At 69.2% G+C, this 57505-nt stretch carries 56 protein-coding genes and 2 riboswitches (2 of these 58 running past the window's edge); of the genes, 21 read left to right on the forward strand and 35 right to left on the reverse strand.

All coding sequences use genetic code 11. The features are described 5' to 3' along the window. The 3 genes from pdhA to CEP50_RS05240 all read right to left on the reverse strand — a co-directional run. Positions 1 to 81, reverse strand: partial view of a pyruvate dehydrogenase (acetyl-transferring) E1 component subunit alpha gene (gene pdhA, locus CEP50_RS05230; RefSeq protein WP_106112786.1) — the beginning only. It extends 1041 nt beyond the left edge of the window; only the first 81 of its 1122 coding nucleotides appear in the window; the start codon lies at positions 79 to 81; its stop codon lies beyond the left edge, outside the window. A gap of 141 nt (positions 82 to 222) precedes the next feature. Next, positions 223 to 1683, reverse strand: a complete 1461-nt coding sequence (gene lpdA / locus CEP50_RS05235) for a dihydrolipoyl dehydrogenase (protein ID WP_106112907.1) — start codon at positions 1681 to 1683, stop codon at positions 223 to 225. A 315-nt stretch (positions 1684 to 1998) separates the two neighbouring features. Further along, positions 1999 to 3243, reverse strand: a complete 1245-nt coding sequence (locus CEP50_RS05240) for a PucR family transcriptional regulator (RefSeq protein WP_219905330.1) — start codon at positions 3241 to 3243, stop codon at positions 1999 to 2001. Positions 3244 to 3461: 218 nt separating this feature from the next. Between CEP50_RS05240 and CEP50_RS05245 the strand changes: the two genes are divergently transcribed. From CEP50_RS05245 to CEP50_RS05265, 6 genes are all read left to right on the forward strand, one after another. Further along, positions 3462 to 4148, forward strand: coding sequence for a GntR family transcriptional regulator (locus tag CEP50_RS05245; RefSeq protein ID WP_106112787.1), 687 nt, complete (start codon positions 3462 to 3464; stop codon positions 4146 to 4148). 128 nt (positions 4149 to 4276) lie between these two features. After that, the gene (locus CEP50_RS20045; RefSeq protein ID WP_181188237.1) at positions 4277 to 4429 is read left to right on the forward strand and encodes a hypothetical protein; all 153 of its coding nucleotides are present in this window, start codon (positions 4277 to 4279) and stop codon (positions 4427 to 4429) included. Positions 4430 to 4698: 269 nt separating this feature from the next. Beyond that, on the forward strand, positions 4699 to 5427 hold the full coding sequence (locus tag CEP50_RS05250; RefSeq protein ID WP_106112788.1) for a DsbA family protein: 729 nt from the start codon (positions 4699 to 4701) through the stop codon (positions 5425 to 5427). Then, entirely contained in the window at positions 5424 to 6077 is a 654-nt protein-coding gene (locus tag CEP50_RS05255) for a vitamin K epoxide reductase family protein (protein WP_106112789.1), read from the forward strand. Before CEP50_RS05250 ends, CEP50_RS05255 begins: the two co-directional genes overlap by 4 nt. A gap of 358 nt (positions 6078 to 6435) precedes the next feature. After that, complete coding sequence (locus CEP50_RS05260) at positions 6436 to 6912, forward strand: ATP-binding protein (protein WP_258174851.1); 477 nt, start codon at positions 6436 to 6438, stop codon at positions 6910 to 6912. After that, on the forward strand, positions 6909 to 7718 hold the full coding sequence (locus CEP50_RS05265; protein WP_106112790.1) for an RNA polymerase sigma factor SigF: 810 nt from the start codon (positions 6909 to 6911) through the stop codon (positions 7716 to 7718). The genes CEP50_RS05260 and CEP50_RS05265 overlap by 4 nt, the downstream gene beginning before the upstream one ends. A 200-nt stretch (positions 7719 to 7918) precedes the next feature. Here the strand turns inward: CEP50_RS05265 and CEP50_RS05270 are convergent, their stop codons facing one another. Then, a complete protein-coding gene (locus tag CEP50_RS05270) occupies positions 7919 to 8701 on the reverse strand; it encodes a M23 family metallopeptidase (protein WP_258174853.1) in 783 nt (260 codons plus the stop codon). Positions 8702 to 9565: 864 nt separating this feature from the next. On the opposite strand from CEP50_RS05270, the gene CEP50_RS05275 reads away from it, so the two are divergent. After that, the gene (locus CEP50_RS05275; RefSeq protein ID WP_258174855.1) at positions 9566 to 10036 is read left to right on the forward strand and encodes a DUF6069 family protein; all 471 of its coding nucleotides are present in this window, start codon (positions 9566 to 9568) and stop codon (positions 10034 to 10036) included. A gap of 66 nt (positions 10037 to 10102) precedes the next feature. Here the strand turns inward: CEP50_RS05275 and CEP50_RS05280 are convergent, their stop codons facing one another. Continuing rightward, positions 10103 to 11275, reverse strand: coding sequence for an NAD-dependent epimerase/dehydratase family protein (locus CEP50_RS05280; protein WP_106112793.1), 1173 nt, complete (start codon positions 11273 to 11275; stop codon positions 10103 to 10105). Between the two features lie 323 nt (positions 11276 to 11598). On the opposite strand from CEP50_RS05280, the gene CEP50_RS05285 reads away from it, so the two are divergent. Next, the gene (locus CEP50_RS05285) at positions 11599 to 12069 is read left to right on the forward strand and encodes a GtrA family protein (RefSeq protein ID WP_106112794.1); all 471 of its coding nucleotides are present in this window, start codon (positions 11599 to 11601) and stop codon (positions 12067 to 12069) included. Here the strand turns inward: CEP50_RS05285 and CEP50_RS20300 are convergent. The 10 genes from CEP50_RS20300 to CEP50_RS05325 form a co-directional block, all read right to left on the reverse strand. Then, positions 12038 to 12883, reverse strand: a complete 846-nt coding sequence (locus tag CEP50_RS20300) for a glycosyltransferase family 2 protein (RefSeq protein ID WP_219905331.1) — start codon at positions 12881 to 12883, stop codon at positions 12038 to 12040. The genes CEP50_RS05285 and CEP50_RS20300 overlap by 32 nt on opposite strands. A 29-nt stretch (positions 12884 to 12912) precedes the next feature. Continuing rightward, positions 12913 to 14346 carry a hypothetical protein gene (locus CEP50_RS20305; protein ID WP_219905332.1) on the reverse strand — a complete coding sequence of 478 codons (1434 nt, stop codon included), beginning with the start codon at positions 14344 to 14346 and terminating at the stop codon, positions 12913 to 12915. Further along, entirely contained in the window at positions 14343 to 15269 is a 927-nt protein-coding gene (locus CEP50_RS05295) for an NAD-dependent epimerase/dehydratase family protein (RefSeq protein ID WP_181188233.1), read from the reverse strand. Before CEP50_RS05295 ends, CEP50_RS20305 begins: the two co-directional genes overlap by 4 nt. 166 nt (positions 15270 to 15435) lie before the next feature. Then, complete coding sequence (locus CEP50_RS05300) at positions 15436 to 15876, reverse strand: SRPBCC family protein (protein WP_106112796.1); 441 nt, start codon at positions 15874 to 15876, stop codon at positions 15436 to 15438. A gap of 63 nt (positions 15877 to 15939) precedes the next feature. After that, positions 15940 to 16797 (reverse strand): phosphoenolpyruvate hydrolase family protein, encoded by an 858-nt coding sequence (locus tag CEP50_RS05305; protein WP_181188221.1) that lies wholly within the window; start codon positions 16795 to 16797, stop codon positions 15940 to 15942. Then, positions 16794 to 17993: a Tm-1-like ATP-binding domain-containing protein gene (locus tag CEP50_RS05310; protein WP_106112797.1), complete on the reverse strand. Its 1200-nt coding sequence runs from the start codon at positions 17991 to 17993 to the stop codon at positions 16794 to 16796. Before CEP50_RS05310 ends, CEP50_RS05305 begins: the two co-directional genes overlap by 4 nt. 167 nt (positions 17994 to 18160) lie before the next feature. After that, positions 18161 to 18313, reverse strand: a complete 153-nt coding sequence (locus CEP50_RS20050; RefSeq protein ID WP_181188222.1) for a hypothetical protein — start codon at positions 18311 to 18313, stop codon at positions 18161 to 18163. Between the two features lie 104 nt (positions 18314 to 18417). Continuing rightward, positions 18418 to 19596, reverse strand: coding sequence for an acyl-CoA dehydrogenase family protein (locus CEP50_RS05315; RefSeq protein WP_106112798.1), 1179 nt, complete (start codon positions 19594 to 19596; stop codon positions 18418 to 18420). Positions 19597 to 19681: 85 nt separating this feature from the next. Continuing rightward, positions 19682 to 20449, reverse strand: a complete 768-nt coding sequence (gene fabG / locus CEP50_RS05320; protein ID WP_106112911.1) for a 3-oxoacyl-ACP reductase FabG — start codon at positions 20447 to 20449, stop codon at positions 19682 to 19684. 2 nt (positions 20450 to 20451) lie between these two features. Further along, positions 20452 to 22065 carry a long-chain-fatty-acid--CoA ligase gene (locus tag CEP50_RS05325; protein ID WP_106112799.1) on the reverse strand — a complete coding sequence of 538 codons (1614 nt, stop codon included), beginning with the start codon at positions 22063 to 22065 and terminating at the stop codon, positions 20452 to 20454. A 350-nt stretch (positions 22066 to 22415) separates the two neighbouring features. Here CEP50_RS05325 and CEP50_RS05330 point away from each other — a divergent pair, with 350 nt between their 5' ends. From CEP50_RS05330 to bioB, 4 genes are all read left to right on the forward strand, one after another. Then, the gene (locus CEP50_RS05330; protein ID WP_106112800.1) at positions 22416 to 23048 is read left to right on the forward strand and encodes a TetR/AcrR family transcriptional regulator; all 633 of its coding nucleotides are present in this window, start codon (positions 22416 to 22418) and stop codon (positions 23046 to 23048) included. Between the two features lie 131 nt (positions 23049 to 23179). Beyond that, positions 23180 to 23318: riboswitch (glycine riboswitch) on the forward strand. Further along, positions 23319 to 23413, forward strand: a riboswitch (glycine riboswitch). 34 nt (positions 23414 to 23447) lie between these two features. Further along, complete coding sequence (gene gcvT, locus CEP50_RS05335; RefSeq protein ID WP_106112801.1) at positions 23448 to 24551, forward strand: glycine cleavage system aminomethyltransferase GcvT; 1104 nt, start codon at positions 23448 to 23450, stop codon at positions 24549 to 24551. Positions 24552 to 24602: 51 nt separating this feature from the next. Further along, entirely contained in the window at positions 24603 to 25883 is a 1281-nt protein-coding gene (gene glyA, locus CEP50_RS05340) for a serine hydroxymethyltransferase (RefSeq protein WP_106112802.1), read from the forward strand. Positions 25884 to 26040: 157 nt separating this feature from the next. Further along, positions 26041 to 27102, forward strand: coding sequence for a biotin synthase BioB (gene bioB / locus CEP50_RS05345; protein WP_106112912.1), 1062 nt, complete (start codon positions 26041 to 26043; stop codon positions 27100 to 27102). Positions 27103 to 27225: 123 nt separating this feature from the next. On the opposite strand, the gene CEP50_RS05350 is transcribed toward bioB, so the two are convergent. The 3 genes from CEP50_RS05350 to CEP50_RS05360 form a co-directional block, all read right to left on the reverse strand. After that, the gene (locus tag CEP50_RS05350; RefSeq protein WP_106112803.1) at positions 27226 to 27936 is read right to left on the reverse strand and encodes a DedA family protein; all 711 of its coding nucleotides are present in this window, start codon (positions 27934 to 27936) and stop codon (positions 27226 to 27228) included. 107 nt (positions 27937 to 28043) lie between these two features. Further along, on the reverse strand, positions 28044 to 29642 hold the full coding sequence (gene dacB / locus CEP50_RS05355; RefSeq protein ID WP_258174859.1) for a D-alanyl-D-alanine carboxypeptidase/D-alanyl-D-alanine endopeptidase: 1599 nt from the start codon (positions 29640 to 29642) through the stop codon (positions 28044 to 28046). A 153-nt stretch (positions 29643 to 29795) separates the two neighbouring features. Further along, positions 29796 to 30407: a LysE family translocator gene (locus tag CEP50_RS05360; protein WP_106112805.1), complete on the reverse strand. Its 612-nt coding sequence runs from the start codon at positions 30405 to 30407 to the stop codon at positions 29796 to 29798. Between the two features lie 99 nt (positions 30408 to 30506). Between CEP50_RS05360 and CEP50_RS05365 the strand changes: the two genes are divergently transcribed. After that, positions 30507 to 31007, forward strand: coding sequence for an Lrp/AsnC family transcriptional regulator (locus CEP50_RS05365; protein ID WP_106112806.1), 501 nt, complete (start codon positions 30507 to 30509; stop codon positions 31005 to 31007). A 186-nt stretch (positions 31008 to 31193) separates the two neighbouring features. Here CEP50_RS05365 and tesB read toward each other — a convergent pair whose 3' ends face one another. Together tesB and pyk are read right to left on the reverse strand one after the other, a co-directional pair. Further along, on the reverse strand, positions 31194 to 32138 hold the full coding sequence (tesB, locus tag CEP50_RS05370) for an acyl-CoA thioesterase II (protein WP_181188223.1): 945 nt from the start codon (positions 32136 to 32138) through the stop codon (positions 31194 to 31196). Between the two features lie 110 nt (positions 32139 to 32248). After that, on the reverse strand, positions 32249 to 33670 hold the full coding sequence (gene pyk, locus CEP50_RS05375) for a pyruvate kinase (protein WP_106112807.1): 1422 nt from the start codon (positions 33668 to 33670) through the stop codon (positions 32249 to 32251). 76 nt (positions 33671 to 33746) lie between these two features. On the opposite strand from pyk, the gene CEP50_RS05380 reads away from it, so the two are divergent. Further along, a complete protein-coding gene (locus CEP50_RS05380; protein ID WP_106112808.1) occupies positions 33747 to 34157 on the forward strand; it encodes a hypothetical protein in 411 nt (136 codons plus the stop codon). Then, positions 34154 to 36526 (forward strand): LuxR C-terminal-related transcriptional regulator, encoded by a 2373-nt coding sequence (locus CEP50_RS05385; protein ID WP_258174861.1) that lies wholly within the window; start codon positions 34154 to 34156, stop codon positions 36524 to 36526. The genes CEP50_RS05380 and CEP50_RS05385 overlap by 4 nt, the downstream gene beginning before the upstream one ends. A gap of 51 nt (positions 36527 to 36577) precedes the next feature. On the opposite strand, the gene CEP50_RS05390 is transcribed toward CEP50_RS05385, so the two are convergent. Beyond that, entirely contained in the window at positions 36578 to 37354 is a 777-nt protein-coding gene (locus tag CEP50_RS05390) for a FadR/GntR family transcriptional regulator (RefSeq protein WP_181188234.1), read from the reverse strand. Between the two features lie 221 nt (positions 37355 to 37575). On the opposite strand from CEP50_RS05390, the gene CEP50_RS05395 reads away from it, so the two are divergent. The 4 genes from CEP50_RS05395 (at position 37576) to CEP50_RS05410 (ending at position 43107) form a co-directional block, all read left to right on the forward strand. After that, entirely contained in the window at positions 37576 to 39870 is a 2295-nt protein-coding gene (locus CEP50_RS05395; RefSeq protein ID WP_106112811.1) for a HelD family protein, read from the forward strand. A 343-nt stretch (positions 39871 to 40213) separates the two neighbouring features. Beyond that, a complete protein-coding gene (locus CEP50_RS05400; RefSeq protein WP_106112914.1) occupies positions 40214 to 41170 on the forward strand; it encodes an ABC transporter substrate-binding protein in 957 nt (318 codons plus the stop codon). An 8-nt stretch (positions 41171 to 41178) separates the two neighbouring features. Further along, complete coding sequence (locus tag CEP50_RS05405; RefSeq protein ID WP_106112812.1) at positions 41179 to 42258, forward strand: FecCD family ABC transporter permease; 1080 nt, start codon at positions 41179 to 41181, stop codon at positions 42256 to 42258. 57 nt (positions 42259 to 42315) lie between these two features. Then, positions 42316 to 43107 (forward strand): ABC transporter ATP-binding protein, encoded by a 792-nt coding sequence (locus CEP50_RS05410; RefSeq protein WP_106112813.1) that lies wholly within the window; start codon positions 42316 to 42318, stop codon positions 43105 to 43107. 21 nt (positions 43108 to 43128) lie between these two features. Here CEP50_RS05410 and lgt read toward each other — a convergent pair whose 3' ends face one another. The 6 genes from lgt to CEP50_RS05440 all read right to left on the reverse strand — a co-directional run bounded on the left by lgt (position 43129) and on the right by CEP50_RS05440 (position 49719). Further along, positions 43129 to 44175 carry a prolipoprotein diacylglyceryl transferase gene (gene lgt, locus CEP50_RS05415; protein WP_106112814.1) on the reverse strand — a complete coding sequence of 349 codons (1047 nt, stop codon included), beginning with the start codon at positions 44173 to 44175 and terminating at the stop codon, positions 43129 to 43131. Positions 44176 to 44223: 48 nt separating this feature from the next. Continuing rightward, positions 44224 to 45039 carry a tryptophan synthase subunit alpha gene (trpA, locus tag CEP50_RS05420; protein WP_106112815.1) on the reverse strand — a complete coding sequence of 272 codons (816 nt, stop codon included), beginning with the start codon at positions 45037 to 45039 and terminating at the stop codon, positions 44224 to 44226. Further along, positions 45036 to 46319, reverse strand: coding sequence for a tryptophan synthase subunit beta (gene trpB / locus CEP50_RS05425; protein ID WP_106112816.1), 1284 nt, complete (start codon positions 46317 to 46319; stop codon positions 45036 to 45038). Before trpB ends, trpA begins: the two co-directional genes overlap by 4 nt. 8 nt (positions 46320 to 46327) lie before the next feature. Further along, positions 46328 to 47140, reverse strand: a complete 813-nt coding sequence (trpC, locus tag CEP50_RS05430) for an indole-3-glycerol phosphate synthase TrpC (protein ID WP_106112817.1) — start codon at positions 47138 to 47140, stop codon at positions 46328 to 46330. A 321-nt stretch (positions 47141 to 47461) separates the two neighbouring features. Next, entirely contained in the window at positions 47462 to 48091 is a 630-nt protein-coding gene (locus CEP50_RS05435; protein ID WP_106112818.1) for a Trp biosynthesis-associated membrane protein, read from the reverse strand. Next, positions 48088 to 49719 carry an anthranilate synthase component I gene (locus CEP50_RS05440; protein ID WP_181188224.1) on the reverse strand — a complete coding sequence of 544 codons (1632 nt, stop codon included), beginning with the start codon at positions 49717 to 49719 and terminating at the stop codon, positions 48088 to 48090. The genes CEP50_RS05435 and CEP50_RS05440 overlap by 4 nt, the downstream gene beginning before the upstream one ends. Positions 49720 to 49789: 70 nt before the next feature. Here CEP50_RS05440 and CEP50_RS05445 point away from each other — a divergent pair, with 70 nt between their 5' ends. Further along, a complete protein-coding gene (locus tag CEP50_RS05445; protein ID WP_106112819.1) occupies positions 49790 to 50422 on the forward strand; it encodes a TetR/AcrR family transcriptional regulator in 633 nt (210 codons plus the stop codon). Here CEP50_RS05445 and hisI read toward each other — a convergent pair. The 5 genes from hisI to hisH form a co-directional block, all read right to left on the reverse strand. Further along, positions 50397 to 50822 (reverse strand): phosphoribosyl-AMP cyclohydrolase, encoded by a 426-nt coding sequence (gene hisI, locus CEP50_RS05450; RefSeq protein ID WP_106112820.1) that lies wholly within the window; start codon positions 50820 to 50822, stop codon positions 50397 to 50399. The genes CEP50_RS05445 and hisI overlap by 26 nt on opposite strands. Continuing rightward, positions 50819 to 51592: an imidazole glycerol phosphate synthase subunit HisF gene (hisF, locus tag CEP50_RS05455; RefSeq protein WP_106112821.1), complete on the reverse strand. Its 774-nt coding sequence runs from the start codon at positions 51590 to 51592 to the stop codon at positions 50819 to 50821. The genes hisI and hisF overlap by 4 nt, the downstream gene beginning before the upstream one ends. Positions 51593 to 51656: 64 nt before the next feature. Beyond that, positions 51657 to 52391 carry a bifunctional 1-(5-phosphoribosyl)-5-((5-phosphoribosylamino)methylideneamino)imidazole-4-carboxamide isomerase/phosphoribosylanthranilate isomerase PriA gene (gene priA, locus CEP50_RS05460; protein WP_106112822.1) on the reverse strand — a complete coding sequence of 245 codons (735 nt, stop codon included), beginning with the start codon at positions 52389 to 52391 and terminating at the stop codon, positions 51657 to 51659. Between the two features lie 83 nt (positions 52392 to 52474). Continuing rightward, positions 52475 to 52663, reverse strand: coding sequence for a hypothetical protein (locus CEP50_RS05465; RefSeq protein WP_106112916.1), 189 nt, complete (start codon positions 52661 to 52663; stop codon positions 52475 to 52477). 20 nt (positions 52664 to 52683) lie between these two features. Further along, positions 52684 to 53319, reverse strand: a complete 636-nt coding sequence (gene hisH, locus CEP50_RS05470) for an imidazole glycerol phosphate synthase subunit HisH (protein ID WP_106112823.1) — start codon at positions 53317 to 53319, stop codon at positions 52684 to 52686. A 76-nt stretch (positions 53320 to 53395) separates the two neighbouring features. Here hisH and soxR point away from each other — a divergent pair, with 76 nt between their 5' ends. Continuing rightward, entirely contained in the window at positions 53396 to 53857 is a 462-nt protein-coding gene (soxR, locus tag CEP50_RS05475) for a redox-sensitive transcriptional activator SoxR (protein WP_106112824.1), read from the forward strand. A gap of 96 nt (positions 53858 to 53953) precedes the next feature. Here soxR and CEP50_RS20055 read toward each other — a convergent pair whose 3' ends face one another. The 3 genes from CEP50_RS20055 to CEP50_RS05485 all read right to left on the reverse strand — a co-directional run. Then, positions 53954 to 54106 (reverse strand): hypothetical protein, encoded by a 153-nt coding sequence (locus tag CEP50_RS20055; RefSeq protein WP_019854691.1) that lies wholly within the window; start codon positions 54104 to 54106, stop codon positions 53954 to 53956. Between the two features lie 54 nt (positions 54107 to 54160). Continuing rightward, positions 54161 to 56473 (reverse strand): FdhF/YdeP family oxidoreductase, encoded by a 2313-nt coding sequence (locus tag CEP50_RS05480; RefSeq protein WP_106112917.1) that lies wholly within the window; start codon positions 56471 to 56473, stop codon positions 54161 to 54163. A gap of 90 nt (positions 56474 to 56563) precedes the next feature. Then, positions 56564 to 57505, reverse strand: the 3' portion of a protein-coding gene (locus CEP50_RS05485; protein WP_106112825.1) for a PLP-dependent cysteine synthase family protein. The gene runs 12 nt beyond the window's last position; the window shows 942 of its 954 coding nt (coding positions 13-954); its start codon lies off the right edge, out of view; the stop codon is at positions 56564 to 56566.

The following is a 57505-nucleotide window of genomic DNA, read 5'->3' on the forward strand; positions in this document are numbered from 1 at the left end:
GCTGCCGCCCGAGCGGCTCCCGCCGCGACGACTCTTCGAACCGGATCCTGCCGGCTTGGTGCGGGTAGCGGTCTCCGCCATGAGAGATCCCCTCTTCGAGTGGATGGTTGCGACGTCCCGCCGGCCGCGACGGCGGGTGGGGCCTTCGCGGCCGAACGTCGGTGTCTGCGGGGTCGGGACCAGCGCCTCGCGCGGGCCCCGACCGACGGGTTCCTCCGCGCGTCAGCGGCGGCGCGGCGGAGCGGTGTGCAGGGGGAGGCCGAGTGCCGACATGGCGGCCTCCATACCGATCTCTCCCAGGGTCGGGTGCGCGTGGATCGTGTCGGCGAGCTCGTCGAGGGTCGCCTCCAGGCTGATGGCCAGCGTGCCCTCGGTGATCAGGTCGCTGGCCGAGGGACCGATCACGTGGACGCCGAGGATCTCGCCGTGCTTGGCCCCGGCGACGATCTTCATGAATCCCTCCTCGTCGCCGGTGGTCTTGGACCTGCCCAACGCGGCGAAGGGGAAGCGACTGGTGACCACCTCGTGCCCCGCCTCCTTGGCCGCCGCCTCGGTGAGACCGACGCTGGCGATCTCGGGGTGGGTGAAGGTGGCGGCGGGCACGACCCCGTAGTCGATGTGGGCCTCGTGGCCCGCGACGGTGTCGGCGGCGACCACACCCTGGTGGGAGGCGACGTGGGCGAGCAGCGCCTTGCCGGTGATGTCGCCGATGGCGTACAGGTGCTCGACGTTGGTGCGCATCCTCTCGTCGACCCGCACGAACCCGCGCTCGTCGGTGTCCACACCCGTGGCCTCCAGGTCCAGGGCCCCGGTGTTGGGTTTGCGTCCCACACCCATGAGGACGACGTCCACGTCGAGCTGCTGTTCCTTGGCGCCGTCGACGTGTACCCGCAGTCCCTGTTCGCCGCGTTCGACGGCGGAGACGGTCGAGTCGGTCAGCACCCGGATGCCGCTCTTGCCCATGGAGCGCCCGAGGGCCTTGCCCACCTCGGCGTCCTCGATCGGAACCAGGCTGGAGGCCATCTCCACGATGGTGACCTCGCTGCCGAAGGCGGCGAACATGCTCGCCCACTCGGCTCCCACGGCGCTGCCTCCGATCACGGCGATGCGCCCGGGCACGTCGTCGAGACCGAAAGCCCCGTCGGAGGTGATCACTCCTGGCAGGTCGCCCCCGGGGATCGGCAGCCGGACCGGTACGGAACCGGTCGCCAGGATCACGTCCTGGGCGCTCACCCGCTCAACCGGCTGGTCACCGGCTGGTTCCGCGGCGTACCTCGGGCCGCCCTCCCCGAGTGGCGACTCCCCGGTGGGGTAGACGTCCACGCTGGTCGGTCCGGTGAACCGGGCGTGCCCGTTGATGACGGTCACTCCGTTGGCCTTGAGCAGACCGGCCACCCCGTCGGTGAGGTTCTTGACGACCCCGTCCTTGCGGCGGGACACCGCGCCGAAGTCGAGTTGCACGTTCTCCGCGTGCACGCCGAAGTCTTCGGAGTGCAGGACGGTCTCGTACACCTCGGCCGAACGCAGCATCGCCTTGGTGGGGATGCAGCCCCAGTTCAGGCACACGCCGCCCGCTTTTTCCTTCTCCACCAGGCCGACCGACAGGCCACGCTGGGCGGCGCGGATCGCCGCTACGTAGCCACCGGGGCCCCCGCCTACCACGAGGAGGTCGAATTCCTGCACGTCGCTGTGCTCCTTCTGTGTCGCACCGCCGAAAGCGTCGCGTTGTCGCGTGTCGAGTGTCGTGACCGCGACCACGGTCGCGCCATGCCTCCACGCCCAGAGTTGACCGCCCGTGACTGTGCACCCCGCACATCTTTCCCACCATTCAGCGACAAAGAGCGCGCATATCAACACTCTCCGATAACCTACCGGCAGTAACCCCAGAGGGAGCCCCGGGAAACAACAGCGACGTCCGACCGAGAGTGAAAAAAACGGAAATTTGCCCACGCACACGGTTGACCCGGCACGAAGGGATTGTTCAAGCCCCCGGTGGGTTCACCCCTCGGAGCGCATCCGCAACGCCGACAACGCCAAGGACAGGGCCACGTAGGAGTCCCGACCGTGGAGCGGTCTGCCGATCAGGGTGGTGATCCTGTGCAGCCGGTTGAGCACGGTGTTGCGGTGACAGTGCAGCCGCACCGCCGCGTTCGCCGTGGAACAGTTCTCCTCCAGCCAGGCGGAGAGGGTCTCCAACAGCATGTCCCGCTCCTTGGGCTGCAGGGCGAGGACCGCGCCCAGGTGTTCGTCCAACAACCGCTGCGCCAGGTCGGGGGACTGCACCAACAGCGCCTCCGGGTAGCGCTGTCCCAGCGAGACGAGCTCCACCGCCCCCCGCGGCGAGGTTCCCAACGCCGTGACGGCCAGCTCGTGGCCCACCCCGACCTCGGCGAGACCACGCACCACCGGAGAGGCCCCCACCCGCCCGCGCACCAGTTGGCGCAGGGCCGACAGCGCGGTCGCCTCCTCGTGCTGCTCCAGCGCGACCAACCCGACGAAGGTGTCGGCACGCACCTGCCAGACCGAACGGATGTGCAGCGCCGACAGCGCGGCCTGCTGCCCCCGCAGGGCGAAGCTGCCGTCGGCGGTCATCTCGGCCACGACCACCAGATAGGGCCCCGAGGTGGGCAGGTCCAGTTCCTTGGCGGTGCGCTGGGCGAAGGCGGTGTCCCGCGCCCGGCCCCCCAACAGGTCCTCCACCAGGGCGTGACGCCGCTGGTCGTCGCTGCGCAGCTGCTCCAGCTCGGTGTTGCGGTAGGAGGTGGACAACGCCGAGGACAGGCCGTCGATGACCGTCCACATGGCGGTGGCCGCGCCGAGCACCGCGTCCGGGTCGACACGGTCGGCGTGCGCCTGGTCGACCAGGGCCTCCCAGACGATGCGCCCGCCGAGCCGGAAGGTCCGCAGCATCACTTCGAGGGGGACGCCCTGCTCGGCACGCCTTCTGCCGATGGCGGCGGCCACGCTGTCGTCCTCACTGCGGGCGACCCGCCCGCTGAGGATGTCCAGCACCCGGGCGAGGTAGTTGGCACACCCCTCCCACAGGTCCTCCCGGGGGACGGGGCTGTAGTCGGTCCACTCCGGGTTGTCGGTGAAGATCGCGGACATGAGCCGCTGCGCCAGCTCCGGGACCTCGTCGAGCTTGGCCGCGGCCAGTGAACGCGTGATTCGTTCGGTGGATCCATCGGGGGTCGTATGGGTGCGCGCCCCGTGGACACCGTCCGTGAAGGGATCAGCCACCACGTCCCCAGACGATACGCGTCGAACGGCCCTCCGACCCGGGCCGAGGAGATTCCGCCGAGCACGCACTCCCGGGGCCGGGGAAAAGAACCGCGACGGGCCGTCCCGCACGCGATGCGTCCTCCGGGGTGTTCACCGACAATTCGGGTCTCGGCCCTTGTACGGGGACGGCGGAAGCCACCGAGGGTGGACGGCCCCAGCCACGCGACGACGGGAGTTCGATGGCCCTGTCCGGATCAGCATCCCGGGGACGCAGATCCCAGCTGCCCGAGGAAGTCGCGGTCCACATCCGCGAACAGATCATCACCGGCCAGGTGCTCGACGGGGAGTACCTGAGGCTGGACCAGCTCGCCGAGGACCTCGGTATCAGTGTCACCCCGGTGCGGGAAGCGTTGATCACCCTCGCGGCGGAGGGGTTCGTGGAGCTCGAACCGCGTCAGGGGTTCGCCGTGGCCGCTCCGAGTCGGACGGACCTGCTGGACGTCTTCGAGTTGCGGGCCCTGATCGGGGGCAGGCTCGCGCGTCGGTGCGCGGAGGTGGCCGACCGGACCTCGCTGGAGCGGCTGGACACGCTGCAACGGGAACTGAACGGCTGCCACGAGCCCGAGGACCCGACCACCGCCGTCGAACTGCTCGGACGGTTCCACACCGAACTCGCCGGCGCGGCACGGGCGGACAAGCTGGCCTGGTTCTTCGAGCTGACCAGACGCTACCTCCCCCGGGAACGCGAGCTGGTGGCCGCCGGGTGGCCCGAGGTGTGCGGGCGGGAGCACCCGAGGGTGCTCCACGCCGCGGCCAAGGGCGACGGCGCCGGGGCCGAACAGGCCATGTACGAGCACCTTCGCGGGCTGGGGGAATCACTGGTCGCCCATCTCGACGAGCAACACACCTGGTCGAGCGAACCCTGACAACTTCGGACAACATCGTTGTAACGATTCGGCAGCGAGGCGCGAATACCCGGGTGTGATGATCTTGCGATGCCGGAAGGGCGGGCATCGCGAAACGTCTCGACAGGGCGCACGCGGGGGTCGCGAACATGCACGTCAGTACTCGTCAGGTGATCGCCTCGGTAGCCGGTACCGTGCTCATGGTGGTGCTGACCGTCGTACTGGCCACCTGGTTCCCCGCCGAACCGGCGCTGCCCGCCGGGCACGAGAACGCCGCGGTGCCACGGATGGTGACGAACTGAGCGGAAACCGCCCACCACCGGAGGACCGCAGCGGCCACTCCCTGGTACGCGGAGCGTAGTCGAGTTCACTCTTCCGCGCGAACGTTCGGCTTTTCAGGACAGGCATGATGGTGGCGAATACCTGCCACGGCACCACCCCCGTGGTCACGGTAGTGATATCACGCACCCCGGCGGATTTCACGATCGTGTGAGTAGGGGAAACTGAACGAAAAGCCCGTGCGCGGGCACACGCTCGCGCGGAGAACGACCGTCGAAGGTGTAACAGGCCGATGCCCAAGACAACCAATCCGGTGGCGAAGCGCAGCGGGGCTTCGACCAACATCATCCTGACCGCGATAGTGCTGGTCGTGGCAGTCGCAGTCATCGGTGGCGTCATGTACTTCGGGGGTGGCGGCACCCAGCAGAACGACTCGGACCGGGTCGCCTCCTCCGTCCTGAACCCCGAGGGCAGCAACAAGGTGCTCGACGCGGGCCCGGACGCACCGACACTGGTCGAGTTCGCCGACTACCAGTGCCCGGGCTGCCACTCCTACTACAACACCGTGAACACCAAGATCGAGGAGGAGTACGAGGGCAGGATCAACTTCGTGGTGCGGAACTTCCCCCTGGACATGCACCCGCTGGCCGAACCCGCGGCCCGGGCGGCCGAGGCGGCCGCCATGCAGGGCGAGTTCACCGCCATGTACCACAAGTTGTTCGACAACTACTCCTCCTGGGCCGTGCGGGAAGGCCAGGGCGTCAGCGACGACAAGCAGCGTGCCACCGAGCAGTTCACCACGTTCGCCGAACAGATCGGTCTGGACGTGGAGAAGTTCCGTCAGGACATGAACTCCGACCAGGTCGGGCAGCGCATCCAGCAGGACCGCCAGGACGGCGCCGAGGCCGGCGTCGGCGGAACCCCCACCTACTTCCTGAACGGTGAGCAGATCCAGTTCGACAAGGGAAGCAGCCCGGCCGAGCAACTGCGGGAGAAACTGGACGGAGCGCTGGCCAAGTGACAGCCACCACGCACACCACCCGCAACGAGGACCCCGAGTCCGTGCCCCCGGAACGGACCGAGCCCCCCCTGTTCGGACGCGGACTGGGCTGGCTGTACCTGATCGGCGGCGGCATCGGGTTCCTCGCCGCCTTCGCGCTCAGCGTCGAGGAGTACCTGAGCCTGCTGAACCCCGACTACGTGACCACCTGCAGCATCAACCCGGTGGTCTCGTGCGGCTCGGTCATGGAAAGCGACCAGGCCACGGCATTCGGCTTCCCCAACCCGCTGATCGGGGTGGCCGCCTTCGCGATCGTGACCACCACCGGGGTGGCCATGCTGTCCGGGTTCCGGCCCCCACGCTGGTACTGGATCGGTATGCAGCTGGGGACGATCTTCGGGGTCGGCTTCGTCCACTGGTTGATCTGGCAGAGTCTGTACGATATCCACGCACTGTGCCCGTACTGCATGGTCGTGTGGGTCGTCACCATAGCGATCTTCTGGTACACGACGCTGCACAATCTCGAACGAAAGCACGTGCCGGTCGGCCCGGTCCGGCCGCTCGTTCTCGGCGCCGCGCGGGTGCACACCGTGCTGCTGCTGGTGTGGTACCTGGTCATCGTCGGGATGATCCTGGAAGCGTTCTGGACCTACTGGAGCAGTCTGCTCTGACCCCGTCCCGGGTGGGGCGGTCCCCCGCCCGGCGGTCACGGGAGGTCCCCCACGTCGTGACCCCCGCCCGGGCGTTCTTCCGGGCCCGGCGGGGGTCCCACGGTTCCGTGCCCCTCCCCGGAGGGAGAAGGAGTCACGCGGGCGCGGTTCGGCCGCTCCCGCCCGCGCCGAACATCCGTTTGCCCGCCTCCGCTGCCGGGTATCAGGCGGCTATGAGCATCGCGTTCCGTCCCCCGCCGTCACCGGGGCAGGATTCCCACAGACACTCCCCGGGAACACACCCCCGTGGAGTCGACCGGCCGCGTCCCTCTGGTTCGATGTGCGGTGGTCTCGCATGAGGTTGGAACGAGGAGTCCACGTGTCAGCACCCTATTCGGATCGTCATCCGGCCTCCGTGGAAAGCTCCGCGCCGGATCCCGACACGCCGAACCCGGCCACCGACCCGCACGCGGTGGAGGTCCGGGTCATGGCGGTGCCCGAACAACTGCCCGTGATGCGCGCCGTGGTCGGCGACCTCGCCATGCGTGCCGACTTCGACGTCGACACCATCGCGGACCTGCGGCTCGCGGTGGACGAGGCCTGTTCCTCGCTGGTGCGGATCGCCTCGGAGCAGAGTCCCCTCGTCGGACGTTTCCGCAGCGCGGAGAACCTGTTGGAGTTCACCGCCGAAGTTACCAGCCCGGAGGCCTCCGGGCCACGTACGAACACCTTCAGCTGGCGCGTACTGAGCGCGCTGACCGACAACGTGGCATCCTCGGTGCGGGAAGCCGGAGAGAACGCTGACGGACACGTCGTGCGTATACAGCTGAGCAAGGGACGGATGGTCCACGAGTGACGCGGGCGGACTCCGAACACGCCTACCGAGGTCAGAACTACGAGGAACTGGCCCCGCTGTTCGTCGAATTCGCGGATCTGGACAAGAGGGATCGGCGTTACGCCGAGCTCCGGGACAGGCTGGTCACCGAACACCTTCCCCTCGCACAGCACATAGCACGCAGGTTCAGCAACCGGGGGGAGGCCCAGGAGGACCTGGTCCAGGTCGCCACCCTCGGTCTCATCAACGCCGTGGACCGGTTCGACCCGCATCGGGGTGTCGACTTCCTGTCGTACGCGGTTCCGACCATCATGGGCGAGGTGCGGCGCCACTTCCGCGACACGGGATGGACGGTACGTGTACCCCGACGCCTGCAGGAAAGGCACCTGTCCATCTCGGCGGCCATCTCGACCCTCTCCCAGAGCCTGGGCAGGGCTCCCACTCCCAGTGAGATCGCCGAACACCTCGGTATCAGCCGGGAGGAGGTCCACCAGGGGCTGGAGGCGGGCAACGCCTACCGCAGCAGCTCCCTCGACGAGCTGCTCAGTGACACCGACGAGATCCCCCTGGGTGACGCCATCGGCTCCTCGGACACCGAGCTGGACGAGGTGGAGAACCGGGCGGCGATCCGTCCGCTTCTGGAGGAGCTGGACGAGCGGGAACGCCGCATCCTGGTACTGCGCTTCTTCAAGTCGATGACGCAGACCCAGATCGCCGAGCAGGTCGGGATCTCACAGATGCACGTCTCGCGGCTGCTGGCCCGCACGCTGAGCCGGTTGCGGGACCGTATCGAGGTCGACGTTCCGGCCGAGTCCCTGAGCGACTGATCCCGCCGTGTTCGTCCCTTCCCCCGGACGCCGGTGCGCAGGGGTGGGGAGAACCGTCCGGCGGGGCTCCGGAGGAAGCCCACCGGGATTCCCCCCGAGACCTGCCGCGGGGTTCCGGAAGGTCTCCCACACGTGGAAAGTTGCCGGGGACCCGGCGTCGGGGGTGGCACGGGTCCCCGGCAACGACATCACCGTGGGCGTCAGCCGAGGCCGTAGCCCCGCTGCTTCAACCACGGAATGGGGTTGATCTCCTGAGCTCCGGGGCCGAGGCGGACCTCGAAGTGCAGGTGCGGCCCCGTGGACTGCCCGCGGCTGCCCACGGTGGCGATCTGCTGTCCGGCCTCCACACGCTGGCCGACGTGCACCTGGGAGCTGTGGATGTGCCCGTAGACGGTGACCGTGCCGTCATCGTGGCGCACCCGCACCCACAGGCCGAACCCACTCGCCGGGCCGGAGCTGATCACGGTTCCCGCCTGGGGAGCGCGGATCGGGGTGCCGGTGTCGGCACCGATGTCGATACCGGCGTGGGCGCCACCGCGTGTGTGGAAGCCCGAGGTCAGAAAGCCCTCGGCCACCAGCTTCTTCGGTTTCGGAGCCGGTGCCTCGGCGGCCTTGGCGGCCCGCTGCTTCTCCTGCTGTTCGGCCTCGCGGGCGAGGGCCTTCTTCTTCGTGGCCTGCTCCTGGACCGCCTTCTTCTGCTCGGCCTCGCGGCGTTGTTCGGCCTGCTTGGCCTTCTCGGCGGCGCGTTGTTGCCGTACCTGCTCGCTCTTGTCGAGGTCGCGCTTCTCGGAGTCGTCCTCGTTCGAGCCTCCGCTGCCCAGCCGCACGGACTCGGGGGCCTCGGGGGTGCCGTTGACGGCGGCGCTCAGCGGACGCTGTTCGGCCACCGGGGCCACGTCACGGTTGTTCGAGCCACCGCCCTGGTCGTCGGTGACAGCCACGAGTGGGGAACCGACAGCGACGAAGGCGCCGGTCGCCACCACTCCGGCGAGAATCCTGTTCCGCGTGGAATGGCGTCCCGAACGCGAAAAAGGACTGCGAAGTGCTCGGGGGACACGCGAGGTGAGGGCGGAGAGTGTGCCACGACCGCCCTTGTCGTGTTTTTCGGCCATGCTCGCCTTTCCGTCTCGGGGAGGTCCGGCCACTTCCCGTCGGGGGTCGGGATGCACTCTCGGGGGTCGAGTGCGTCGTGACCGAACCGTGACGTACCGGCCGCAACGTAGCTTTACGTATTTGTTGCTTCAAGCCCTCCCCCTTTCAGGGGAGGAAAAAAGCACGAGACCCGCCCGTTATGACACGCTGTGTATTCAGCGTGAGGTCGCGATCGGATAACGAGTCAACCAAACGCGCACTTGGCCGCGGTCACCTTCACCCGGACACGTCAACGACGGGAGACGACACCGCGACCGAGAGGACCGAACATCGCCGACTCCGACGATTTCGCTGGTAAGACGTCGCGACAAAAAACGCGAAGATCGTTTTTGCGGCCTGGTTGCCGATCACTCGCACCGACATCCCGATCTCGTGGAGATCGCGGGAAAACGCGACGTCGGTTTCCGGAGGAATGATCGAGGAAACACATCGGGGGCGAGGCTAGAACGAACAAGCCGCAAAAGTGACGTCCGACACGTGGACGCGACGCTTTTCCGGTCGAACACCCTTCCGGAACCACACCGCACGGGAACGGTCACACTGTGCGAGGAACCTCTGCCCACTCCTGGCGAGCGCTGCCCCCGGAGGAATCCCCCACCCACGGGCCAGGCGGACGCGCACCGGAATTGCGGCACGACGAACAGTGCGCGAACATCGACGGTCACCCGGTTTTCGTCCCGCGCCGGGAGGGGAACGTGTCCGAGGACGACACTCGGCCCCCGGGACGCACCCCGGGGGCCTCAGAGACCAACGCCGGCCAGCTGTGGACCGGCGGGGCGGCCACCGCCCTCGTCGCGGCACTCGTCGCGCTGGTGGGGGTGGTGACGGCGCGCGGAGTGCTGCACATCCCCGTACTCGGCCCCTCACGGCACGGAACCCTCGGCGACGTCAGCACCGTCTGGATGTGTCTGCTCTCCGCAGTGGCCGCCCTGCTGGCCACGGGGCTGATGCACCTGTTGCTGCTGAGCACACCACGACCGGGCACCTTCTTCGGCTGGATCGTGGCCCTGGGCACGGTCGCGATAGCCGTACGCCCGTTCACCACACCGGCACCCCTGGAGACCCAGCTCGCGACATGCGTACTGAACCTGCTGGTCGGGCTGGCGATAGGGACGCTGCTCAGCGGGGTGGCCGCGAGTGCGACACGTCGTCGTTCCGGGCCCTAGGCCGGTGGAACGTCGTCGTGTGTCGCCAGCCGCGCGGCCACCCGGACGAACCGTTGCGAACGATTCTCAGTTCTGCTGGACACGCAGCGGACTGGAGGCGGTACGCCACTGCACCGTGGGGCGCATCGCGGCGAGATCCACCCGGTCCTTGTACTGCTCGGCCACGCCGAACAGCGAGTTGATCAGCGTGTTGGACAGCAGGTGCGGGTCGAGTCCGAGCTCGACCAACCCGGTGTGAACCACGTTGTAGTAGTGCTGGTCCTGCTCCACACGCGGGTTCTCCAGGTACTCCACCTCGACGTTGCCGTGGTAGTTGTTGGCCACGGTCTTGGCGAGCTCCTCGACCGAGAAGCTCTCGGTCATCTGGTTGAACACCCGGAACTCACCGGCCTCGGCCGGGTTCTCGGAGGCCAGGCGGATGCACTCCACCGTGTCCCTGATGTCGATGACACCGCGGGTCTGACCACCACTGCCGTACACGGTCAGCGGATGCCCGAGAACGGCCTGGATCACGAACCGGTTGAGCACCGTGCCGAAGATGGCGTCGTAGTCGAACCGGGTAGCCAGCCTCGAGTCGCGCACCGTCTGGGGAGTCTCCTGGCCGTAGACGATGCCCTGGTTCAGGTCGGTGGCCCGCAGCCCCCAGATACGGCAGGCGAACTCGATGTTGTGGCTGTCGTGCACCTTGCTGAGGTGGTAGAAGGAGCCGGGCTTCTTCGGGTAGAGCATCCGGTCGGTCCGCCCCTTGTGGGTGACCTCCAGCCAGCCCTCCTCGATGTCGATGTTGGGAGTTCCGTACTCCCCCATCGTGCCCAGCTTGACCAGATGGATCTCCGGATCCACCTCCCGGATCGCGAACAGCACGTTGAGGTTGCCGATCACGTTGTTCTGCTGGGTGTAGACCGCGTGCTTGCGGTCGATCATGGAGTAGGGGGCCGCACGCTGCTCACCGAAGTGCACGATGGTGTCGGGGTGGAAGTCCCGGATCATCTCCATGGTGAACTCGGCGTCGACGAGATCACCGTAGTACATCCTGATGTGCTGACCGGAAACCTCGCGCCAGGCATCGATCCGTGTCTGCAGTGGCTCGATCGGTACCAGGCTGCGTACGCCCATCTCGTCGTCGTAGGACCTACGGGCGAAGTTGTCGGCCACGGCCACCTCGTGGCCACAGTCGGACAGATGCAGAGCGGTCGGCCAACCGAGATAGCCGTCACCGCCGAGGACGAGGATTCGCACGCCTTCTTCTCCTCTACACAATATCGGCTTCCACGACACCGTCCGTGACGACGTCGTGTTCACCACCTGGCAAAGTCCGCTTCCGCGACCCCGACGAGCGCGGGTGTCCACGGAATGTAATACCCCGGACACGACGCACGAGAACTCAAGACCGTCTCACACGATCGTGCCCGATGTGAAAGGCTAACCGTCACACTGTGACAGCTTGCCCCGCCTTCACGGAGTGGCATGTTCTCATCCGGCCGGCGGCCGGCGAAGCCGTCTCCGTACATTCGTGGAGTGGATCCACGCCCTCCACTCCTCCCACAGGAAGGGAGCACACCGTGACAGCCACGCCGGAACCGCGAACCTCCGGAGCGGGACGCTACTGGCGACTGCTCCGCCGCTTCGCCGGAGCCTCCGCCGTGGCGACGGTGAGCAGCCAACTCGTGTTCGGGCTCTCCTACGCGCTGGGAGCCGGCACGATGACGGCCACCGTGCTGGGCTGGCTGTCGGGAGCCGTCCCCAACTTCCTGCTGAACAGGAGGACGTGGGGCAGCAGGGGGCGAGCCGGGCTGCGCGGGGAACTCCTCCGCTTCGTGCCGATCTCCGTGCTCACGGCGCTGGCGGCCGCGACGGCGACCCACTACACCGAGACGCTGGCCCTGCACGTGTTCCACGATGCCCACACCCCGCGCGTCGCCCTGGTGTGGAGCGCCTACCTGGGGACCTATCTGGTCATGTTCGTGGTCAAGTTCTTCCTGATGGACCGCGTGGTCTTCGCTAGTCGCGGGCAGCACGAGCCGGCTCGCTGAGCTGTTCGTCCACCGAGGAACCGCTCGACGAACGGTCCATACGGCGTGCCTTGCGTTCCCGCAGCCACGTGCCCAGCACCACCCTGGTGTAGCGGTAGCCGTAGAGCACGTTGTTGCCCTTCTTGCTGAAACCGGCGAGACGCTGACGCATGGTCATCGCGCACTCCCGCACCCGGTAGCCGCGTGCCAGCACCCCGACCAGCAGTTCCGAGGACTGGTACTGCTGCTGCTCCAGGCGGACCGAGTTCGGGACCTCGACACGCATGGCGCGGAAGCCGAACGAGGTGTCCGTGATGCGCTGCCCGGTCAACGCGCTGACCAGCCAGGCGAACACGTAGGTTCCCACCCGACGCAGTAACTGCGGGTTCTCGCTGCTGCCGAGACGACGCGAGCCGGTGACGAAGTCCGCCTCATCGTCGATGAGCGGACGCAGCAGGGTGGGCAGTTCCCCGATCTCGTACTGGCCGTCCGCGTCGGTGGTCACCACGTAACGTGCTCCCCGCTGCGCGGCCAGTCGGTAACCGAGTCGCAGCGCGGCACCCTGCCCCCTGTTCTGCGGAGCAGTGCACGTGTAGGCACCGTGACGCCGGGCGACCTCGGCCGTGGCGTCCGTGGCACCGTCGACCACCACCAGGGTGTCCACCCCGAGGCCGCAACTGGTCGTGGGCATCCCGTCCAGCACGGCCGGCAGGGCGTCCTCCTCATTGTAGGCGGCGATCAGCACCACCACCGGGGCGAAGTTGTGATCACCGTAGCGCGCCGTGTACTCGGCGAGCGCTTGCTCATCGACCTCGTCCGGAAAGGTCGTCGACATCGTGTGCTCCTTCAAAGCCGTGTTCGCGGCTACCGGTTCGTCGTGGAATCCTGTGTCTCTGGTCGGTGGCCGAGGACGGCCGTGATTCCCAGGGCCCCGGCCAGGGGCAGCAGCAACAGCCCCGGAAGCTGGTAACGCCAGGAGAACTCCATCGCCGCGGCGGTGAGTAACGCAGCCGAGGGAATCCCTCCGACGAGCAGGCACACCGCTCTGAGGCCACTCCGGTTGGCACGTCCCACCCCCAGAATCGCAGCTATGACCACGAGTAATGCCAAACCGAGGACCGTACCGGGAGTGTAGCCCCCACCGAGCTGGTAGGCGCGCAGAAAGCCCGCGGCCCGTTCGTTGACCGAGTAGCTGCCACCGTCGTAGTACTCCAGCCACCCGTTCAGTGACCACTCCGAGAAGTACAGCGGGTACTCCGTCTGGAAATGCCACCGTGCCAACGGAACATCACCGGGAGACTGGGTGCGCATGGGGGCGAAGCCCTTGAGGAAGTCCTTGGCGACACCTCCGAAAACGTCGAGGGGCTGGCTGCGCAGCACCTCGAAGGCCAGGGAGTGCTGCGCCTGGGAGTAGGTGACGTCCTCGGGCAGCTCGTCGGTGTCGACCTGCCCGCGGAAGAAGTGCATGTAGTAGTCGATCCCCTTGCGTTTGCGCTCGGGAACCGGTTCCTCCGGGCAGACCACCTGTTGCGCCCTGGACAGGTCCAGCTTCTCGCACTCGGCCACCATGGCCGTGCGCCCGAACACCACGCTTCCCGTCGAGCCTCCGAGACCCGGTACTCCGGTCCAGAGCGCGTGGTATCCGGCGTAACCACCGATCACGACCACGAAACCGCCCACCAGCGCCCCCGCCGCCCGCAGACGTCGTCCCCACCCGTCGCGGGGACGCAGTCCGGCCGCCAGCACCACGAACACCGCCGCCGGGACCACGAGGGTCAGCCCCACCAGGCGGACGAGCACCGACACGGCCAGCAGGGCTCCGGCCAGCAGCGCCAGTCTGGGCCCCGGGGTCCCCCACCAGGTCAGCAGGATGATCACGGTCAGCAGCAGCACCTGGAACAGCAGGTCGGACATGACCAGGTGCTCGATCTGCAGCTGATAGGCGTCGAGCAGCACGGGGGCCACCGCCAGGGCGGCCAGCCACCGCCGGCACCCCAACCTCAGCAACAGGCAGTACCCGGCCACGGCCAAGGCCAGACCGAGCAGGTGCTGCACCAGCACGACCGTTCCGAGGTCCCCGACGAGCAGCACCGGCCCCAACAGCAGCAGCTCGTAGCCGATGGGGTTGATGCTGCCGGGGTAGAAGACCCCGAGATCCTTCAGGTACCGGGTGGAGTCGATGTACAGCAGGGCCGGCTGGTAGGCGATCTCCACCACGACACGCAACAGCACCCCGGCCAGCAGCAGCAGCGCCAGCAGCCAGTGCCGCCGGAGAGTACGCACCACGCCACCGGTCATGTCGCTACGGGCACACTGCCATCGGCCGCACGACGGAAGTCGTCCCACACGGTGCGCAGCCCGTCGGTGAACCGTACGTTCGGCTGGTAACCGAGTTCCCTTCCGGCCTTCTCGATCTCGACGATCACCGCGGGCATCTCACCGTTCTTGGCCTCCACGTGCGTCACCGGGATCTGCCTACCCGTGGTCGCGCGCACGGCCTCGATCAGTTCCATCACCGAGACGGACTGCCCCGACCCGATGACGGCCGTTCCGCTGTAGTGCCGGTCCCAGGCGGCGGTGACGGCCCGGACCACGTCGTCGAGATGGACGAAGTCCCGGCTCTGCGATCCGTCGCCGTAGACCTCCACTCCCTCGTCGGCGAGGGCGGCGCGCATGAGACGCGGGACGAAGCTGTCCTTGTGCCCCATGCCCGGGCCGTAGATGTTGGTGAAACGCAGCGCCGCCGCGGAGAGTCCGTAGGCGCCGGTGTAGCCGGAAAGCAGCATCTCGCAGGCTGCCTTGGTGGCTCCGTAGGGAGTCAGCGGACGCAGGGGCAACCGTTCGGAGATGGTGCCGTAGCCGATGTCACCGACCACCGCGTTGGTGGAGGCCAGCACGAAACGCGGAACACCGCGCTGACGCGCCAGCTCCAGCAGTCCCTGGGTGACCTCCACGTTCTCGGTGAACGTCTCGGTGGGCTTGTCCACCGAACGCAGCACGGAGGTGATGGCCGCCAGATGAACGATCCCCGCGCTTCCCTCGGTGACGGCCGCGTCACGAACATCCGGGTCGGTCAGGTCCCCCGCGACGTGACTGACCAGGTGGCGGTGTTCCTCCCGGATCTGGGGCTCGGCACGGTCGACGACGGTCACCGGGCTTCCCCGGTCGGCGAAGGCCCGAACCACGGCACGGCCGACGAAGCCTGACCCCCCGGTCACGATGACACGTTCGGCCTCGGATTCCGGATCATCTGTTTTCGCTGCGGACTGCACAAAGCTGCTTGGCACGTATATGACTCTAACCGTTGCGCTGTTCGTGTCGCGCGAACCCGCCCCCTCGCAAGATCCGGAACGAACTCCCTGGCCACCCCGGTTCATTCAAATATTTTCATATTTCGGCGTGCCGACGGGCCAGCTCAGCCAGCCCCGTGGCGAACACTCCCTCGGCGAAAGTCCGGTCCAACTCGGCCTCCCGCTCCGCATCGGCGTCGTAGCGGGCCCACCACTCCGCGAAGCTCTCCCCGGTGGCCGTGACCGGTCTCACCCGCACGGTGGCCCGATAGCTCCGGATCGGGAACGGTCCCTCCAGCATCTCGTAGGTGTGGCTGTGGCCGAGCTCGTCGAGCGCCACCAGACGTTCGCGGACCCTGGACCCATCGCCCAACCACAATCTCCGGACCGCTCCCACCTCACGGGGGCAGGCCCCGTCCTCCATCTCCAGCTCGGCGATGCCCGGATGCCATCGCGCGAGACCGCCGAAGTCCCCGAACCACTGCCAGACCCGCCGCGCGGGGGCGGCGATCACGACGCTCGCGTACGACTCGGCCACGGTGTTCCTCCCGAACAACGCTCGTGTGTGCCGGAACCCAAGAACCCGGTGCGAGAGCGGCGGTCAGCCGCCCGCCCGGAGGAAGGCCTCGGTCCGCTCGACCAGTGCCCGTTCGGTGGGCAACCGCTCCATGCTGCTGGCCCCGTAGAAACCGTGACAGCGGCGGGTTCGGGACAGCACGTACTCGACGTCCTCGGGAGTGCTGATCGGCCCTCCGTGGCACAGCACGAGGACGTCGTCGCGCACCTCGACAGCGGCGGCGGAGCACTCGTCGATCAGAGCGACACAGTCGTCGAGACTCCTGGCCGTGCGCGCACCGATGCTGCCCCCCGTGGTCAGTCCCATGTGGCACACGAGCACGTCGGCTCCGGCCCGGGTCATCCTGCGCGCGTCCTCGGCCGAGAACACGTAGGGGGTGGTGAGCATGTCGGCCTCCGCGGCGGCGCGGATCAGCTCGACCTCCAGGTCGTAGCCCATGCCGGTCTCCTCCAGGTTCTCCCGGAAGGTTCCGTCTATGAGCCCCACGGTGGGAAAGTTCTGCACCCCCGCGAACCCGAGAGCCCGCAGTTCCGCGAGGAACCTGTCGCGGAGCATGAAGGGGTCCGTCCCGTTCACCCCGGCGAGCACCGGGGTCTCACGCACCACCGGAAGCACCTCGTGGGCCATCTCCACGACGATGTCGTTGGCGTTGCCGTAGGCGAGCAGACCAGCCAGGGAACCCCGCCCCGCCATGCGGTAGCGCCCCGAGTTGTACACGACCAGCAGGTCGATCCCGCCTTCCTCCTCGCACTTGGCCGACAGGCCGGTCCCGGCTCCGCCGCCGACGATCGGCACCCCCCGGGCCGCCTTCTCCCGCAGCCCGCGCAGGATCCCGGAGCGGCTCCCCGGTCCCTCGCTCTCCCCGTCCCGGTTCGGGGTCATCTCTGCACCACCTCCGTGAAGGAGCTCATCAGTTCACGCACGAATTCGGGATCGTTGACGTGGTACGGAACCCGAACCAGACGTCGGTCCTCGTGCTGGGCCAGACTGTTCTCCAAGGCCTCGTACAGCGCGGCGTCGGCCCGTGGGTCGTGGAAGGGGCCGCCCGGGGTGTCCAGCAGGGAGAAGCCGCCCTCGGGAAACAGGAACCGCACCGGCGCGGTGAAGGCGTTGAGCTTGTCCGCCAGGAAACGGCCGATGCGGTCACACTCCTCCGGGGTGGTGCGCATCAGGGTGACCTGGGGGTTGTGCTCGTAGAGGGTTCGGTGGGCGTACTCGGCGGGCACCGTGGAGACGGGACCGAAGTTCACCATGTCCAACGCGCCGCACGAGCCCACGTAGGGGATGCCACTGCTCGCCAGCGTGTCGAGACGCTGCTCGCCGGCACTCATCACCCCGCCCGCGACCAGGTCGCAGATCTCCGTGGTGGTCACGTCGAGCACGGCGCGCAGCATCCCGTCGCCGGCCAGTTTCTCCATCGCACGCCCGCCGGTCCCGGTGGCGTGGAAGACCAGGGGCTCGTACTCGGCCTCCAGCTCGGAGACGAGAGCGGAGACGCAGGGAGTGGTCACACCGAACATGGACAGCGCCACGGCGGGTCTGTCCGTTCCCGCCGGTACGGGCTCCGCGTTCGCGGCCCCGTGCAGCGCGTGGGCGGCGTTGGCCAGCACCCGACGCGAGATCCGGTTCAACCCGGCCATGTCGGTCACGGCGGGCAGCAGCACCGTGTCGCTGGCATCCACGTAGCCCGACACGTCGCCCGAGGCGACGGTGGAGACCATGAACTTGGGAATCCCCACCGGCAGCGCCCGCATGGCGGGGGTGACCAGCGCCGTGGCCCCGGATCCTCCCAGCCCGAGCACACCGGCCACGTCCCCGCGGCCGCGCAGGAAACGGCGGAACGCCTCGGCCATCCCGGATACCGCTGTTCCCCGGTCACCGGTGAACACGGCCGTCTGTCCCTCGGGATGGCAGCCGGCCACCGACTCCGCCGACACCGTGACCGAGCGTTCCACGGGTGCCGAGGTGCTCACGTCCACGGTCACCACGGAGGATCCGTCCCGGCGGAGCAGTTCGGTCACGTAGGCCAGCTCGGCGCCCTTCGTGTCGAAGGTGCCCACGACGTACACGCTGCCCATATCACGCCCCGCGCCCGATCGGTGATCATGCGTGTGGCACTCTACTGATCGATCCGTCCGCGGGACAGTCCTCCAACGGAATCCGGGGAGCGGGCTCACCCGCTCCGACCGGAAACGGCAACGGTGGGGTCCCGCCCGTCGGGCGGGACCCGGTCGCGCCGGGTCGGTCAGTGGCTCCTTCCCCGGCCCCTGACCTTGTTGACGACCCGGTCGATCCTCTCCTTGTTCTTCGGGTCCCTGGCGTAACGCTTCGCCTGTTCCAGCGCCTTCCGGCCCTGGGGACTCCTGGCGATGTCGGTGATCTTCCGGAAAATCGACATGGCCGCTCCTGCCGTCGAATCGGGACTCCGGGGTCCAGCCTACCCACCGCACACGCCGGGTCGACCACGACCACCACGCACCGGACCCGGACGGACACCGTGTGTCACCCGAGCACGCCACGCACCGAGGCGTTGCCCTTGAGCAGGTTCCTCGCCAGGGTGCGGCGCTGGATCTCGTCGGTGCCCTCGAAGATGCGCAGCAACCTCAGGTCCCGGTACCAGCGCTCGATGGGAAGTTCCCGCGTGTAGCCCATGCCGCCGTGGATCTGCATGACCCTGTCGACGATCTCGTTCGCCCGCACACCCCCGTGCAGTTTGGCGATGGACTGGGCGTGTCGGGAGTCCATCCCCTGGTCGGCCTGCCAGGCCGCCTGCAGCACCAGCCAACGCAGGGCCTCGATGTCGACGGCGGAGTCGGCGATCATCCACTGGATGGCCTGGCGGTCGGCGATAGGGGCTCCGAAGGTCTTCCTCGACCACGCGTACTCGGTGGCCATCTCCACCATCCGCTCACACCCGCCGAGCGCGCGGGCCGGCAGCAGGTACCGTCCCCGGCCGATCCACTGCATGGCCAGCGCGAAACCGCCACCGATCTCGCCGAGCACGTTCTCCTCCGGAACCCGGACCCCGTCGAAGGTCAACGCGGCGGGCTGGCGGTCCCACTCCCCCATGATGTCGATGGGCTCGGAGGTCCATCCCATGTCCCGGTCCACCAGGAAGCAGGTCACCCCGCCGTCGGCGCCCTTCTCCTTGTCGGTCACCGCGAACACCATCGCGAAGTCGGCGTCGATCCCGCCGGTGATGAATGTCTTCTCCCCGTCGATCACCCACTCGGAGCCCTCTTTCCGCGCGGTGGTGCGGATGTTCTTGGCGTCCGATCCCGCGTCGGGCTCGGTGATGGCGAAACAGGACTTGCGCGTCCCCTCGATGGTGGGAATCAGGTAGCGTTGCCGTTGTTCCTCGTTGCCGTGGTAGAGGATGTTGTCGGCGCTACCGCCGAAGGTGAACGGCACGAACGTGCGCCCCAGTTCCACCTCGACCAGGGCGGTCATCACGGCGGACAACCCCATCCCCCCGTACTCCTCGGGGGTCTGCACCCCCCAGAAGCCGGCCTGGCGGGCCTTCTCTCGCAGCTGCTCGGTCTCCTCCTTCTCCAAACCGCGTTCGCCGCGGCGTTCCCGTTCCAGTACCCTCTGTTCCAGGGGCATCAACTCACGGTGGACGAAGTTGCGCACCCAGTCGCGGATGTCACGCTCGGTGTCCGACAGGGAGAAATCGACCATCACGGTTCCTTTCCTGGGAAGAATCGACAAAAGGGGAGGGTGTGTGGTGCACCGGCGGACCGGTGCACCGCGCCCCGCCGAACGGTCAGCCGAGCTTGCGACCGCCGTCGACGTAGAGGGTCTGCCCCGTGACGAAGGAGGAGCTCTCACCGGCCAGGAAGGCCACGGTGTTGGCGATGTCCTGCGGCTGTCCCACCCGACGGACGGGGGTCTCGCCCGCCGCGGCCTCCTTGAGGTCCTCGAAGTCCATGCCGAGCCGCTGGGCCGTCGCCGCCGTCATGTCGGAGACGATGAAGCCGGGGGCTATCGCGTTGACGGTGATCCCGAACGGGCCGAGCTCGATGGCCAGCGTGCGCGTGAACCCCTGGATACCGGCCTTGGCGGTCGAGTAGTTGGCCTGGCCGCGGTTGCCGAGCGCGGAGACGCTGGAGAGGTTGACGATCCTGCCCCACCGTTCGGGGACCATCTGCTTCTGGGCCTCCCTGCTGCACAGGAAGGCACCGCGCAGGTGCACCCCCATCACGGTGTCCCAGTCCTGCTCGGACATCTTGAACAGCATGTTGTCCTTGGTCACCCCGGCGTTGTTCACGAGGACCCCGATCGTTCCGAGTTCCTCGGAGACCCGGGTGAACGCGCTCGCCACCGACTCGGAGTCGGTCACGTCGGCCCCCACCGCCAGGGCGCGGCCCCCGGAGGAGCTGATCCGTTCCACGGTGTCGGCGCAGGAGGACTCCTCGAGGTCCACAGCGGCCACGGAGGCGCCCGCCGAGGCCAGGGTCTCGGCGATGGCGGCTCCGATTCCCCGGGCCGCGCCCGTCACCACGGCAACCCGCCCGGTCAGTTCCTGGTTCATGTTCACTCCTGAGCGTCCTCGGTTGTGTCCTGTCGCGCGACGAGACGGGCGCGGAGCTCGCGTTTCAGGACCTTGTGACTGGGTCCCAACGGAAGCTCGGTCACGAAGCTCACCCGGCGCGGGTACTTGTGCGCCGCCAACCGCCGCGCGGACCAGTCGATGATCCCGTCCTTGACCGACTGGTCGGTATCCACACTATCGGCAGGAACCACCACTGCACAGACCTCTTCGCCGCGTTGTTCGTCCGGCAGGCCGATGACGGCGACCTGTTCCACGGCGGGGTGGTCCAGCAGGACCTCCTCCACCTCACGCGGGTAGACGTTGTACCCGTTGCGGATGATCAGGTCCTTCTTCCTGTCGACGATGGACAGGAAGCCATCCTCGTCCCTGCGCCCGATGTCTCCGGTGCGGAACCATCCGTCGACCAACACGGCCTCGGTGGCCTCCGGATCGTTCAGGTAACCGGCGAACACGTTGTGCCCGCGTACCACCACCTCGCCGGCCTGCCCGTCGGGGAGCAACTCGATCCCCTCGGCCTCGGGATCGGCGATCCCCACCTCCGTTCCCCAGAGCGGATGCCCCACCGTGCCGGCTCGGGTGCCCAGCGCGGGCTGGTTCACCGTCGCGCTCGGAGAGGTCTCCGAGAGCCCGTAGCCCTCCAGCACCCGGGTGTCGAAACGTTCCTCGAAACGTTCGAGCACCCGCACCGGCAGCGCCGCTCCCCCGGAAACGCACAGCCGCAGGGTGGGCAGCTCCAGCCCCGGTTCCGCGGCCTCCAGCAGTCGGGAGTACATGGTGGGCACCCCGTGGAACTGGGTGATCCCGTGCTCGCGGATCAGCTCCAGCGCCCGGCTCGGTTCGAAAGCCGGTTGCAGCACCAGGCTCGCCCCGGCGCGGAAGGTCGTGTTCATCGAGACGGTCTGCCCGAAGACGTGGAACAGGGGCAGACAACCGAGCACCCGGTCCCCCGGTCCGGTGTCGTTGGCGTCGAAGGCGTTGACCGTGGCGTTCATGACCATGTTGAGCTGCGTGAGCACGGCGCCCTTGGGCTTTCCCGTGGTCCCGCTGGTGTAGAAGATCACGGCGGGGTCCTCCGGGGACCGGGCGACGAAGCTGCCCACGGGCTCCGCCCGGTCGTCCAGAGCGGGCTCGGGGTGGTCGTCGCGGGGGCCGACGATCGCCAGTGGTGTCCCGGTCAGCCGGGAGCACCCCCGTGCGAGGTCGAGCCGGTCGGTGTGGCCGACGACCAGCTTCGCCCCCGAGTCGGAGACCAGGTGCGCCGCCTCCTCCGGACGCAACAGCAACGGCACCGGCACGACCACCGCACCCAGGGTCTGTACCGCGTAGTAGACCCGCACGAACGCGAGGACGTTGGGGGCCACCAGGGCCACCCGGTCTCCGGCGGAGACTCCCAGCACCCGCAACGCCGAAGCGTGCTCGCGCGCCTGACGCCACAACTGCCCGTAGGTGACCTGGTGCTCCCCCTCCACGACCGCGGTTCTGTCGGGGAAACGGGTCGCCGGCTCGGCGAGCAACGAGGCCGACGAGAGGGTGGCCCGGATCGTCTCCGCTCCGGAACCCGGCGGGAGGTTCGCGCCGGGGGCGGTCTCGTTCATCAGCGATCTCCTCTCGGACAGGAGCCGCTGCCGCGTGCGGCACGCACCGCCGCGGCTGACAGCCTCACCAGTTAACTAACGTTGTTAGTTTTGGTGACCCTACAACCACGCTCCCGTTTTGACCAGAGCCACGCCCGAACCCCGCTCGCCCGCCCACGTGACGAGCGAACAACCGGAACACCGTGCGCACCACCACCCGCCGCACCACGACGACGCCGGTATGCCACATTGATCCCGGGCTCGCGCCCCACCGCACGCGGCCACAGCGCGACCACCGGCCCGGCACGCACCGAGGCCGCCCGCCCCGAGCGAGCCGCCGAGACCACGACCGAGGCCCCGGAGGTCACGACGTGCCCCGACCCAGCACCCCCCTGCTGTCGATGGAACGCATCCGCGAACACGCCGTGGAGATCATCGACGAGTCCGGACTGGAAGCCCTCTCCATGCGGAAACTGGCCGAACGACTGGGAGTGCGCGCCGCCTCGCTGTACAACTACGTGCCGAACAAGGACGAGCTGCTGCAGGACATCGCCAACTCGGTGATGTCGGAGGTGGACGTCTCCGGATTCGACAGCGACTGGGTCACCGGGCTGACGGTGTGGGCCCGTTCCTACCGGGCCGCGCTGGCGGCCCACCCCAACCTGGTCCCCTTCCTCGCCTCGGGTCCCGCGCGCAGGGAGAACGCCCTGCGCCGCGCCGACGCGGTCCACGGAGGGCTGATCAGCGCGGGGTGGCCCCCGCGTTACGCGACCATGATCGGCGCCTCGGTCAAGTACCTGGTGCTCGGCTCGGCCATGGGCTCCTTCGCGGCCGGGTTCCCCGCCGAGGCCGAGGTCTACGAGGAACGCTTCCCCAACCTGGAACACGCCCACCTGCTGCCCCGGCACGCCACGGAGATCGACCACGCCAGCTTCGAACTCGCCCTGGAGGCCTTCGTCGAGGGGCTGCGCCGACGCCACGCCGAACTGACGGGAGAGGACTGAACACCGACCGCCGGCCTCCCGGTCCCGCCACGCGGAAAACCGTCCCCGGATCGTGAGGATCACGCTGCGGAGTGCTTGACTCGACAGCGGGGGCTCCGTAGCGTCCTGTCCATAACCGAACAGTGCGCCGATGACGTCATGCGGGAGAGACTCCGCAAGCGGCTCGCGGCAACGCCGCCCGGCCACGGCAAGGGTTCCGACGTGCACGCGGAGCGCCGAAGGAGCAAACACTCCCCACAAACTCTCAGGCCCCATCACCGCATGGCACCAGGCGATCACGGAGGAAAGCAGGGGTCCGGTGCCCCTCGCCCACGGTGCAAGCCGCCACGCGGTGAAACTCTCAGGCCAATGACTCCGGGGAGACGCCGAGAAGGGCGCCTACCAGAGGAGTTGCACACCATGTCGTCACCCCGCCAGACCCCGCTGCACGAGGTCCACCAGCGACTGGGCGCGACGTTCACCGAGTTCGCGGGCTGGGAGATGCCGCTACGCTACTCCGGCGACACCGCGGAACACAACGCCGTCCGCAACACGGCGGGCCTGTTCGACCTCACCCACATGGGCGAACTCAGGCTCAGCGGACCACAGGCCGCCGAGGCACTGGACTACGCGCTGGTGGCCAACGCCTCCGGCATCAGGGTCGGACGTGCCCGCTACACGATGATCTGCGACGAAGCCGGTGGGGTCCTGGACGATCTCATCGTGTACCGCACCGCGGAGGACGAGTTCCTCGTGGTCGCCAACGCGGCGAACGCGGCGACGGTCTCCGCCGAACTCACCGAACGGACCCGTTCCTTCCGCGTCGACTACACCGACCTCTCCTCGGAGTACGCCCTGATCGCCGTCCAGGGCCCGGCCGCCCCGGAGATCCTCGCCCCGTTGACCGACACCGACCTCACCCAGGTGCGGTACTTCGCGGGCTATCCGAGCAAGGTCGCCGACTGTGACATTTTACTCGCCCGGACCGGCTATACCGGCGAAGACGGTTTCGAGCTGTTCACATCGACCGCCGACGCCGCTACGGTTTGGAACGCGCTCAGCGAGTCGGGCGCACCGCACGGGCTGCAACCCGCGGGCCTGGCGTGCCGGGACACACTGCGACTGGAAGCGGGCATGCCGCTGCACGGCCACGAGCTCTCGACGGACCTGACTCCGTTCCACGCGAACCTGGGGCGTGTGGTTCGGCTGGACAAGTCCGCGGACTTCGTGGGCCGCGCGGCGCTCGCCGCCGTCGCCGAACAACCACCGCGGAGGACTCTGGTGGGGCTGCGCGGGACGGGACGCCGCGCACCACGACACGGCTACCGGGTGCTGGACAACGACGGCACCGAGGTCGGCGTCGTGACCAGCGGTGCTCCCTCACCCACGCTGGGACACCCGATCGCGATGGCCTATGTGGACAGGGCCAACGCCGAGCCGGGTACCGAGCTGCAGGTGGACATTCGCGGTAAGGCCGCGGCGGCCGAGGTCGTCGACCTTCCCTTCTACAACCGCAACCGCTGAACGCGGCCGACCCGAGTCCACCGGTAACCACGAACACGGAGGTAATTGATCATGCCGTCAGGCGATCTGTTCAACGACCGGCTCGCATCGGTCGATCCCGATGTGGCCAACGCGGTCAACGCCGAGTTGCGCCGCCAGCAGAACACGCTGGAAATGATCGCCTCGGAGAACTTCGCACCGCAGGCGGTGCTGGAGGCCCAGGGCTCGGTACTGACCAACAAGTACGCCGAGGGCTATCCGGGCAAGCGCTACTACGGCGGTTGCGAGCACGTCGACGTCGTCGAGCAGCTGGCCATCGACCGGGTCAAGGAACTCTTCGGCGCTGCCTACGCCAACGTGCAGCCGCACTCCGGCGCCCAGGCGAACGCGGCCGCCATGTTCGCCCTGCTCAAGCCCGGCGACACCATCATGGGGCTGGACCTGGCCAACGGGGGACACCTCACGCACGGGATGCGGTTGAACTTCTCGGGCAAGCTCTACAACGTGGTGCCCTACCACGTCCGTGAGGACAACCACCTCGTCGACATGGACGAGGTCGCTCGGCTCGCCCGGGAGAACAGGCCGCAGCTGATCGTCGCGGGCTGGTCCGCCTACCCGCGTCAGCTCGACTTCAAGCGTTTCCGGGAGATCGCCGACGAGGTCGGGGCCTACCTCATGGTGGACATGGCCCACTTCGCCGGTCTCGTGGCCGCGGGACTCCACCCCAACCCGGTTCCGCATGCCCACGTGGTGACCACCACCACGCACAAGACCCTGGGCGGTCCCCGCGCCGGTGTGATCCTGTCCTCCCAGGAGGAGCTCGGCAAGAAGTTCAACTCGGCCGTCTTCCCCGGTCAGCAGGGTGGACCGCTGGAACACGTCATCGCGGGCAAGGCGGTGGCCTTCAAGATGGCCGCGGGTGAGGAGTTCGCCGACCGGCAACGGCGCACCCTCGAAGGCGCCCGGATCGTCGCCGAGCGCCTGCAGCAGCCCGACATGGCCGCGGCCGGCGTGAAGATCGTCTCCGGCGGCACCGACGTCCACCTCGTGCTGGTGGACCTTCGGGACTCCGAGCTGAACGGCCAGCAGGCCGAGGACCGGATGCACGAGATCGGAGTCACGCTCAACCGCAACGCGGTGCCGAACGACCCGCGTCCGCCGATGGTGACCTCGGGTCTGCGCATCGGAACCTCGGCACTGGCCACCCGAGGCTTCGGCGCCGAGGACTTCACCGAGATCGCCGAGATCATCGCCACCGCCCTGCAGTCCGACTTCGACGACGAGGTCAGCAAGAAACTGCGTTCCCGGGTGGAGGCGCTGGCGGCCAAGCACCCGCTCTACCCCAACCTGTGAGGACGTGACCGCTGTCGTGCCGCACCCCCGCGGGGGTGCGGCACTTTTTCCGTGGTCGGCTGGTCCCGTCGGAAACCGGATCCGACAAAACACGGGGTCCGATCTTGTAGGTTCCGCGATCTTGTTGTTCGGCCGGCGGTCGGCGACCGTCGTCAGCATGACGAATCCGCTGGACGAACTGGTCACCAAGGCTCTCGACCGCCGGCCCCCCACCCGCGAGGAAGCCGCCCGGGTGCTCGGCACGGAGTTCGACGTTCTCGACGTCGTGGCCGCGGCCGCACGTGTGCGCAGGCACTTCTTCGGCAACCGGGTCAAGCTCAACACGATCATCAACATGAAGAGCGGGCTGTGTCCGGAGGACTGCACCTACTGCGCACAGCGCCTCGGGGCCGACTCGGACATCCTCAAGTACTCGTGGGTCCCTCCCGAGGAGGCGGCCACGGCCGCCGACGCCGCGGCCACGGCCGGGGCCAAACGCATCTGCCTGGTGGCCAGCGGGCGCGGCCCGGGACAGCGCGACATCACCAGGATCAGCGACACCATCGAGGCCATCCGGGCCAAGCAGCCCGAGGTGGAGATCTGCGCCTGTCTCGGCCTGCTCTCCGAGGGGCAGGCGCAGCAGTTGCGCGGAGCGGGTGTCCACGCCTACAGCCACAACCTGAACACGAACGAACGCCGCTACGGCGACATCTGCTCCACCCACACCTTCACCGACCGCGTGAGCACGGTGCGCGAGGCCACCTCCGCCGGGCTGTCCCCCTGTTCCGGAGCCATCTTCGGCATGGGAGAGACCGACGAGGACGTGATCAGCCTGGCCTTCGAACTGCTGGAGCTCGATCCGGACTCCGTGCCGATCAACTTCCTGATCCCCATGGAGGGAACCCCCCTGGAGGGGCAGTGGGGGCTGACACCGCAACGCTGTCTGCGCATCCTGGCGCTGTACCGGTTCTTCTTCCCCGACGTGGAGGTCCGTCTCGCCGGGGGCAGGGAGATCCATCTGCGGAACGTGCAGGCGCTGGCGCTGCACCTGGCGAACTCGATCTTCCTCGGGGACTATCTGACCAGCGAGGGGCAGACGGGTGACCAGGACCGTCAGCTGATCACCGACGCCGGCTTCGTCGTGGAGGGCACCGAGGAGACCACGCTGCCGCCGGAACGCCACGACCTGGTGACCGTCCGCAGGCGCGGCGTGGGTACCGACCTCGCCCCCAACGTCTGAGCGGAGGTCCCGTGGGAGCCGTGGGGGAACGCCCGTCGGGCGGGGCCCTCCCGGCCCCGGAGAAACCACCGCCCGTGGTGCCCCGGGCCGTCCGAACACGGGGAACCGGACCGACCGGCAGGCTCAGGCTGCCCGGTCGGTCCAGGTCCACCGGTCCGCCCCGCCGACGGGCTCCCGTGGCTCCTCCCCGGTTCCGGGGTCCTCCTCGGCGGCGGGGCGTACCCGCCCGCCGGAACGGCGCCGCCACAACCAGACGCCCCCACCGCAGAGCAGCAGCACTCCCAGGGCGGTCCAGCCCGCTCCACCGAGTATGTGTTCGATGTACTTGGCGGAGGCCCCGGCCACCCAGCCGAGTGTCACGTGCAGCACGGACCAGGAAGAGGCTCCCAGCAGGGAGGCGAGCAGGAAACGTCCGTAGCCGAGACCACAGGCACCGGCGGCCGTGGGAGTCAGGGTGCGTACCACCGGCAGAAACCGCGCCACGAACACGGCCCCCACCCCGTAGCGCCGCAGTTGCGCCCCGGCACGGTCCCAGTGGCGCTGGCCCAGTTTGCGCACGGCCGCGCTCTCCCGCATCCGCCAGCCGTAACGCCGTCCGAGGAAGAAGCCGATGTTGTCCCCCAGGGCGGCGAACACGGCCACGCACGACGACAGGGTCAGGAAGAACCCGACGTCGGTGACGGCGGCCGAGGCGATCAGCAGACCGCTCTCACCGGGAACGAAAAATCCGATGCCCAGCGTGCACTCGCCCAGCACCAAAGCACCGACCACCAGCACGAGAACTGGCCGGGGCAGTCCGGCGACGGCGGCGAGCAGATCACTGACAACAGACACACACACTCCTCGGACCGGCGACTTCCGCCCACGCTATCGTGCGAGGGCGATCACACCAATCCGGAGTTCCCCGAGTTCCGGACGTCCCGGGGCCCGTGCCACCGGTTTCAGCAGCTCTTCACCCAGGAACACTCGACCGGGGAGTCGAAGGTGTCCTCCCCGCGCGCCACCCCCTCGGGGCCACCGCCGCTCACGGAAACCTCGTCCGGTCGTCGCTGTCCCGGGGGGCTTCCGTACGTGGCCAGTCGCACCGCCAGAGCGTCCTGCACGTCCCGGGGCGGGCTCCCGAGGAAGTCGTTGAACACCACGGAGAAGACCAGTTCACGTCCCGTCCTGGTGTGCACGTACCCGGAGAGGGCGCTCACCCCCGTCATCGAACCGGTCTTCGCCGTCACGTTCCCCTCGGCGGGGGTTCCCACCATCCGCCCACGCAGGGTTCCCCCGACCATCCGTTCGGAGATCCCCGCCACGGGCAGGGCGGAGCGCCAGCGGTCGAACCACGGCTCCCCGCGCACGGCGTCGAGCAACCGCGCGAGCTGTCCCGGACTCACCGTGTTCAGCGTGGAAAGGCCCGACCCGTCGACCAGCCGGTAGCCTCGCGGGTCGAGCCCCAGCTCCGCCAGTTCCCGTCGGAGAACCCGAAGACCGGCCCGCCAGCTCCCCTCCCCGGCGACCCGCTCGCCCATCGTCTTGACCAGTGTCTCCGCGTGGCCGTTGTTGCTCAGTTTCAGGAACGGCACCAGCAGGCGACCCAGCGGCATGGACCGGTGTTCGGCCAGGGTGCGCGCGTGCCCGGGAACGCGGGCGGTCTCCGCACTCCCCCGGACGGCCACACCGTGACGCTCCAGTGCACGGCGGAACACGTCCAGCGCGTAGCGGGTGGGGTCGGGCACGCTGCGGAAGAAACGACGTGGCGGGGCCGTCGAGGACATCCCGCCGGAGACGACCACCCTGCTGCTTCCGTGCTCCCGGTGCACGGAGACCCCGGAGGTGTCCCCGGTGGTGGTCCGCGCCCGGTTCACGATCCGGATCGCCCCCGTCTCGGGAACGGTGCTCACGTGTACCGGTTGTCCGGGGGCCGCCGGACGGACCCGCACCATCACGGACCCGGCGTCGTAGTCGGTGTCGGGGGCCACGGTCAGTGCCGACACCGGGGCCGCGTAGTGGTAGGGCTCGTCCACCGCCATCCACCCGTTGGCCAGTTCGGGGTCGTCGAAGCGGGTGTCGTCGGCGAGCAGGTCACCGGCGACCACCTCGACGCCCGCTTCGGCGACCCGCTCGGCCAGACGTCGGTAGTCGCGGGCGAGCATGCTCGGATCACCGGTGCCGCGCAGGTACAGGTCCCCGGCCAGGACGGGACCACGGCGTTCGCCGGTGGCCAGCACCCGCGTGTGGAAGCGGAACCCGGTTCCGAGGACGCGCAGCGCCGCCACCGAGGTGAGCAGCTTGGCGGTGGAGGCCGGGGTCATGCGCCGGTGCGGGTGCTTGGCGTACAGCGTCCGGCCCGTTTCGGGGTCCCGGACCACCACGCCCACCGTGGCTCCGTCCAGGCGGGGGTCCTCCAGGATCCCGTCCAGGTCGGTTCGCAGCTCGTGCGGATCGTCCTCCCGGACGGCGGCGCCGGTGGTCAACGGCACCATCACGAGGAACCCGATCAGCAAAGCCACCGCGCGTCGCACGCTCTCCGCCTCCGAGACTCCGGTCACGAAACCGACACGGTCGGACACTTTTCGTACCGGATCAAGGAAGCACAGCGCGCGTCCGTGGTCAACGCGGTTGCTCCTTCGGGGTGGTCCCAGCCGTCCCACGGGGCACCCGTCGCGGCCCAGGCCGTGGCGGGTGTTCGTCGGGAGCTCCGCTCAGGCCAGCGCGATCGAGCCCGCCATCACCAGCAGGGCGCCGCCGCAGCAGCGTTCGAAGGCCTGCTTGCGCCTGGGGGCGGCCAGGAAGGCCGACAGCCAGCCGACCGAGGGCACCACGATCAGCCACCACGTGGCGAACAGGGAGACCGCCACCGCGCTGAGCATCATCGCCTGCGGCATGGGGTCCCCGGCGGGGTCCATCGCCTGTGGAAGCAGGGTGAGGAAGGTCAGCAGCACCTTCGGGTTGAGCACGTCGACGAGCACGCCACGGAAGAACACGGCACGCCGCGAGGTCGGGGCGGGTGCGGACTCCTCCCCAGCCGTTCCCGCTCCCGCGTGACGAAGGATCTGCACTCCCATGAAGGCCAGGTAGCCCACCCCCAGCACCTTGACCACGATCAACGCGCCGGGCACCGCCATCACGAGCGCGGAGAGCCCGGCCGTGGCCGCGCTCGCGTGCACGAGCAGCCCGCAGGTCACCCCGGCAGCGGCGAACCACCCCCATCGCGCCCCACTGGCGGCGTTTCTCGTGACCAGCACGAAGTCGGGCCCCGGAACCAGGATGAGCACCAGCAGAGCGAGCAGGAACGAACCCCAGGCGATGTGCACGCCAACTCCTCCACATCGGATCGTTCGATCTTCGACGGACATCGCAATATTGGGGCATAAGTTCGACTTGAATCCAGTTACAACGTATATTGTTCGGTCATGAGTGCTAACACAGAACTGGATTCGGTGGACTGGCGGATTCTCGAAGAGTTGCAGAACGACGCGACACTGCCCAACAGGACCCTGGCCGAACGGGTGGGCCTGGCGGCTTCGAGCTGTCTGCAACGAGTGCGCAGACTGCGGGAACAGGGGGTGATCACCGGATCACACATCGACGTGGACCCGGCCGCCACGGGACTGACCCTGGAGGCCGTGGTGTCCATCAACGTACGGCCGCACACCCGGGCCGTGGTGGACTCCTTCCGGGAGTTCGTGATGGCCCAACCCGAAACGCGGTCGTTGCTGCACGTCAGCGGTCAGGCGGACTTCCTGCTGCACGTCGCGGTGGCCGACAGCGCCCACCTGCAGAGTTTCCTGGTGGACAAGCTGTCCGCCCGGACCGAGGTACGCCACTTCACCACCTCGGTGGTACTCGAACAGGTCCACACCCGTGCGTTGACTCCGCCGCGCGCCCCCCGGCCCGCACGCAGGCGCGGATGACCGTTCCGGGCACGCGGGGCAACGGGGCGGGAGCAAGGGAGCGGAGTCGTTCCGGGAGGGGCGAGAACACATCGGGAGAACAGGTCGGGAACACGGCGAGAACCACCTTGCCCCGAACCATGTTCGTCCGGTTGCCCGTCCTCGTGACAGGTCACGCGCCCCACCCCGGAACGTGCCGAACGAAATTCAGTCGTCCACCCGCAGCAGGCCCTCCTGCACGACGGTGGCGATCAACGAACCGTCCCTGGAGAAGAAGTTCCCGGTGGCCAGACCACGGGCCCCCGAGGCGCTGGGGGAACTGCAGTCGTACAGGAACCACTCGTCGGCGCGGAAACGACGATGGAACCACATGGCGTGGTCGAGGCTGGCCCCGTGAACCCGGTCGATCCCCCAGTACACCCCGTGCCGCACGAGGACCGAGTCCAACAGGGTCAGGTCCGAGGCGTAGGCGAGCAGACAGACGTGCAGCAGTTCGTCGTCGGGCAGCTCCCCGTCGGCCCGCATCCAGACCCGGCTGCGCGCGTCCCGTGGGCCGTCCTTCCTGCTCGACCACGGGGGTTCGGTGACGTGTCGTATGTCGATGGGGCGGGGCAGGTTCGCCAGCCCGCCCACCTCGTCGGCCATGTTCCCGATGCGCTCCCCGTAGGTGGGCAGGCTCTCGGGGGCGGGAACCTCGGGCATGGGCTCGGAGTGGTCCATGCCCCGTTCCTCGATCTGGAAGGAGGCCGACAGCGAGAATATGGGTTTTCCGTGCTGCACCGCGACCACGCGCCGGGTGGTGAAGGAACGGCCGTCCCTGGTGCGGTCCACCTCGTAGACGATCGGAACGCTCGGGTCGCCGGGGCGCAGGAAGTAGGCGTGCAGCGAGTGCACCCTGCGGTCGTCCGGAACGGTTCTGCCGGCCGCGACGAGTGCCTGGCCCGCCACCTGCCCGCCGAACACCCGCACGGGGGATTCGGCGGGGCTGACGCCCCGGAAGATGTTCTCCTCGATGGGTTCGAGATCCAGTAACGCGACCAACCTGTCCAGCACGGGCTGTCCGTGCGGCATGCCGCTGGCGTCGACCGGAACGGACGCCTGGCCGCTGGTACCTGCCGGGTCCGCGGCCGCGTCCCGTGCCGCTCGGGTCACTTCGGGCTCCTCGTGTCGGCGATCGGTGGGTCCTCCCACGGGGCACGGAGTGCCGGAGCACGGTGCGCCGTGCACCGCGGCACTCCGGTTCCGTGACGCTCCGGAGAGGGTCAGACGTGGTCCTCCTCACCGAGACGGTGCACCCGGACCAGGTTCGTCGAGCCCACCGTTCCGGGTGGGGACCCCGCGACGATGACCACGGTGTCACCGGTCTCCGAACGTCCCAGTGACAGCATCGCCTGGTCGACCTGGCGCACCATCTGGTCGGTGGTCTCCACACTAGGCACCAGGAACGTCTCCGTCCCCCAAGTGAGAGCGAGCTGACTCCGCACGGACTCCTCGGGAGTGAAGGCGAACAGGGGCAACTTGGTGTGCAGCCGGGCCAGCCGACGCACGGTGTCCCCGGACTGGGTGAACGCCACCAGGGCCTTGGCGCTGAGACGTTCCCCGATGTCCCGGGCCGCGTAGGAGATCACGCCGCGCTTGGTGCGCGGCACGTGGCTGAGCTCCGGGGGTTCCGAGGAACCCGCCTCCACCGCCTCGACGATGCGCGCCATCGTCTCCACGGTTTCCACCGGGTAGTCCCCGATGCTGGTCTCGCCGGAGAGCATCACCGCGTCCGTGCCGTCCAGCACCGCGTTGGCCACGTCGGAGGCCTCCGCCCGGGTGGGGCGGGGGTTCCCGATCATGGAGTCGAGCATCTGGGTGGCCACGATCACCGGTTTGGCGTTCTCCCTGGCGATGTTGATCGCGCGCTTCTGCACCAGTGGCACGTGTTCCAGCGGAAGCTCCACCCCGAGGTCCCCACGGGCCACCATCACCCCGTCGAAGGCGAGCACGATGGCTTCGAGGTTGTCCACCGCCTCGGGCTTCTCCAGCTTGGCGATCACCGGAGCCCGACGCCCGACCCGGTCCATGACCTGGTGCACGATGTCGATGTCGGCCGGAGTCCGCACGAAGGACAGCGCCACGAAGTCCACGCCCAGCTCCAGCGCGAACTCCAGGTCCTCGACGTCCTTGGAGGACATGGCCGGCACGGAGACGTCCATCCCCGGAAGCGAGAGCCCCTTGTGGTCGGACACGGGGCCGCCCTCGACGACCTCGCAGACCACGTCGGTCTCCTCCACGGCGGTGACGGTCAGCCCGACCTTCCCGTCGTCGACGAGAATCCGGTCGCCCACCCTGGCGTCGCCGATCAACCCCTCGTAGGTGGTGGAGACGCGGTCGTGAGTTCCCGTCACGTCCTCCACCGTGATACGCACCGTCTCACCGGTGCTCCACTCGACCTCGCCCTCGGCGAAGGTCCCCAGCCTGATCTTCGGCCCCTGCAGGTCGGCGAGAATCCCCACCGCACGGCCGGACTCCGCCGCCGCGGTCCGGACCATGTCGTAAACCTGGCGGTGGTCCTCGTGGCTACCGTGACTGAAATTCAGCCGAGCGACGTTCATCCCGGAGCTGACGAGCGCACTCACCTTCTCCGGGGTGGCGGTTGCTGGCCCCATAGTACAAACGATCTTGGCTCGTCGACTCACGGTGTCACAGCCTAATCCGTACTATCGCGCGCGCAGTACGCCACCGTCGGCGTTGTCCACGTCCCGAGAGGCCACAGTGCTGGATCCTTTCAGTAGTCGCCTGCACCGCACGCTCTTCGTCGTGTGCTGCCTGGTCAGCATGGTGATACTTTTCACTCCTTCGAGCGGAGTTCCGACGGCGCCGCCGGGAACGGACAAGCTGGTCCACCTCACGCTCTTCCTCGCGCTGACCACCACCGGACGACTGGCCGGTCTGCCCGGTCCCGTGCTGGTTCCGGCGCTGGTCGCCTACGCCCCGTTGTCCGAGCTGGTGCAGGCCGCCCTGCCGGTGAACCGCCACTGCGACCCCGCGGACGTCGCGATGGACCTCGTCGGTGTGCTGCTCGCGCACATGCTCCCACCAACGGGCGAACACCGCAGAAGGAGCGATCTTCGTCGCAGGTCAACGCCTCACGAAGCGAGCGAGATCCACGGTTTTCGCGGATGAGTCGCGTTATTCTCGGCTGCGTGGACTCCACCGCACGGGCTCGCTCGCGTACCGCCGGAGGCAATCTCCCGGCGGAGGTCACGAGCTTCGTCGGCAGACGGCGCGAGATCACGCTCACCAAGCGCCTGCTGGCCGACTCCCGGATCGTGACCCTCACCGGCCCGGGAGGTATCGGCAAGAGTCGACTCGCGCTGCGCGTGGCCACGAACATGCGCAGGTCCTTCCGCGACAAGGTCTGGCTGGTGGAACTGGGGGATCTCGACGACCCGGACCTGCTCGCGGCCACGGTGGTGGACCAGCTGAACATCCCCGAGTCCTCCGGAGGCACCGAACTCGACGACCTCGTCGGCTACTTCCGGGAACGGGAAACCCTGCTGGTGCTGGACAACTGTGAACACCTCGTCGAGGCCTGTGCCCGTCTGGTGGACACCCTGGTCAGTTCCTGCCCCGGCGTGCGGGTGCTGGCCACCAGCAGGCAGTCCCTCGGCACGGCGGGCGAGAGCACCCTGGTCGTCCCCCCGTTGCAGGGGCCGGACCCGGAACAGCTGCCCGCCCCGGAGGCCTACGAGCAGTACGCCTCCGTCCGGCTGTTCGCCGAACGCGCCCGTGCCGTGGTTCCGGAGTTCGAGGTGACTCCGGACAACGCCCCGGTGCTGATGCGACTGTGCCAACGGCTGGACGGCAACCCGCTGGCCATCGAACTCGCCGTCGTCCGGCTTCGCAGTCTGTCCCCCGAACAGCTGGAGGAACGACTCCACGAGCGTTACGAACTGCTCAGCGCCGGGCGCCGCGGCGCGCCCCGACGCCAACAGTCCCTGCGAGCCCTGATCGACTGGAGTTACGAGCTGTGCACCGAACAGGACCGCAGGGCTTGGGCCCGTCTTTCGGTGTTCGCGGGCAGCTTCGACCTGGAGGCAGCCGAGTACGTGCTCGGGGAGGCGACGCAGGGCAACACCGCCACGCTGATCCACTCCCTGGTGGACAAGTCGATCCTGCTGCGCGAGTCGGGAGAGGGTCCCAGCCGCTACCGACTGTCACACGCGCTGCGCGAGTACGGACTGGAGAAGCTCAGCGCGGCCGGAGAACGGGCGGAGACCGAAATCCGACACCACCGGTGGTACGCGAGCATGGTGGAACGCTTCTCCGCCGAGTGGCTCGGCGACGACCAGGTCGGGTGGGTGCGGCGGCTCCGGGCGGAGCAGGCGAACCTGCGTGCCGCGCTGCACCTGGCCAGCGCCCCCGACCGGGTGAACGCGGAGCCGGAGGGCGCGCTCCGGTTGGCCATGGGGCTGGGGCGCTACTGGCAGCTGCGCGGGCTGCACGCGGAGGCCAGGCACTGGCTCGACCGGACGTTGGCGCTGACCGCCACGGAACACGCCCGGGGCCACCGGGCGCTGGCGCTGGCGATGAGCGCGTGGTTCACTCTGCTGCACGGGGACGTCTCCGGGGCACGACGTTCCCTCGACACCGCCCTGACCACGCTCGGCAACGAGCACGCCCCGCTGGAACGTGCCCATCTCACCCAGGTCTACGGCATGGCGGCGTTGTTCGACCGCGACACGGAGTCCGCACCCCGCCTGCTGGAGAACGCGCTGAACGTCTTCCGGAACCACCGGGATCCCCAGGGCGAGCTGTTCGCCCTGATCGGCCTGGGGCTGGCCCGGGCCCTCGGCGGGCACGGACGCGCGGGAACCGACCTGCTCGACGAGGCCCTGGCGATCACCACGGGGCGCGGTGAGCTCTACTGGCGCTCCTGGACGCTGTGGGCACTGGGTTACCTCAAGATCCTGTCCGGGGAACCGGAACGGGCCGACTCCGCGCTCAAGGAGGCACTCACCCTGCAACGTCGCCTGGGCAACCTGCTGGCCATCGCCTTCACCATGGACACCATGGCCTGGGCCGCCCACGACCTCGGCAACCACAAACGCGCCGCCTACCTGTTCGGCGCGGCCGGCGGGGCCTGGGAGTCCGCCGGCTCCACCCCGAACCTCTACACCGCCTTCGCCGGGCAGCACCGCGACCACCTGCTCGCCACGAAACGGGAACTCGGCGACGAGGACTACAACGACGCCTTCGACCGCGGCTACCGGTGGTCCTCCGAGACCGCGCTGAACTACGCGCTGGACATCAAACAACGCGGCCGCGGATCGAACAGGGACAACGTCCACCCGATGCCGTTGACCAACCGGGAGCACGAGATCGCCCGGCTGGTCGCCCAGGGACGCACGAACAAGGAGATAGCCGACCTGCTGGTCATAGCCCTGAGAACCGTGGAGGGCCACGTCCAGCACATTCTCACGAAACTCGACTTCACCTCACGGGCCCAGATCGCCGGGTGGGTCGCCGGACAGCAGTCCGAACAGTCCTGAGCCCGCCGCGACCTCACCCTCCGTCCCGGGGCAGGACGTCCCCGCGGCGCGCTACGCCTCGGGGGAGGACTCCAGCAGCGCCAGTGTCCCGTGCAGCGACTCGGCGACCAGTTCCCTGGCGGCCTCCTCCGCCCGTGCGCTGTTCCCCTCACCGATGCACCGTGCGATCTCACCGTGCAGGTCGACGGCCATCGGTTCCGGGTGGGCGGGCATCAGCCCCTGCTCGGTCCTCCAGCGCAGCACCTCCCGGACCACCTCGTGCAGCTGGGCGAACATCTCGTTGCCGGAGGCGCTCAGCACCAGGGAGTGGAAGGCCACGTCGGCCTCCAGGAACCCCTCCAGATCCCCCTCCACGGCGAGCTCGCGCATCCGCCCCGCCAGTCGGGTGAGTTCCTCGACCTGACCGGCCTCGGCACGGTGTGCCGCCGCTCCCGCCGCCACCGGTTCCACCGCGGTGCGCAACTCCACCAGGGTTCGGACCTGGTTGGTCCGGTCCACCTCCAGCAGCCACCGGATCAGCGCCGGGTCGAAGGTGTTCCACTCGGCGCGCGGGCGGACCACGATGCCGATCCGTTGACGCCCCACCACCAGTCGGATCGAGGCGAGCGTGCGCACCACTTCGCGCACCACGCTGCGCGAGATACCGAAACGCTGCTCAAGATCCTCGACGCGCAGCACACTGCCGGGTGGATGGACACCGGCACTGATCTCCCGCCCCAGAACGTCGACGATCTTTCCGTGCAGTCCTCCGCTCAAGCTGGCTCCGTTCGCCGCCGCGCTCCTCCCGCCCGGACCGGACCCGAACGGAAGATGTCGGTCGCACGGCACGTGCATATTCCGGACGCCCAGAATAGTCACTCCACCCGTGGCGGCCGGACGACGCGTCACCGCCGGCGGAACGGATCACTGCGCGGCGGAGCACAGCCGATCCGGAGGTATACTCGTCGGTCGGCCCTGTCGGCGGGATCGCGGTGTTGGCCCTGAAACCGCCGCCCCGCACTTGGCGTAGCCGTCCTGTCCCAACGCTCTTGACCGCACGAGGTGGAGTCGTGTCCGACACCCGAGCCGATCGGGAACTTGACCACACCGACAGCGTCGCTGCCGAGCAACAGTACGTCTCGATGCTCTACGACAAGCTCGACGAACTGCGTCGGTACAACAGCAGGCGTCTCGCCGAGACCCTCCGGGAGACCGGGGGAACCCCCCAGGCGCGCACCGAACGCGATATTTCCACCAGGATGCACATCGACAAGCTGTCCCAGTTGAGCGCGGTGGAGAACGGGCTGTGCTTCGGCAGGCTCGACCTGGACAGCGGGGAACGTTTCCACATCGGCAGGCTCGGCCTGTTCGACGAGGAGAACGAGTACACGCCGCTGCTCATCGACTGGCGCGCCCCGGCCGCCCGCCCGTTCTACCTCGCCACGGCCGCCTCCAGGGACGGGGTCGTACGTCGCAGGCACATCCGCACCACGCGTCGCACGGTCACGGGGCTGGAGGACGAGGTCCTCGACCTGGACTCGGCCGAGCAGAGCAGTCACCTCGGCCTGGCCGGGGAGGCCACGCTGCTGGCGGCGCTGGACGAACGCCGCACCGGAAGGATGGGCGACATCGTCGCCACCATTCAGGCGGAGCAGGACCGGATCATCCGCAGCGGCATGAACGGTGTGCTGGTGGTCCAGGGCGGACCAGGAACCGGCAAGACGGCCGTGGCGCTGCACCGGGCGGCCTACCTGCTCTACACCTACCGGCAGCAGCTGACCAAACGCGGCGTACTCGTGGTCGGTCCGAACGCGACCTTCCTGCGCTACATCGGACAGGTGTTGCCCTCCCTCGGGGAGACCGGGGTGCTGCTGTCCACCGTCGGCGAGCTGTATCCGGGGGTGGTGGCCACCGGCTCGGAGTCCGCCGAGGCGGCCGAGCTCAAGGGACGGGCCGAGATGGTCTCGGTGCTGCACAAGGCGGTACGGGACCTGCAACAGGTTCCCCGTGACCACATCGAGGTGACCTTCGACCGGGAACCGCTCTCCATCGACAAGAGCACCTGCAGCCAGGCGCGCACCAAGGCACGCAAGTCGCGCAAACCGCACAACGAGGCGCGCAAGATCTTCCGGCGCGAGATGTTCTCGGCGCTGGCACTCCAGGTCGCCGACCGCTTCGGGCGGGACCTGCTGGACCAGCGCGACCTCGACGACATAACCTCCGAGCTGCGCGCCGACCAGGAGGTGTGCGCGGCCCTGGAGAGGCTGTGGCCGGAGACCGATCCGCCCACGGTCCTGGACTCGCTGCTCTCCTCCCCGGAGATGCTGCGCAAGGCGGCACGCAAGTACTTCGACGAACAGCAGCGCGCGACCCTGCTGCGCGAACCCGGAGCGGCCTGGACTCCCTCGGACGCGCCGCTGCTCGACGAACTCGCCGAGCTGCTGGGCGAGGACGACACGGAGCAGCGCCAGGAACAGCTTCGGCAGGAACGCGAGGAACTCGCCTACGCCGAGGGCGTGCTGCACATCATGGAACAGGACGAGGAGATCATCGACCCGGAGCGGCTGCGGGTCTCCGACGTGCTCGACGCCGACCTGCTGGCCCAGCGCCACCGCACGGACAGCGACCTGACGGCCGCCGAGCGGGCCGCCGGTGACCGCACCTGGACCTTCGGACACGTGATCGTCGACGAGGCCCAGGAGCTGTCGGCCATGGCCTGGCGGGTGCTGATGCGCCGCTGCCCGAGCCGGTCCATGACCGTCGTCGGTGACATCGCCCAGACCGGGTCCGCGGCGGGAACCGCCTCGTGGCACGAGGTGCTCTCCCCGTACGTGGCACGGCGCTGGCGTCTGGAGGAACTGACGATCAACTACCGGACCCCGTCCGAGATCATGGCCCTGGCCGCGCCCCTGCTGTCCGAGATGGACGTGGACGTCTCGGTACCCACCTCGGTCCGCAGTACGGGAGTTCCGCCGTACGGAGTCCGGGTCTCCGAGGAGGAACTGGCCACAGGCGCCGCCGAGACCGCCGCCGACGAGCTGGAGGCGGTCGACGGCGGCAGGGTGGCCGTGCTCCTGCCCCCCGGCAGGCTCTCCGAGGTCGGCTCCTCGGTCCGGGAACGGATCCCCCAGGCGACGGTGGGCCCCCAGCCGGAGGGGTTGGAGACCCCCGTGACGGTGCTGACGGTGGAGCAGGCGAAGGGACTCGAGTTCGACAGCGTCGTCGTGGTCGATCCGGCCGGCTTCCTGGAGGAGTCACAGCGCGGCATCAACGACGTCTACGTGGCGCTGACCAGGAGCACCACCAGACTCGCCGTGGTGCACACCGGTGATCTGCCCGAGCCGTTGGGCGGGCTCGAACTCTGAGAGCGCTGCCGTGCCGTTCCTGAGGGTGGTCGCCCGGGGACACGGCGCACCTCCGGGGCTGCGGCGCGTTCCGACCACAGCGAGTGGTATCTTCGCTGTTCAGATGCCTGCTGCCCGGTTCCGGGCAGTCCAGGAGGTGTCGTGCGAGCGAAATCCGGTGCGACTCCGGTGCTGTCTCCGCAACTGTGAAGTCCGGCGGCGCCCGCGGCGGCGGGCGCGTCCCGCCGGGCCAAGCCAGGTCGCCTCGTACGACGTCGAAGACCGCACACTCCCGGTGCAGGAGTGCGGGGTCGGCCGATCGTGCGGCGGGCTCCGCGCCGCACCGGCCGAACCCGAGGACACCATGAGTCGGACGATCGGACTTCGCCGCGGTGCGGCCCTGCTGCTGGCCGTGTTCGCGCTGCTCGTTCCAGTCACGTCGTGCGCGAGCCGGTCCCCCTCCGGCCAACAGCCCCCCTCCACCGACGACCCGGCCGCTGCTTTTCCCGTACGGATCGAGCTGTCCGGGCAGGATCCGGTCACCCTTCCGGAACAGCCCAAGCGGATCGTCTCGCTCAGTCCCACGGCCACCGAGGTGCTCTACGCCATCGGAGCCGGTGACCAGGTGGTGGCCGTGGACGAGAACTCGGACCACCCGCCGCGCGCCCCGCGCGAGGACTTCTCGGCGTTGGACGTCAACGCGGGCGCCGTCTCCGAGTACGACCCGGATCTGGTGATCGCCCAGGCGGGCGGTGCGGACTCACTGGCCGCCGAACTCCGGGAGGTCGACGTCCCCGTCCTGCTCACCCCCTCCGCCGAGAACCTCCGGGACGCCTACGAACAGATCAGGACGCTGGGCAAGGCCACCGGCCACGGCGAGGGCGCCGACGACACCGTGGAGCGGATGCGTTCCGAGCTGGATGAGCTGGCCCGGAAGACGCCCCGGCCGGAGGAGGGCACGACCTACTACCACGAGGTGGGACCGAACCATTACGCGGCCTCTTCGAGGAGTTTCGTCGGCAGCGTCTACGAGAAGTTCGGACTGACCGACAGCATCGCCGACTCGGCCGAGAGGAAGTTCCCCAAGCTCTCCGAGGAGGAGATCCTGCGGGCCGACCCGGACATGATCTTCCTCGCCGACACCGAGGCGGGGGTGACCGCGGACAAGGTCGCCGAACGGCCCGGCTGGGACAGCCTGACGGCGGTGCGCCAGGGACGGGTCCACGAGCTGGACGACGACACCGCCAGCCGTTGGGGGCCGCGTGTGGTGGAGTTCGCGCGCGACGTCAGTGAGGCGATCCGCTCCGCGCGGGAAGACTGACTCGCCGGATGAGCGGCCCCTCCTCCGCCACCGGCCTCGCCCACTCCCCCGGCTCCTCCCGTGGGCGGGAACACCTCAGCACCCTGCGCCCCACCCACGTGCTCTACGGAGTGGTCGCGCTCGTGGGCGTGAGCCTGTTCTCCGTACTGCTCGGCGCCGCCGACCTGGGATGGCACCGCGTGCTGGCCGAGATCGGCGCCCAGGTCACCGGCGGGATCTCCCCCCTGTCGGAACGGGAGGCCGCGATCCTGTGGCAGCTCCGTGTCCCCAGGGTGGTGCTCGCGGCCCTGGTCGGTGGGGCGTTGGCGATCTCGGGAGCCGCCTTCCAGGGGGTGTTCCGCAACCCCCTGGCCGAGCCGTACCTGCTCGGCGCGGCGGCGGGAGCCGGGCTGAGCGTGACCGTCATGGCCGTCACGGTCCCCCACATCGGGCTCGGGACCACCGGAGTCACCCAACTGGCCGCCTTCGGCGGGGCACTCGGCGGTGTGATGCTCACCTGGCTGATCGGGCGTTCGGCCGGACCGGAGACGGCCACGCTGGTTCTGGCCGGGGTGGCGGTGGGGGCCTTCCTCACGGCGGCCCAGACCTTCGTCCAACAGCTGCGCGTGGAGTCCCTGCAGCGCGTGTACATGTGGATCCTCGGGGATCTGAGCACGGCGGGGTGGGGTGACGTGCTCGTGGTGCTGCCCACGCTGCTGCCCGCGCTGGTGGTGCTGTGCGCCTGTGCGAGGCTGCTCGACCTGCTCGGCGTCGGCGACGAGGAAGCGGCCACCCTCGGCATCCGTCCGGGACGGGTACGGGCCCTGGTGCTGGCGGCGGCGTCACTGGCCACGGCGGCCGCGGTCTCGGTGTCCGGGCTGATCGGTTTCGTGGGGCTGGTGGTTCCGCACCTGGTGCGGCTCACCTCGGGAGGCAGTTACCGGGTGATCGTGCCGCTGTCGGTGATGTTCGGCGCAAGCTTCCTCGTCGCGGCCGACACGCTGGCGCGCACCCTCATGGCCCCCGCCGAGCTGCCGATCGGGGTGGTGACCGCGTTCACCGGCGCCCCGTTCTTCGCCTTCCTGCTGCGCACGAACCGGGCCCGTTGACGAGGACCGAAGGAGGACACGGGTGCTACGAGACCGGATCGGTACGGGGGTGAGCCCGTGAGCGAAGTGGCCGTGTCCGGACTCACCGCCGGATACCGGGACCACACGGTGCTCTCCGGAGTGTCGACCAGGGTGGAGTCCGGAAGCTGGCTCGGAGTGATCGGGCCGAACGGCGCGGGGAAGTCCACGCTGATCAAGGCGGTGTTGGGGCTGGTCGGACACACGGGAGAGGTGAGCGTGGACGGCCGCGACGTCGCCGGTTTGGGACACCGCGAACGCGCCAGACTGCTCGGCTACGCCCCCCAGCTTCCCCAGCTTCCCATCGGGTTGACCGTCACCGACTACGTCCTGCTCGGCCGCACCCCGTACACGGGCGTTCTCGCCCGGGAGAGCGAACGGGACCGCATCGCGGTGGCGGAGGTGCTCGAACGACTGGATCTCACCCGCCTGGCCGACCGCGGCCTGCACGCCCTGTCCGGCGGGGAACGCCAGCGCGCCGTACTGGCCAGGGCCCTGGTGCAGGACACGGGGGTTCTGCTGCTCGACGAACCGACCACGGGCCTGGACGTCGGTCACGCCCAGGCGCTGCTGGACCTGGTCGACCAGCTGCGGTGTGAGCGGGGCACCACGGTCGTGAGCACGCTGCACGACCTGACCCTGGCGGCCCAGTACTCCGACCGGCTGTTGCTGCTGGACGGGGGCGGTGTCCACGCGGAGGGACCACCCGAGCACGTCCTCACCAGTGACACGCTGGCCGAGCACTACTCCGCCCGGGTCCGCCTGCTGACCGCACCGGACGGTTCCCCGGCGGTGGTTCCCGTGCGCACGACGGCGGGCACCGCGGGGTGAGCGGACGCCCGCCGAGCCACCTCAGCCCGAGCGGCCCTCGGAGTCCCCGTACTCCTCGTCCCGTCCTGAGAGGTTGCCGTCGTGGGCTCCTGCGGAGTCCTCACCGCTCTCGTTCCTCCCCTCGGAGGACTCGGAACCCCGCGCCCGCCGGGAGTCACCGGCGGCGTAGTCCGGGTCACCGGGCAGCGGTCGGCCCCACAGGAGCTCGGGGGACTCCCTGCCCCGCCGCACGAGCACCAGATAGGCCACCGCCAGCAGGAACACCAGCGCGGCCACGTAGACGTTGACCCTGATGCCGAGGTCGAACGGTGTGGAGGCCGGATCGGTGCGCATCATCTCGATCCAGAAACGCCCGGCGGTGTATCCGGCCACGTAGAGCGCGAACACCCTGCCGTGCCCCATCCGGAACCGGCGGTCGGCCCAGACGATCAGAGCCGCCACGAGCAGGTTCCACAGCAGCTCGTACAGGAAAGTGGGGTGCACGACCTCCACGGGAACGTGGTTGACGGCCGTACCGGTGACCGGATCCGGCACCCGCCGGTAGATCTCCAGCCCCCAGGGCAGGTCGGTCGGACCGCCGTAGAGTTCCTGGTTGAAGTAGTTGCCCAGCCTGCCGATGGCCTGGGCGGTGACCAGACCGGGAGCCACGGCGTCGGCGAAGGCGGGCAGCGGGACACCACGGCGACGGCAGCCTATCCACGCGCCGACAGCCCCCAGGGCCACGGCTCCCCAGATCCCCAGGCCGCCCTGCCAGATCTGGAATATCCCCCACCAGGGGTTGGGGCTGTCGGGTCCGAAGTAGCGCCAGTAGTCGGTGACGACATGGTAGAGCCTGCCGCCCACCAGACCGAACGGAACCGCGAAGACGGCGATGTCGGTGACCGCCCCCTTGCGTCCCCCGCGTGCCACCCACCGTCGCTCCGCCCAGACGATCGCGACGATGATCCCGGCGATGATGCACAGCGCGTAGGCGCGGATGGGGATCGGCCCGAGAAACCACACCCCCCGGTCGGGACTGGGGATGTTGGCCAGGTGGGTGATCGCCGGTTGCGGCAGAGCGACAGTCACGCACCCAAGGTAACGGGCCCCCGAAACGTGCCCGCCGGGGGCTCCGGATCACCCGCCCGCGGGTTCCGGCGAGGCGGTTCGCACTCCCCGGCCGAGTTCTCCCGCGAAGGCACGCACCCCGGCCTGCCCTTCCCGCTCGGCACGGGTGACGAAGGCCGAGCCCACGATCACGCCGTCGGCGAAGGAGGCGACCTCGGCCGCGTGCTCGGCGGTACGCACCCCGAGCCCGACCCCGATCGGCAGCCCGGTGTGCGCGCGGGTGCGCCGCACCAGCTCCCGCGCCGAGTCGGACACCGACTCCCGGGCGCCGGTCACTCCCATCACCGAGGCGGCGTAGAGAAACCCCGTGCCGGCCGAGGCGGTCAACGCCAGCCGGTGCTCCGTGGAGGAGGGGGCGACGAGGAAGATCCGGTCGAGCCGGTGTTTCTCCGAGGCCTCCGTCCACTCCCCGGCCTCCTCGGGAACCAGGTCGGGGGTGATCAACCCCGCCCCTCCGGCGGCACGCAGGTCGCGGGCGAAGGCGTCCGGACCGTAGCGGTGGATCGGGTTCCAGTAGCTCATCACCACGGGAACCGCCCCGGTCGCGGCCACCGCCGAGACCACGTCGAACAGCTGTCGCACGCGGAAACCGTTCCGCAACGCCCGCTCGGCGGCGGACTGGATCGTGGGGCCGTCCATCACGGGGTCGGAGTAGGGCAACCCCACTTCGACGATGTCGCACCCCGGGGTGTGCCCGTCGCCCCGGACCATGGCCTCGAACAACCCGACGCTCTCGGACACGGTGGGGAATCCGGCGGGCAGATAGCCGATCAGGGCGGAGCGTCGCTGTTCGGCGCTGTTCCGGAACACCTCTTCCAGGTTCACTGCTGGTCCTCTCCCGTGATCCCGGCCTCGGGAACGAGACCGAAGTAGTGCGCGGCGGTGTCCATGTCCTTGTCCCCGCGTCCGGAGACGTTCACCACGAGCACGGCCTCCGGGCCGAGTTCGGTGCCCACCCGCAGGGCCGCTGCCAGGGCGTGGGCGGACTCGACGGCGGGGATGATCCCCTCCGTTCGGGAGAGCAACCGGAAGGCCTCCATGGCCTCCTCGTCGGTGACGGCCCGGTACTCCGCGCGGCCGCTGTCGGCCAGCCAGGCGTGTTCGGGTCCCACACCGGGGTAGTCCAGTCCGGCCGAGATCGAGTAGGCCTCGGCGATCTGACCGTCCTCGTCCTGGAGCAGGTAGGAGCGGGCTCCGTGCAGGGTTCCCGGACTTCCGCTGGTGAGGGCGGCACCGTGTTCGCCGCTGTCCAGACCGTGTCCTCCGGCCTCGGCACCGATCAGCCGCACTCCCGGATCGTCGATGAACCCGTGGAAGATCCCGATCGCGTTGGATCCCCCACCCACACAGGCCAGCACCGCGTCGGGCAGTCCTCCGGTGCGTTCGAGCACCTGCTGGCGGGCCTCCGTTCCGATCACCCGGTGCAGGTTGCGGACCAGCAGTGGGAAGGGATGCGCTCCCGCCGCGGTTCCCAGCAGGTAGTGCGTGTCGGCGACGTTGGTGACCCAGTCCCGCAGCGCCTCGTTGATGGCGTCCTTGAGCGTCGCCGAGCCGGTGCTCACCGGACGCACCTCCGCGCCGAGCAGGCGCATCCGGGCGACGTTGAGCGCCTGGCGCCGGATGTCGGTGTCCCCCATGTAGATGACGCAGTCCAGGTCCAACAGGGCACAGGCCGTTGCCGTGGCGACGCCGTGCTGACCCGCTCCGGTCTCGGCGATCACCCGACGCTTGCCCATGCGCTTGACCAGCAGGGCCTGCCCGAGCACGTTGTTGATCTTGTGGGAGCCGGTGTGGTTGAGATCCTCCCGTTTGAGCAGCACTCGGGCCCCACCCGCGTGGGCGGAGAACCGTTCGGCCTCGGTCAACGGAGAGGGACGCCCGGCGTAGTCCCGCAGCAGCCGGTCGAGTTCGGCCACGAACTCCGGGTCACGACGGGCCTTGTCGTACTCCGCCGCCAGCTCGTCCTGGGCGGCGATGAGCGCCTCGGGCATGAACCGACCCCCGTAGGGACCGAAGTGCCCTCCCTCGTCGGGGTCATGACTGTCCGGGCCGGGAGAGCCGAGCTCGTCCGGGGCGGCGGACCCACCAAGATCACGTGCTGTCATCCGGTCTCCTATCCGCGACTCGGACGCGGGCAGGCGGGATGCGATCCCGCCGTAACCAACTGCGTCAGAGCCGCTCGTGGGTTGTCGCTGCTGACGAGCCCCTCACCGACCAGCACGGCGTCCGCTCCCGAACCGGCGTAGGCCATCAGGTCACTGGGGCCGCGCACCCCCGACTCGGCGACCTTGAGCACGTCGACGGGCAACCCCGGAGCTATCCGCCCGAAAACCTCCCGGTCCACCTCCAGGGTGTGCAGGTTCCGCGCGTTGACCCCGATGATCCTCCCGCCGGCCTCGAGGGCACGATCCGCCTCCTCGGCGTTGTGCACCTCCACCAGAGCCGTCATACCGAGCGACTCGACGCGGTCCAGCAGCGCCTCCAGCGCGTTCTGCTCCAGCGCGGCCACGATGAGCAGCACCATGTCCGCTCCGTGCGCCCTGGCCTCGTGCACCTGGTAAGGGCTGATGATGAAGTCCTTGCGCAGGATCGGCGCGCTCACCCGCGCCCGCACCGCGTCCAGGTCGGCCAAGGAGCCGCCGAAGCGGCGTTGTTCGGTGAGCACGCTGATCACCCGCGCGCCCGCCTCCTGGTACTGCGCCGCCAGGTCCGCGGGCTCGGCGATGTCGGCCAGCTCCCCCTTGGAAGGACTGCGCCGCTTGACCTCGGCGATCACGCCGACGCCCGGTTCGTGCAACGCCGCCCACACGTCCTTCGGCGGCTGTGCCGCGGAGGAACGCTGCTTGATCTCCTCGAACGGCACCGCCGCCTCGCGGGCGGCCAGGTCCTTGCGCACATCCTCGATGATCGTGTCCAGTACGCTCACGCGGGCACCTCGCCTAGGGCCGGCCGGACACTTGTTCGCAGGTGGCAATACGCGCGGATCGTCTCATCGCGCTCGATCACGACACTCCCCTTCCCCGCCGTGCCGGTCGCGTTCCCGATGCTAACCCCGATCGGTGTGAAACCCGCCGCAGGGGGCGGAATAACGTCCCAGCGCACCAAGGACCTAAGTCCCTGGTGTTCACCGCGTTCCCTCGTTCGGCGGCCGTGGCCTCCCCCCTGTGGCGGAGTCGCCCGCGCACCGCCCGAGCGGGGCGGGGAGGGCTGACGGTGGGCGCGAACCCACCGTTTCCGGTGTCCGAGCTCAGTCCCGGCGTGGCTCGTCCGCTCCGGCGTCCTCGTCGACCGTGGGATCCCGTCCCTCGTCGAGGGCCTCCCAGGTACGCAGCTGCGGATCACGGGTCCGTCCGCCCTCTCGCGGGGCGGAGTACCTCGCCCCCATGGCGGGCATCCGGCGAGCGGCCACCACCACGAGCAGCCCACACACCAGCAGGACCACGGCGGAGGCCCCCATCAGGGCGGGCCCGAAGGGGGAAACCTCCTCCACGGCCAGTGGCCGACTGCCCGGCGGAGTCCCCGGTATCTCCGCGACCCCCCGGGGACCGTCGGCCCAGTCGAACAGCCGCCAGCCCAGCAGCACGGCCTCGGCGACCACGACCAGCCCGATCAGCCTGCGCAGTATCCCGCCCGTGGCCAGTACGGCCGCTATCGCCGCGAGGGTGGCCAGCGCCAGCGCAGAGAGCTCGCCGCGCACCACGGACCCGCTCACCTCGGCCACCGACTCCCCGGAGAACGGGGTGCTGTAGCGCTGGCGCAGCCAGACGAGCGAACCGGCCGCCCACAGGCCCACCGCGGAGGCGAGGATCCCGATCACGCACACGACCAGCAGGCCGCCTCTGCGGGGACGTGTCTCCCCCGTGGCTTCCCCGGTCACACCGACCTCGCCTTCCCGTCCCGCGGAACACCGGCGGCCGGTTCGGAGGCGGACTCCGCCGCGAGCGTTTCAGTCCCCCCGGACACCGTGGTCGGACTCCGCAGGGTCTGCGCCGTGGCCACCGCGTTGAGCACCGTCATGGCCTTGTTCAGACACTCGCGGTCCTCGGCCTCCGGGTCGGAGTCGGCGACGACCCCCCCACCGGCCTGGACGTGGGCCGTTCCGTTCCGCAGCAGAGCGGTGCGGATCGTTATCGCGGTGTCGGCGTTCCCCGCGAAATCCAGATACCCCACCACACCTCCGTACTGGGCGCGGCGCACGGGTTCCAGTTCCTCGATCAGTTGCAGGGCACGTGGTTTCGGGGCCCCGGAGAGCGTCCCCGCCGGGAAGCAGGCCCGCACCGCGTCGAAGGCACTGCGTCCCTCGGCGAGGGTGCCCGAGACCGAGGAGACGATGTGCATGACGTGGCTGTAGCGCTCCACCCGGAAGAACTCCACCGGGTGCACCGATCCGGGGCGACACACACGTCCCAGGTCGTTGCGGGCCAGGTCGACGAGCATCAGGTGCTCGGCACGTTCCTTCTCGTCGTTGATGAGTTCCTTCTCCAGGGCGACGTCCTCGTCCTCGTCGGCCCCCCGCCACCGGGTTCCCGCGATCGGGTAGGTCGTGGCCTGCCCGTCCCGGACCCGCACCAGTGACTCCGGGCTGGAACCGACGATGTCGAACGGCTCCCCGCCGGCGGGGTCGGGCAGCCGCAGCAGGTACATGTACGGGCTCGGATTGGTGGTCCGCAGAATGCGGTAGATGTCGAGCCCCGGCACCTCGGTGGGCATCTCGAAACGCTGCGAGACCACCACCTGGAAGGCCTCGCCCGCCTGGATCGCCTCCTTGGCACGCAACACCGCCCGCTGGTGTTCCTCGGAGGAGCGATACCGCGAGAAACGCGGCTCGGTCCGGGAGAAGGCGGCGACGGTGGAGGGGCTGGGCTCGTGCAGCCGCGCGGTCATCCGATCGAGACGGCGAACGGCGTCCTCGTAGGCGGCGTCCACACGCTCCGGGCTGTCGTCCCAGTTGACGGCGTTGGCGATCAGGGTGATCATTCCCTCGTGGTGGTCCAGCGCCGCCAGGTCCGTGGCGAACAGCATGACCATCTCCGGAAGCCGGAGGTCGTCCTCGGCGAGCTCCGGGATCCGCTCGAACCGGCGCACCACGTCGTAGCCGAGGTATCCGACCATCCCCCCCGTCAACGGAGGCATTCCCGGAAGCGGGTCGGTGTGCAGCAGACGCAGCGTCTCCCGCAGAGTGTCCAACGGGTCCCCCTCGGTGGGGACGCCGACCGGTGGTTCGCCCATCCAGTGGGTCCGACCGTCGCGCACCGTCAGGGCGGCTGCGCTGTGCACCCCCACGAAGGACCAGCGGGACCAGGAACGCCCGTTCTCGGCCGACTCGAACAGGAAGGTTCCCGACTCGTCCCGGGCGAGCTTGCGATAGACACCGAGCGGTGTCTCGTCGTCCGCGAGCAGACGCCGCACCACGGGGATCACTCTGCGTCCCCGCGCCAGTTCACGGAACTCGGCCCGGCAGGGACTGATAGTGCCGATGTCACCGTCGCCGACCATGACCGCCATTGTTGCAGGCCGCCCCCGGTGGACTCGCGGCTAACCCCCGACATTGCGTCCCCCGCCCAGACCGGTGAGGATGTCCTCCGTGCGGCACGAGGATCACCGGAGCACGGGAGGGAACCGGCGCAGAGGACGGCGGGCGGGCGGGGAGGAAACCAGACGGGCACTGCTCACCGCGGCCCGCGCGGCGTTCGCCGAGAACGGCTACGACGGAGCCACGGTGCGGGACATCGCGCGCAGGGCCGGGGTGGATCCGGCGATGGTCCGGCACTGGTTCGGCAGCAAGGAACGGCTGTTCACCGCGGCCGTGTCCCTGCCCCTGGAGCCGGCCCGCCTCCTTCCCGGCCTGTTGGACGGCCCCCGTGAGCGACTCGGCGAACGCGTGCTGGGCACCTTCCTGCGGACCTGGGACGAGGCGGGGGGAGGTGAGTTCACCGCGCTGGTGCGCAGCGTCTCCGACCGGGAGGAGGCGGGACGCATGCTGCGGGAGTTCCTCACCAGCACCCTGTTGGAGCCGTTGCTCCGGGAACTGCGTGCGGACCGGACCGACCTGCGTGCCGCGCTGTGCGCCTCGCAACTGGTCGGGCTGGGAATGATCCGCTACGTGATCAGACTGTCCCCGCTCGACGAGGCCGACGTGGAGACGGTCACCCGCACGATGGCTCCCACCGTGCAGCACTACCTCACCGGGGACCTGGAGAACCGCTGAGACCGGTTCCCCCTCCCCCGTCCCCGCCGGTCCCCGTGGGGGACAGCAGGACGTCGGCGTCGAAACAGTCCGGTGCCCCCGTGTGACAGGCCGGGCCGGTCTGGTCGACGAGCACCAACAGGGTGTCCCCGTCGCAGTCCAGCCGCACCTCGCGGACGTACTGGGTGTTTCCCGAGGTCTCACCCTTGACCCAGTGGCTGCCCCTGCTCCGGGAGTAGTAGGTGGCCCGCCTGGTCGTCAGGGTGCGGTGCAGCGCCTCGTCGTCCATCCAGGCCATCATCAGTACCCTGCCGTCGTCGTACTGCTGCACCACGGCGGCGACCAACCCGGCCTCGTTCCGTTTGAGCCTGTCCGCGATCGCCGGGTCCAGTCCCGGCTCGGCCGCTCCCGTTCCGCTCATCGGACGGTGATCCCCTCCGCGCGCATGGCGTCCTTGACGTCCGCGATGGTCAACTGCCCGAAGTGGAACACGCTGGCGGCGAGCACCGCGTCGGCCCCGGCGTGCACCGCCGGGGCGAAGTGGTGTTTGTCGCCAGCACCGCCACTGGCGATCAGCGGAACCCGCACGGCGGCGCGAACCGCCCGGATCATCTCCAGGTCGAAGCCCTCCTTGGTGCCGTCGGCGTCCATCGAGTTGAGCAGGATCTCCCCGACACCCAGGTTCTCGGCACGCTCGGCCCACCCGACCGCGCAGATGCCGGTTCCCTTCCTCCCACCGTGGGTGGTCACCTCGAATCCCGAGGCAGTGGGCTCTCCGCCCTCCGGAACCCTTCTGGCGTCGACCGACAGCACCACGCACTGTGCGCCGAAACGGCGGGAGGCGGTCTCCAGCAGTTCCGGCCGCGCGACGGCCGCGGTGTTCAGACTGACCTTGTCCGCGCCGGCGCGCAGCAGGCGGTCCACGTCGTCCGTGGAGCGCACGCCCCCTCCCACGGTCAGCGGGATGAAGACCTGGTCGGCCGTGCGTCGCACCACCTCGTAGGTGGTCTCCCGATCCCCGGAGGAGGCGGTGACGTCGAGGAAGGTCAGCTCGTCGGCCCCCTCCCCGTTGTACAACCGGGCCAGCTCGACCGGGTCTCCCGCGTCGACGAGGTCGGTGAAGTTGACTCCCTTGACCACCCTGCCCTCGTCGACGTCCAGACACGGGATCACGCGCACCGCGACAGCCATGCCTCCAGGGTAAGCGCCCACCCCGCCGGAGAGGGACGCGGCGCCCTCCGGGAAGGGCCGCAGCTCAGGAGCGTACGGCGGCCAGCGCCTCGGGGAGCGTGACGTCGCCGGTGTAGAGGGCCTTGCCCACGATCGCCCCCTCCAGTCCCAACGGTTCCAGCGCGGACAACGCGACCAGGTCCTCCACGGTGGAAACACCTCCCGAGGCCACCACCGGGGCGGGGGTGTGGTCGCAGACGGCCCGCAGCAGCTCCAGGTTGGGTCCCTGCAACGTCCCGTCCTTGCTCACGTCCGTGACCACGTACCGATGACAACCGGCCCGGTCCAGCCGGTCCAGCACCTCCCAGAGATCTCCACCGTCCCTGGTCCAGCCCCGGGCGGCGAGCCGATGTCCCTCCGGCCCGATGCGCACGTCCAGACCGACGGCGACACGCTGCCCGTGCTCCCGGACCACACCGGCGGTCCACTCCGGGTCCTCCAGGGCCGCCGTGCCCAGATTGACCCGGGCGCACCCGGTCTCCAACGCGGCCCGCAGCGAGGCGTCGTCGCGGATACCTCCGGAAAGCTCGACACGCACGTCGAGCCGGTTCACCACCTCGGCCAGCAGTTCGTGGTTGGAACCGCGACCGAAAGCAGCGTCCAGATCAACGAGGTGAATCCACTCGGCCCCGGAGTCCTGCCACGCCCGGGCGGCCTGCAGCGGATCCCCGTAGGTGGTCTCGGTTCCGGCGGCACCACGGACGAGGCGCACCGCCTGCCCGTCGGCCACGTCAACGGCGGGAAGCAGCGTGAAAGTCACTCCCCAAGCCTACGATCCGCACACCGGGAAGCCGGGGCCACCCACGTCGGTCGACGGGCGCCCTTCCCACCTGGAGGTGGCGGTCAGCGTCGCCGCGAGCGGGTCGCCGAACGCAGCACCGCTCCCAGCGGCAGCCCCAGCACCAGCAGGGCCACGAACAGCACCACCCAACCGGACACCCCGGAGACGAGCAGGTGCGTCGAGGCGTACCCGACCACCATGCCCAGACACACCACCGCCGCGACCACACGGGCGGCTCCGCCGGGGCGCATCAGACCGTACCGGCGGGTCCTCACAGGGTCCCCAGCCAGTTGCGCAGCAGACCGATTCCGGCCTCGCCGGACTTCTCGGGGTGGAACTGGGTGGCCGTCAACACGCCGTCCTCCACGGCGGCCAGGAAGGAGTCCCCGTGTTCGGCGCGGATCAGCCGGGGCGGTTCACCACCCTCGGGCCCCGGCGCGGCGTCGGGCCAGTCACGCGCGGCGAAGGAGTGCACGAAGTAGAAGCGGGTTTCCGGCGGGAAACCGGCGAACAACGCGCTGTCGCCGGGGGCGGAGACGGTGTTCCACCCCATGTGCGGAAGGGGCTGGGAACGGAGTCGTTCGACCGTGCCGGGCCAACGCCCCAGCCCCTCGGCCTCGACCCCGTGCTCCACGCCGCGCTCGAACAGGATCTGCATCCCGACGCAGATCCCGAGCACGGGACGCCGCTCGTTCAACCGACGGTCGACGACCTTGTCCCCGCCGACCTCGAGCAGCCCCCGCATACAGGCCGAGAACGCCCCGACTCCGGGAACGACCAGGCCGTCGGCCTCGAACGCGCGCTGATGGTCGGAGGTCACCTCCACCCGCGCGCCCGCGTGCTCCAGCGCACGCTCGGCCGAACGGAGATTGCCCGACCCGTAGTCCAGTACGACAACTCGTGCCACGTCTCCAGCCTACCGGCGCCCACCGCGGCAACGAAGCGGACCACACACGGGCGGGTGCCCCCGGTAGCCTGGAACCGTGTCGAAACCGGCCCCGAAACTGACCATCGGAGAAGTCGCCGAACGCAGTGGTTTCGCGACCACGGCACTCAGGTTCTACGAGGACCGGGGACTGATCAGCTCGACCCGTACCAGCGGCAACCAGCGGCGTTACGAACGTGGTGTGCTGCGCCGACTCGCCTTCATCCGCGCGGCGCAGCGGGTGGGGCTCAGCCTGGAGGACATCGCGGACGCGCTGAGCGCCCTGCCGGACAACCACGCCCCCGGCAAGTCCGACTGGGCGAGGTTGTCGGAACGATGGCGGGACGAGCTCGACGCCCGCATCGACGGGTTGCGACGACTGCGGGACCGCCTCACCGGCTGCATCGGCTGTGGCTGTCTCTCGTTGAACACGTGTTCGCTGTACAACCCGGACGACCGGATGGCCGACAACGGTCCCGCCGCCCCGCTGCTACGCCCGAAGAGCGACGGGGGCCTGTGATCCACGGGGGCGTTCGGGGCCTTCCGGAAACGACCGGCCGGCTCCGCGACACCGTCCCGTCGTCCCAACCACGGCACACGCCCCTACCACGGCCCGTCACGACCACCACAGCACCCCGCCCACCAGGGCGAGCACCGCGGTGGTCGCGAGCGTCACCGCGAACAGGCGGCTGCTCTTCCACATCGCGTAGGCGCCCCCGGCGAGAAAACCGGAGAGGGCCAGCAGGAGGAGAGGAAGGAGATCACGCACCGCTGCTCCGTGTGGGGTGGTGGGACGGGAACGGGGGCATTCTCCCCTTCCGCCTCAGCGGTGTTCGAGCCGGACCACCACCGCCTTGGACACCGGGGTGTTGGAGCCCTCGGCCACCGAGTCCAGGGGGACCAGCGGGTTGACCTCCGGGTAGTAGGCCGCCGCGCAGCCGCGCGGAGTGGAGTAGGCGACCAGCCGGAACCCTTCGGCGCGACGATGCTGGAGCTCGCCGGAGCCGTCGGCCCACTCGGAGACCAGATCCACCAGTTGTCCGTCCTCGAACCCCAGTTCGGCGAGATCCTCCCGGTTGACCAGCACCACCCGACGTCCGTTCTCCACTCCGCGGTAGCGGTCGGACAGCCCGTACACCGTGGTGTTGTACTGGTCGTGGCTGCGCAGACTCTGCAACAGCAACCGTCCCTCGGGCACGTGAATCGCGTGGGGAACGTTGACGGTGAAGTTGGCCCTGCCCGTCGCGGTGGGGAAACTCCGCCGGTCCCGTGGAGGGTGTGGCAGCACGAACCCGTCCGGCTCCCGCACCCGACGGTTGTAGTCGTCGCACCCCGGGACCACGGCGGCGATGTGGTCCCTGATCCGGTCGTAGTCCCGTTCGAACTCCGCCCACGGAACGGGGTGACGCTCGCCGAGCAGGGCGCGCGCCAGGCGGGAGATGATCGCCACCTCGGACAGCAGGTGCGGCGAGCAGGGTTCGAGCCGTCCGCGCGAGGTGTGCACCACCGACATGGAGTCCTCGACGGTCACGAACTGCTCACCGCTGTGCTGGCGGTCCCGTTCGGTACGCCCCAGCGTCGGCAGGATCAGCGCGGTGCGCCCCGGGACCACGTGCGAGCGGTTGAGCTTGGTCGAGACCTGCACGGTCAGTTCACAACCGCGCAGCGCCCGTTCGGTGGCGGCGCTGTCCGGGGTGGCCGCGGCGAAGTTGCCGCCCAGCCCGACGAAGGCCCGACACTTCCCCTCGTGCATGGCACGCAGCGTCTCCACGGTGTCCCAACCGGATTCGCGGGGCACCTCCAGTCCGAACTCCTCGTCCAGGGCGGACAGGAACGACGCGGGCATCCTCTCCCAGATGCCCATGGTGCGGTCCCCCTGGACGTTGGAATGTCCCCGCACCGGGCACACCCCGGCACCGGGTTTTCCGATCATGCCGCGCAGCAGCTGGACGTTCACGATCTCACGGATGGTCGCCACGGCCTGCCTGTGCTGGGTGATCCCCATCGCCCAGCAGACCACGGTCCCGCGTGACTCGGCGAACATCCGTGCGATGCGCTCGATGCGGGGACGCTCCAGCCCGGTGAGCCGTTCCACCTCGGCCCAGTCGACGTCCCGCGCCTGCGCGGCGTACTCGGCGAAGCCGCTGGTGTGCTCCTCGACGAACGAGCGGTCCAGCACCGTACCGGGCTCCTCGTCCTCGGCCCGCAACAGCAGGGCGCCGAGCGCCTTGAACAGAGCCAGGTCGCCGCCGATGCGGATCTGGGCGAACTCGTCGGCCAGCCGGGTTCCCGGGCCGAGCACCCCGCGAACACGCTGGGGGTTGCGGAAACGCATCAGTCCGGTTTCCGGCAGCGGATTGACGGCGATGATGCGGCCGCCCCGCTGTTTCACCCGCTCCAGCGAAGACAGCATCCGTGGGTGGTTGGTCCCCGGATTCTGCCCCATCACCACCACGAGATCGGCGTTCTCCACGTCGGACAGACTCACCGATCCCTTGCCGACGCCGATCGTCTCGTTCAGGGCCGTGCCGGAGGACTCGTGGCACATGTTCGAGCAGTCGGGCAGGTTGTTCGTCCCGAGGGAACGCGCCAGCAGCTGGTAGCAGAACGCCGCCTCGTTGCTGGCTCTGCCCGAGGTGTAGAACGCGGTGTGCTCGGCTCCGATCTCCCGGAGCTTGTCGGCCACCACCCGGAAGGCCTCGTCCCAGTCGACGGGGCGGTAGTGGGTGTCCCCCTCACGCCGGATCACCGGCTGGGTCAGCCTTCCCTGTTGCCCCAGCCAGTAGTCGGTGTGCTCGGCCAACCGGTCGATCGGGTGCGTGCGGAAGAAGTCCGCGTCCACGGTGCGCCTGGTCGCCTCCTCGGCGACCGCCTTGGCCCCGTTCTCGCAGAACTCGGCGGCCTTGCGGGAGTCCCCCTCCTCCTCACGAGGGTCGGGCCAGGCACACCCCGGACAGTCGAACCCGTCGCGCTGGTTCAACAGCGGCAGGGTTCTGGCTGTCCGTGCCACCCCCATCTGCTCCACGCTCCGTCGCAACGCCACGGTGATCCCATTCACGCCGACCGCGGCCCGTTCCGGTGCGCGCACGTCGAGTTCCGATTCGTCGATGTCGCCGTCGGAATTGCGCCTTGCCACGCGATCCACCCGTTTCCCTGCGAGTCCGGCCTGTTGTTCGGCCCGGTCCGTTCGGGGTGCCCCGCCACCGGTCACGACGGTGCACCGTGTTCAGTCGAAGTGCTCGGTGAGGTACTTCTCGCCCTCGTCCGCCAGGAAGGTCACGATCTCCCGGAGTTCGGGGTTGCGCCGTCCGATCCGTTTCGCCGCCACCAAGTGTGCTCCGGAGGAGGGCCCAACGAACAGCCCGTGCCGACGCGCCAGGTCCCGGGTCTGCTCCAGGGCCTCGGCACTGTCCACCGCGACGATCTCGTCGACCTCGTCGCGGTGACGCGCGAAGACGTCGGGCACGAAGCCGTCCGAGATCCCCTCGATGAGGTGCTTGTCCACCTCGCCGGTGGCCAGGGTGCACGACTCGTTCGGTTCAACCGCGATCACGCGGCAGGAGGGGTTGACCGCGCGGAAGGCCTGCCCCACGCCGATGATCGTCCCTCCCGTACCCACGCCCCCCACCACGGCGTCGGGAACCACCCCGGCGGGGAGCTGCCGCAGGATCTCGGGGCCGAGCCAGGTGCGGTTCTCGTCGACGTTCCACTCGCTGTCGAACTGCCGGGGCGCGAAGTAACCGGGCTGACGTCCCAGGGTTCTGGCCGTCTCCAGAGCCTCGTTGACGTGGAAGTCGCCGACGGTCCGCGTCTCGGCCCCGAAGGCGCGGCAGATCGCGGCGCGTTCGGCGCTGACCTCCCGGGGCATCACCACGAGCATCGGATAGCCCTTGACCGCGGCCACCATGCTCATGGCGTTGCCGGTGTTTCCGCTGCTCGCCTCCACCACGGTGTCGCCGGGGCGCAGCAGTCCCGCACGTTCGGCACGTTCGATCATGTAGGCGGCCACCCTGGCCTTGATCGAACCGGAGGGGTTGAGGAACTCGGCCTTCGCCCGTATCCCCTCCACCAGCAGCAGTGGGGTGTCCCCGATCGCACTCAGGATCGAACCGGTGGAACCGTGCTCGTGGGTGGGTGGCACGGCCGGAGATCCCACCCTCGTTGTCGA

The organism is Actinopolyspora mortivallis (assembly GCF_003001495.1).
GTDB lineage: Bacteria > Actinomycetota > Actinomycetes > Mycobacteriales > Pseudonocardiaceae > Actinopolyspora > Actinopolyspora mortivallis_A.

Excerpts from the sequence above, each read along its gene's own strand:
- bioB (WP_106112912.1), top strand. The coding sequence starts at position 26,041 with ATGACGAATCCGCTGGACGAACTGGTCACCAAGGCTCTCGACCGCCGG.
- CEP50_RS05445 (WP_106112819.1), top strand. The coding sequence starts at position 49,790 with ATGTCCTCCGTGCGGCACGAGGATCACCGGAGCACGGGAGGGAACCGG.
- CEP50_RS05400 (WP_106112914.1), top strand. The coding sequence starts at position 40,214 with ATGAGTCGGACGATCGGACTTCGCCGCGGTGCGGCCCTGCTGCTGGCC.
- CEP50_RS20305 (WP_219905332.1), bottom strand. The coding sequence starts at position 14,346 with ATGACCGGTGGCGTGGTGCGTACTCTCCGGCGGCACTGGCTGCTGGCG.
- CEP50_RS05250 (WP_106112788.1), top strand. The coding sequence starts at position 4,699 with ATGCCCAAGACAACCAATCCGGTGGCGAAGCGCAGCGGGGCTTCGACC.
- hisF (WP_106112821.1), bottom strand. The coding sequence starts at position 51,592 with ATGGCTGTCGCGGTGCGCGTGATCCCGTGTCTGGACGTCGACGAGGGC.
- gcvT (WP_106112801.1), top strand. The coding sequence starts at position 23,448 with ATGTCGTCACCCCGCCAGACCCCGCTGCACGAGGTCCACCAGCGACTG.
- CEP50_RS05325 (WP_106112799.1), bottom strand. The coding sequence starts at position 22,065 with ATGAACGAGACCGCCCCCGGCGCGAACCTCCCGCCGGGTTCCGGAGCG.
- glyA (WP_106112802.1), top strand. The coding sequence starts at position 24,603 with ATGCCGTCAGGCGATCTGTTCAACGACCGGCTCGCATCGGTCGATCCC.
- fabG (WP_106112911.1), bottom strand. The coding sequence starts at position 20,449 with ATGAACCAGGAACTGACCGGGCGGGTTGCCGTGGTGACGGGCGCGGCC.
- CEP50_RS05405 (WP_106112812.1), top strand. The coding sequence starts at position 41,179 with ATGAGCGGCCCCTCCTCCGCCACCGGCCTCGCCCACTCCCCCGGCTCC.
- CEP50_RS05315 (WP_106112798.1), bottom strand. The coding sequence starts at position 19,596 with ATGGTCGATTTCTCCCTGTCGGACACCGAGCGTGACATCCGCGACTGG.
- CEP50_RS20050 (WP_181188222.1), bottom strand. The coding sequence starts at position 18,313 with ATGTCGATTTTCCGGAAGATCACCGACATCGCCAGGAGTCCCCAGGGC.
- CEP50_RS05305 (WP_181188221.1), bottom strand. The coding sequence starts at position 16,797 with ATGACCCCGAACCGGGACGGGGAGAGCGAGGGACCGGGGAGCCGCTCC.
- CEP50_RS20045 (WP_181188237.1), top strand. The coding sequence starts at position 4,277 with ATGCACGTCAGTACTCGTCAGGTGATCGCCTCGGTAGCCGGTACCGTG.
- CEP50_RS05385 (WP_258174861.1), top strand. The coding sequence starts at position 34,154 with ATGAGTCGCGTTATTCTCGGCTGCGTGGACTCCACCGCACGGGCTCGC.
- hisI (WP_106112820.1), bottom strand. The coding sequence starts at position 50,822 with ATGAGCGGAACGGGAGCGGCCGAGCCGGGACTGGACCCGGCGATCGCG.
- CEP50_RS05365 (WP_106112806.1), top strand. The coding sequence starts at position 30,507 with ATGAGTGCTAACACAGAACTGGATTCGGTGGACTGGCGGATTCTCGAA.
- CEP50_RS05310 (WP_106112797.1), bottom strand. The coding sequence starts at position 17,993 with ATGGGCAGCGTGTACGTCGTGGGCACCTTCGACACGAAGGGCGCCGAG.
- CEP50_RS05245 (WP_106112787.1), top strand. The coding sequence starts at position 3,462 with ATGGCCCTGTCCGGATCAGCATCCCGGGGACGCAGATCCCAGCTGCCC.
- trpB (WP_106112816.1), bottom strand. The coding sequence starts at position 46,319 with ATGACAGCACGTGATCTTGGTGGGTCCGCCGCCCCGGACGAGCTCGGC.
- CEP50_RS20300 (WP_219905331.1), bottom strand. The coding sequence starts at position 12,883 with ATGTCGACGACCTTTCCGGACGAGGTCGATGAGCAAGCGCTCGCCGAG.
- CEP50_RS05465 (WP_106112916.1), bottom strand. The coding sequence starts at position 52,663 with ATGCGCCCCGGCGGAGCCGCCCGTGTGGTCGCGGCGGTGGTGTGTCTG.
- CEP50_RS05440 (WP_181188224.1), bottom strand. The coding sequence starts at position 49,719 with ATGGCGGTCATGGTCGGCGACGGTGACATCGGCACTATCAGTCCCTGC.